At 75.5% G+C, this 54,923-nt stretch carries 56 protein-coding genes and 1 pseudogene (2 of these 57 running past the window's edge); 27 read left to right on the top strand and 30 right to left on the bottom strand.

Annotated elements, in window-relative coordinates; all coding sequences use genetic code 11:
• A protein-coding gene (locus ABIE39_RS07355; RefSeq protein ID WP_175010120.1) for a hypothetical protein crosses the window boundary here: on the bottom strand, positions 1–274 show its beginning. It extends 371 nt beyond the left edge of the window; the window shows 274 of its 645 coding nt (coding positions 1–274); the start codon lies at positions 272–274; its stop codon lies off the left edge, out of view.
• Between the two features lie 115 nt (positions 275–389).
• On the opposite strand from ABIE39_RS07355, the gene ABIE39_RS07350 reads away from it, so the two are divergent.
• Positions 390–815, top strand: a complete 426-nt coding sequence (locus tag ABIE39_RS07350) for a ChaB family protein (protein ID WP_209828834.1) — start codon at positions 390–392, stop codon at positions 813–815.
• 158 nt (positions 816–973) lie between these two features.
• Here ABIE39_RS07350 and ABIE39_RS07345 read toward each other — a convergent pair whose 3' ends face one another.
• Positions 974–1,915: a ribonuclease Z gene (locus tag ABIE39_RS07345; protein WP_175010118.1), complete on the bottom strand. Its 942-nt coding sequence runs from the start codon at positions 1,913–1,915 to the stop codon at positions 974–976.
• A 78-nt stretch (positions 1,916–1,993) separates the two neighbouring features.
• Here ABIE39_RS07345 and ABIE39_RS07340 point away from each other — a divergent pair, with 78 nt between their 5' ends.
• From ABIE39_RS07340 to ABIE39_RS07310, 7 genes are all read left to right on the top strand, one after another.
• Positions 1,994–2,683, top strand: a complete 690-nt coding sequence (locus tag ABIE39_RS07340) for a histidine phosphatase family protein (RefSeq protein WP_354051102.1) — start codon at positions 1,994–1,996, stop codon at positions 2,681–2,683.
• 64 nt (positions 2,684–2,747) lie between these two features.
• Positions 2,748–3,617, top strand: coding sequence for a tryptophan 2,3-dioxygenase (locus tag ABIE39_RS07335; RefSeq protein WP_061267853.1), 870 nt, complete (start codon positions 2,748–2,750; stop codon positions 3,615–3,617).
• Positions 3,614–4,660: an amidohydrolase family protein gene (locus ABIE39_RS07330; protein ID WP_354051100.1), complete on the top strand. Its 1,047-nt coding sequence runs from the start codon at positions 3,614–3,616 to the stop codon at positions 4,658–4,660. The genes ABIE39_RS07335 and ABIE39_RS07330 overlap by 4 nt, the downstream gene beginning before the upstream one ends.
• Positions 4,657–5,949 (top strand): kynureninase, encoded by a 1,293-nt coding sequence (locus ABIE39_RS07325; protein WP_354051098.1) that lies wholly within the window; start codon positions 4,657–4,659, stop codon positions 5,947–5,949. The genes ABIE39_RS07330 and ABIE39_RS07325 overlap by 4 nt, the downstream gene beginning before the upstream one ends.
• Positions 5,946–7,142 carry a PaaX family transcriptional regulator C-terminal domain-containing protein gene (locus ABIE39_RS07320; RefSeq protein WP_354051096.1) on the top strand — a complete coding sequence of 399 codons (1,197 nt, stop codon included), beginning with the start codon at positions 5,946–5,948 and terminating at the stop codon, positions 7,140–7,142. Before ABIE39_RS07325 ends, ABIE39_RS07320 begins: the two co-directional genes overlap by 4 nt.
• A 244-nt stretch (positions 7,143–7,386) precedes the next feature.
• The gene (locus ABIE39_RS07315) at positions 7,387–9,051 is read left to right on the top strand and encodes a collagen-binding domain-containing protein (protein WP_354051094.1); all 1,665 of its coding nucleotides are present in this window, start codon (positions 7,387–7,389) and stop codon (positions 9,049–9,051) included.
• 236 nt (positions 9,052–9,287) lie between these two features.
• Positions 9,288–11,438 carry a fibronectin type III domain-containing protein gene (locus tag ABIE39_RS07310; RefSeq protein ID WP_354051092.1) on the top strand — a complete coding sequence of 717 codons (2,151 nt, stop codon included), beginning with the start codon at positions 9,288–9,290 and terminating at the stop codon, positions 11,436–11,438.
• Between the two features lie 39 nt (positions 11,439–11,477).
• Here ABIE39_RS07310 and ABIE39_RS07305 read toward each other — a convergent pair whose 3' ends face one another.
• Positions 11,478–12,848, bottom strand: coding sequence for an ADP-ribosylglycohydrolase family protein (locus ABIE39_RS07305; protein WP_354051091.1), 1,371 nt, complete (start codon positions 12,846–12,848; stop codon positions 11,478–11,480).
• Between the two features lie 25 nt (positions 12,849–12,873).
• On the opposite strand from ABIE39_RS07305, the gene ABIE39_RS07300 reads away from it, so the two are divergent.
• Positions 12,874–13,371: a heme-degrading domain-containing protein gene (locus tag ABIE39_RS07300; protein WP_354051089.1), complete on the top strand. Its 498-nt coding sequence runs from the start codon at positions 12,874–12,876 to the stop codon at positions 13,369–13,371.
• A gap of 4 nt (positions 13,372–13,375) precedes the next feature.
• Here the strand turns inward: ABIE39_RS07300 and ABIE39_RS07295 are convergent, their stop codons facing one another.
• The 6 genes from ABIE39_RS07295 to ABIE39_RS07270 form a co-directional block, all read right to left on the bottom strand.
• Entirely contained in the window at positions 13,376–14,107 is a 732-nt protein-coding gene (locus ABIE39_RS07295; protein WP_255437405.1) for an excalibur calcium-binding domain-containing protein, read from the bottom strand.
• Between the two features lie 127 nt (positions 14,108–14,234).
• Positions 14,235–15,347 (bottom strand): OmpA family protein, encoded by a 1,113-nt coding sequence (locus tag ABIE39_RS07290; RefSeq protein WP_354051087.1) that lies wholly within the window; start codon positions 15,345–15,347, stop codon positions 14,235–14,237.
• 17 nt (positions 15,348–15,364) lie between these two features.
• Positions 15,365–15,949, bottom strand: coding sequence for a hypothetical protein (locus tag ABIE39_RS07285; protein ID WP_354051085.1), 585 nt, complete (start codon positions 15,947–15,949; stop codon positions 15,365–15,367).
• Between the two features lie 184 nt (positions 15,950–16,133).
• Positions 16,134–16,658: an Hsp20/alpha crystallin family protein gene (locus ABIE39_RS07280; protein WP_354051084.1), complete on the bottom strand. Its 525-nt coding sequence runs from the start codon at positions 16,656–16,658 to the stop codon at positions 16,134–16,136.
• A 102-nt stretch (positions 16,659–16,760) separates the two neighbouring features.
• Positions 16,761–17,723 carry a hypothetical protein gene (locus ABIE39_RS07275; protein ID WP_354051082.1) on the bottom strand — a complete coding sequence of 321 codons (963 nt, stop codon included), beginning with the start codon at positions 17,721–17,723 and terminating at the stop codon, positions 16,761–16,763.
• Positions 17,720–19,069, bottom strand: a complete 1,350-nt coding sequence (locus tag ABIE39_RS07270; RefSeq protein ID WP_354051081.1) for an exonuclease domain-containing protein — start codon at positions 19,067–19,069, stop codon at positions 17,720–17,722. The genes ABIE39_RS07275 and ABIE39_RS07270 overlap by 4 nt, the downstream gene beginning before the upstream one ends.
• Positions 19,070–19,303: 234 nt before the next feature.
• Here ABIE39_RS07270 and ABIE39_RS07265 point away from each other — a divergent pair, with 234 nt between their 5' ends.
• Together ABIE39_RS07265 and ABIE39_RS07260 are read left to right on the top strand one after the other, a co-directional pair.
• Positions 19,304–21,094 carry a M28 family peptidase gene (locus tag ABIE39_RS07265; RefSeq protein ID WP_354051079.1) on the top strand — a complete coding sequence of 597 codons (1,791 nt, stop codon included), beginning with the start codon at positions 19,304–19,306 and terminating at the stop codon, positions 21,092–21,094.
• A 110-nt stretch (positions 21,095–21,204) separates the two neighbouring features.
• On the top strand, positions 21,205–22,338 hold the full coding sequence (locus ABIE39_RS07260) for a hypothetical protein (RefSeq protein ID WP_354051077.1): 1,134 nt from the start codon (positions 21,205–21,207) through the stop codon (positions 22,336–22,338).
• A gap of 3 nt (positions 22,339–22,341) precedes the next feature.
• On the opposite strand, the gene ABIE39_RS07255 is transcribed toward ABIE39_RS07260, so the two are convergent.
• From ABIE39_RS07255 to ABIE39_RS07230, 6 genes are all read right to left on the bottom strand, one after another.
• Positions 22,342–23,025: an SDR family oxidoreductase gene (locus ABIE39_RS07255; RefSeq protein WP_209828810.1), complete on the bottom strand. Its 684-nt coding sequence runs from the start codon at positions 23,023–23,025 to the stop codon at positions 22,342–22,344.
• A gap of 85 nt (positions 23,026–23,110) precedes the next feature.
• Entirely contained in the window at positions 23,111–23,560 is a 450-nt protein-coding gene (locus ABIE39_RS07250; RefSeq protein ID WP_354051075.1) for a PASTA domain-containing protein, read from the bottom strand.
• A gap of 267 nt (positions 23,561–23,827) precedes the next feature.
• Positions 23,828–25,144, bottom strand: coding sequence for an NAD(P)/FAD-dependent oxidoreductase (locus ABIE39_RS07245; protein WP_354051073.1), 1,317 nt, complete (start codon positions 25,142–25,144; stop codon positions 23,828–23,830).
• 256 nt (positions 25,145–25,400) lie between these two features.
• Positions 25,401–27,194: an AMP-binding protein gene (locus ABIE39_RS07240; protein WP_175010105.1), complete on the bottom strand. Its 1,794-nt coding sequence runs from the start codon at positions 27,192–27,194 to the stop codon at positions 25,401–25,403.
• 266 nt (positions 27,195–27,460) lie between these two features.
• Complete coding sequence (locus ABIE39_RS07235; protein WP_209828803.1) at positions 27,461–27,748, bottom strand: hypothetical protein; 288 nt, start codon at positions 27,746–27,748, stop codon at positions 27,461–27,463.
• 3 nt (positions 27,749–27,751) lie between these two features.
• Entirely contained in the window at positions 27,752–28,384 is a 633-nt protein-coding gene (locus tag ABIE39_RS07230; RefSeq protein ID WP_354051071.1) for a class I SAM-dependent methyltransferase, read from the bottom strand.
• Positions 28,385–28,421: 37 nt separating this feature from the next.
• On the opposite strand from ABIE39_RS07230, the gene ABIE39_RS07225 reads away from it, so the two are divergent.
• Complete coding sequence (locus ABIE39_RS07225; protein WP_354051069.1) at positions 28,422–29,873, top strand: FGGY family carbohydrate kinase; 1,452 nt, start codon at positions 28,422–28,424, stop codon at positions 29,871–29,873.
• A gap of 33 nt (positions 29,874–29,906) precedes the next feature.
• Positions 29,907–30,647: an MOSC domain-containing protein gene (locus ABIE39_RS07220; protein ID WP_083384614.1), complete on the top strand. Its 741-nt coding sequence runs from the start codon at positions 29,907–29,909 to the stop codon at positions 30,645–30,647.
• Positions 30,648–30,650: 3 nt separating this feature from the next.
• Here the strand turns inward: ABIE39_RS07220 and ABIE39_RS07215 are convergent, their stop codons facing one another.
• The gene (locus ABIE39_RS07215) at positions 30,651–31,208 is read right to left on the bottom strand and encodes a PH domain-containing protein (protein ID WP_108047013.1); all 558 of its coding nucleotides are present in this window, start codon (positions 31,206–31,208) and stop codon (positions 30,651–30,653) included.
• Positions 31,209–31,230: 22 nt separating this feature from the next.
• Positions 31,231–31,878, bottom strand: coding sequence for a histidine phosphatase family protein (locus ABIE39_RS07210; protein ID WP_354051067.1), 648 nt, complete (start codon positions 31,876–31,878; stop codon positions 31,231–31,233).
• Positions 31,879–32,356: 478 nt separating this feature from the next.
• On the opposite strand from ABIE39_RS07210, the gene ABIE39_RS07205 reads away from it, so the two are divergent.
• The 3 genes from ABIE39_RS07205 (at position 32,357) to ABIE39_RS07195 (ending at position 34,070) form a co-directional block, all read left to right on the top strand.
• A complete protein-coding gene (locus ABIE39_RS07205) occupies positions 32,357–32,983 on the top strand; it encodes a DinB family protein (protein ID WP_209828796.1) in 627 nt (208 codons plus the stop codon).
• 46 nt (positions 32,984–33,029) lie between these two features.
• Positions 33,030–33,728: a DsbA family oxidoreductase gene (locus ABIE39_RS07200; protein ID WP_209828794.1), complete on the top strand. Its 699-nt coding sequence runs from the start codon at positions 33,030–33,032 to the stop codon at positions 33,726–33,728.
• A gap of 162 nt (positions 33,729–33,890) precedes the next feature.
• The gene (locus tag ABIE39_RS07195; RefSeq protein ID WP_021483013.1) at positions 33,891–34,070 is read left to right on the top strand and encodes a hypothetical protein; all 180 of its coding nucleotides are present in this window, start codon (positions 33,891–33,893) and stop codon (positions 34,068–34,070) included.
• Positions 34,071–34,149: 79 nt separating this feature from the next.
• Here ABIE39_RS07195 and ABIE39_RS07190 read toward each other — a convergent pair whose 3' ends face one another.
• The gene (locus ABIE39_RS07190) at positions 34,150–35,031 is read right to left on the bottom strand and encodes a DNA-3-methyladenine glycosylase family protein (protein ID WP_354051243.1); all 882 of its coding nucleotides are present in this window, start codon (positions 35,029–35,031) and stop codon (positions 34,150–34,152) included.
• Here ABIE39_RS07190 and ABIE39_RS18715 point away from each other — a divergent pair.
• Positions 35,021–35,656, top strand: a complete 636-nt coding sequence (locus ABIE39_RS18715; RefSeq protein WP_502914839.1) for a hypothetical protein — start codon at positions 35,021–35,023, stop codon at positions 35,654–35,656. The two genes, ABIE39_RS07190 and ABIE39_RS18715, sit on opposite strands and share 11 nt — an antisense overlap.
• Positions 35,657–36,237: 581 nt before the next feature.
• Positions 36,238–36,975 (top strand): VTT domain-containing protein, encoded by a 738-nt coding sequence (locus tag ABIE39_RS07175; RefSeq protein ID WP_175010098.1) that lies wholly within the window; start codon positions 36,238–36,240, stop codon positions 36,973–36,975.
• A gap of 105 nt (positions 36,976–37,080) precedes the next feature.
• Here ABIE39_RS07175 and ABIE39_RS07170 read toward each other — a convergent pair whose 3' ends face one another.
• Entirely contained in the window at positions 37,081–37,461 is a 381-nt protein-coding gene (locus ABIE39_RS07170; protein WP_043659735.1) for an FKBP-type peptidyl-prolyl cis-trans isomerase, read from the bottom strand.
• Between the two features lie 177 nt (positions 37,462–37,638).
• Here ABIE39_RS07170 and ABIE39_RS07165 point away from each other — a divergent pair, with 177 nt between their 5' ends.
• The 3 genes from ABIE39_RS07165 to ABIE39_RS07155 all read left to right on the top strand — a co-directional run bounded on the left by ABIE39_RS07165 (position 37,639) and on the right by ABIE39_RS07155 (position 41,884).
• On the top strand, positions 37,639–38,805 hold the full coding sequence (locus ABIE39_RS07165) for a VIT1/CCC1 transporter family protein (RefSeq protein ID WP_114553354.1): 1,167 nt from the start codon (positions 37,639–37,641) through the stop codon (positions 38,803–38,805).
• Between the two features lie 106 nt (positions 38,806–38,911).
• Positions 38,912–40,090, top strand: a complete 1,179-nt coding sequence (locus tag ABIE39_RS07160; protein ID WP_354051064.1) for a hypothetical protein — start codon at positions 38,912–38,914, stop codon at positions 40,088–40,090.
• An 87-nt stretch (positions 40,091–40,177) separates the two neighbouring features.
• Positions 40,178–41,884, top strand: coding sequence for a hypothetical protein (locus ABIE39_RS07155; protein ID WP_354051063.1), 1,707 nt, complete (start codon positions 40,178–40,180; stop codon positions 41,882–41,884).
• Positions 41,885–41,949: 65 nt separating this feature from the next.
• Here the strand turns inward: ABIE39_RS07155 and ABIE39_RS07150 are convergent, their stop codons facing one another.
• Together ABIE39_RS07150 and ABIE39_RS07145 are read right to left on the bottom strand one after the other, a co-directional pair.
• Positions 41,950–43,332, bottom strand: coding sequence for a GntP family permease (locus ABIE39_RS07150; protein WP_209828792.1), 1,383 nt, complete (start codon positions 43,330–43,332; stop codon positions 41,950–41,952).
• A gap of 66 nt (positions 43,333–43,398) precedes the next feature.
• On the bottom strand, positions 43,399–43,974 hold the full coding sequence (locus ABIE39_RS07145; RefSeq protein WP_222592403.1) for a gluconokinase: 576 nt from the start codon (positions 43,972–43,974) through the stop codon (positions 43,399–43,401).
• 167 nt (positions 43,975–44,141) lie between these two features.
• Here ABIE39_RS07145 and ABIE39_RS07140 point away from each other — a divergent pair, with 167 nt between their 5' ends.
• Positions 44,142–44,846: a FadR/GntR family transcriptional regulator gene (locus ABIE39_RS07140; protein ID WP_354051061.1), complete on the top strand. Its 705-nt coding sequence runs from the start codon at positions 44,142–44,144 to the stop codon at positions 44,844–44,846.
• A gap of 43 nt (positions 44,847–44,889) precedes the next feature.
• Here ABIE39_RS07140 and ABIE39_RS07135 read toward each other — a convergent pair whose 3' ends face one another.
• The 5 genes and pseudogenes from ABIE39_RS07135 to ABIE39_RS07115 all read right to left on the bottom strand — a co-directional run bounded on the left by ABIE39_RS07135 (position 44,890) and on the right by ABIE39_RS07115 (position 49,186).
• The gene (locus ABIE39_RS07135) at positions 44,890–46,086 is read right to left on the bottom strand and encodes a sulfate/molybdate ABC transporter ATP-binding protein (RefSeq protein WP_354051241.1); all 1,197 of its coding nucleotides are present in this window, start codon (positions 46,084–46,086) and stop codon (positions 44,890–44,892) included.
• A gap of 126 nt (positions 46,087–46,212) precedes the next feature.
• Positions 46,213–47,073 (bottom strand): annotated as a pseudogene (locus ABIE39_RS07130) (ABC transporter permease); the annotation flags it as partial.
• 25 nt (positions 47,074–47,098) lie between these two features.
• Entirely contained in the window at positions 47,099–47,956 is an 858-nt protein-coding gene (modA, locus tag ABIE39_RS07125) for a molybdate ABC transporter substrate-binding protein (RefSeq protein ID WP_354051059.1), read from the bottom strand.
• The gene (locus ABIE39_RS07120) at positions 47,953–48,357 is read right to left on the bottom strand and encodes a TOBE domain-containing protein (protein ID WP_074803402.1); all 405 of its coding nucleotides are present in this window, start codon (positions 48,355–48,357) and stop codon (positions 47,953–47,955) included. The genes modA and ABIE39_RS07120 overlap by 4 nt, the downstream gene beginning before the upstream one ends.
• 523 nt (positions 48,358–48,880) lie before the next feature.
• Complete coding sequence (locus tag ABIE39_RS07115) at positions 48,881–49,186, bottom strand: DUF6221 family protein (RefSeq protein WP_108046999.1); 306 nt, start codon at positions 49,184–49,186, stop codon at positions 48,881–48,883.
• A gap of 313 nt (positions 49,187–49,499) precedes the next feature.
• Here ABIE39_RS07115 and ABIE39_RS07110 point away from each other — a divergent pair, with 313 nt between their 5' ends.
• The 4 genes from ABIE39_RS07110 to ABIE39_RS07095 all read left to right on the top strand — a co-directional run bounded on the left by ABIE39_RS07110 (position 49,500) and on the right by ABIE39_RS07095 (position 51,739).
• Entirely contained in the window at positions 49,500–49,952 is a 453-nt protein-coding gene (locus ABIE39_RS07110) for a hypothetical protein (RefSeq protein ID WP_085387227.1), read from the top strand.
• Complete coding sequence (locus tag ABIE39_RS07105; protein WP_222592402.1) at positions 49,936–51,033, top strand: fatty acid desaturase family protein; 1,098 nt, start codon at positions 49,936–49,938, stop codon at positions 51,031–51,033. Before ABIE39_RS07110 ends, ABIE39_RS07105 begins: the two co-directional genes overlap by 17 nt.
• A 125-nt stretch (positions 51,034–51,158) precedes the next feature.
• Positions 51,159–51,512 carry a LapA family protein gene (locus ABIE39_RS07100; protein WP_081599829.1) on the top strand — a complete coding sequence of 118 codons (354 nt, stop codon included), beginning with the start codon at positions 51,159–51,161 and terminating at the stop codon, positions 51,510–51,512.
• A 14-nt stretch (positions 51,513–51,526) separates the two neighbouring features.
• Entirely contained in the window at positions 51,527–51,739 is a 213-nt protein-coding gene (locus ABIE39_RS07095) for a hypothetical protein (protein ID WP_114553883.1), read from the top strand.
• A 247-nt stretch (positions 51,740–51,986) separates the two neighbouring features.
• Here ABIE39_RS07095 and ABIE39_RS07090 read toward each other — a convergent pair whose 3' ends face one another.
• Positions 51,987–52,319: an STAS domain-containing protein gene (locus ABIE39_RS07090; RefSeq protein ID WP_043652484.1), complete on the bottom strand. Its 333-nt coding sequence runs from the start codon at positions 52,317–52,319 to the stop codon at positions 51,987–51,989.
• Positions 52,320–52,569: 250 nt separating this feature from the next.
• Between ABIE39_RS07090 and ABIE39_RS07085 the strand changes: the two genes are divergently transcribed.
• Positions 52,570–53,055, top strand: a complete 486-nt coding sequence (locus ABIE39_RS07085; protein ID WP_255437291.1) for a GNAT family N-acetyltransferase — start codon at positions 52,570–52,572, stop codon at positions 53,053–53,055.
• A 13-nt stretch (positions 53,056–53,068) separates the two neighbouring features.
• Here the strand turns inward: ABIE39_RS07085 and ABIE39_RS07080 are convergent, their stop codons facing one another.
• From ABIE39_RS07080 to narI, 3 genes are all read right to left on the bottom strand, one after another.
• Complete coding sequence (locus tag ABIE39_RS07080) at positions 53,069–53,851, bottom strand: DUF899 family protein (protein WP_354051055.1); 783 nt, start codon at positions 53,849–53,851, stop codon at positions 53,069–53,071.
• A 171-nt stretch (positions 53,852–54,022) separates the two neighbouring features.
• On the bottom strand, positions 54,023–54,598 hold the full coding sequence (locus ABIE39_RS07075; protein WP_222592401.1) for a DoxX family protein: 576 nt from the start codon (positions 54,596–54,598) through the stop codon (positions 54,023–54,025).
• 152 nt (positions 54,599–54,750) lie between these two features.
• On the bottom strand, positions 54,751–54,923 hold the 3' portion of the coding sequence (gene narI, locus ABIE39_RS07070) for a respiratory nitrate reductase subunit gamma (protein WP_143031006.1). Its footprint extends 586 nt past the window's final position; only the last 173 of its 759 coding nucleotides appear in the window; its start codon lies off the right edge, out of view; the stop codon is at positions 54,751–54,753.

Raw genomic sequence — 54,923 nt, 5'->3', positions numbered from 1 at the left:
GGCCGCGGCCCGGTGGTGCGCCTGCCGCGTGAGTCGGCTCGTCCGTGACGGCGACCGGCACCAGGACGACCCGGTCGAAGCGGTAGGTCGACGCGACGAGCTCCGCGACCGGGCGCGACGGCGCGAGGAGGATGCGCTCGCCGTCGGGCCGCTCGACCATGACGTCGGCGAACGCACCGAACGGCGACGCGTCCCAGCGCCCGACGACGACCCGCGTCCCGGACGCCGTGCCCCAGCCCGCGATGCGGCCGCGGAACCGCAGGACGCTCGACATCCCGGCAGCGTAGGCCGCGCCCGGCGGGCACGCCCCCGTTCGGCGCGCGAGCCGTCGCGCGGGGCGGGACGCTCGGGGGAGGCGGCGACCGCCGTCGGGCAGCAGGAGGTGACCCGTGCCGAAGACGACGCGCGACGGCGACGCGAAGCAGTCCGAGATCCCCAGCACGCTGCAGCGCTCGGACGAGAAGGCGCAGCGCACGTTCGCGAAGGCCTACGACGCCGCGATGGAGCAGTACGGCTCCGAGGAGCGCGCGCGGCGCGTGGCGTTCGCCGCGCTCAAGCACACGCACGAGAAGATCGGCGACCACTGGGAGCCGAAGGACGAGCCCGGCCCGTCCGACGACCGCGCCGAAGAGGGCGGGCTCGACGCGAGCGCCGAGACCGCGGGCGGCGTCGACGCGAACGCGACCAAGGAGCACCTGCTCGACGTCGCGCGCCGGCTCGACGTCGACGGTCGCTCGACCATGACCAAGGACGAGCTCGTCGAGGCGATCCAGCGCGCCAACGACCGCGCGACCCGCCGCGCCCGCGGCGACTGACCCGCTGACCCCGCGACCCCACCTCTACCTCGCGCGACCGGGCCTCTACCTCGCCGAGGTAGAGCCCTGGTCCCGCGAGGTAGAGCCCTGGTCCCGCGAGGTAGAGCCCTGGTCCCGCGAGGTAGAGCCGTGGTCCTCGGGCGGTCGGCTCGTCGGCGTCAGGCGGGCCGACGGCGGTGGGGGACCCGCACGCGGTCGAGGTCCTGCGCGACGGTGAGCTCGCCGTCGAACACCTCGCGGGCCTCGCGCCAGAACTCCGTCGGGTCCGGGTAGCGCTGCGAGAAGTGCGTGAGCACGAGCGAGCGGACGCCCGCCTCGGCCGCGACCGTCGCTGCCTGCCGGGCCGTGAGGTGGCCCCAGCGCTCCGCCTGCTCGCGGTCGCGGTCGAGGAAGGTCGACTCGATGACGAGCAGGTCGACGCCGTCCGCGAGCCGGTGCACGGCGTCGCACAGGCGTGTGTCCATGACGAACGCGAACGACTGGCCGGGCCGGGGGCCGCTCACGTCGTCGAGGGTGACGGTCCGGCCGTCGGGCGTCGTGACGCGGCCCGCGCGCTGCAGCTCGCCCACGACCGGCCCCGCGAGCCCGTGGCGGGCGAGGAGCGCAGGGTCGAGCGACCGGCCGTCGGGCTCGTCGAGACGGTAGCCCATGGCCTCGATCGTGTGGTCGAGGCGCTCGGCGCGGAGCGTGAAGCCCGGCTCGGGGCGGCCGGGGACGGGCGGGACCACGCCGTCCGTCGTGAGCGGCTGGAGCTCCAGGTGCCCGCGGCGGTAGTGGGCGCTCGCGTCGAGCAGGTGGTTCACCCACCGCTGGCCCGACGCCGGGTAGGTCACCCCGATCGGGTGCCGCACCCCGTCGCCGCTGATGCGCTGGGAGACGCCCGCGAGCCCGAGGCTGTGGTCGCCGTGCAGGTGGGTGATCGCGATGCGCGTGAGATCGGTCGCCGACACCCCGGCGAACGTCATCTGCCGCTGGGTGCCCTCGCCGGGGTCGAAGAGGATCGCCTCGTCGTCCCAGAGCAGCACGTACCCGTTGTGGTTGCGCGTGCGGGTCGGGACCATGCTGGCCGTCCCCAGGACGACGAGCTCGCGGCGGGACATGCGTCCAGCGTGCCACGCGCCGCCCGCTCCCGGGCTCGTAGGGTGGCAGGAGACCCCGCACCCGAGAACCGGAGAACCATGCGCCTGCTCCTCGTCCGTCACGGACAGACCCCCTCCAACGTCGCCGGCCTGCTCGACACCGCCCTGCCCGGCCCGGGCCTCACCGCCCTCGGGGCGCGCCAGGCGGCGGCGGTCCCGGACGCGCTCTCGGGCCGGGTGGTCGACGGCGTCGCGGTGTCCACGCTCGTGCGCACGCACCTCACGGCGGCGCCGCTCGTCGAGCGCCACGGTCTGGAGCCGCTCGAGCTCGACGGGCTGCGTGAGGTCGACGCGGGCGACCTGGAGATGTCGGCCGACCACGACGACCACGCCCTCTACCTCGAGACGGTCTTCGCGTGGGGCCGCGGCGAGCCCGACCGGCGGGTGCCCGGCGGCCCCGACGGCACCGAGTTCCTCGACCGGTACGACGACGCCCTCGCCGCCGTCGCGCGGGCCGGGTGGGAGACCGCCGTCGTCGTGTCGCACGGTGCGGCGATCCGCGCGTGGGCGTGCGCGCGCGCCGCGGGCGTCGACGTCGACCGGCTCGCGTGGACCCCGCTCGCGAACACCGGGCTCGTCGAGGTCGAGGGGGACCCGGCGTCGGGCTGGCGGTTCGTCGGGCTGAGCGACGGGCCGTTGGGCGGCGCGTTCCTCGACGACCTCGTCGCGGAGGACCCGACGGGCGAGTCCGTCGACGAGGAGGAGCGCCGCGCCGCGGCGGACGACTGACCGCTACCACCCGATGCATCGCACGGACCTGGCGGTCGTCACGTTCGTGACATACGCTCGACGGATGGCCGACGCACCGCTGCCCGCGCCGAACGAGCGCGCGCTCGAGTCCGACATCGTCACGGACCTGCGCGAGCAGATGACGTACGGGTCGTACCTGCACCTCGACACGCTGCTCGCCGCGCAGGAGCCCGTGAGCGACCCGGAGCACCACGACGAGATGCTGTTCATCGTGCAGCACCAGACGACGGAGCTCTGGCTCAAGCTCGTGCTGCACGAGCTGCTCTCCGCGCGCGACCTGCTCGCCGCCGACGAGCTGGGCGCCGCGCTCAAGCGCATCGCACGCGTGAAGCACGTGCAGCGCACGCTCACGGAGCAGTGGTCCGTCCTCGCGACGCTCACGCCGAGCGAGTACGCGCAGTTCCGTGGGTTCCTCGGGCACGCGTCCGGCTTCCAGTCGTGGCAGTACCGCGCGGTGGAGTTCCTGCTGGGGAACAAGAACGCGCGCATGCTCGACGTGTTCGACGCCGAGCCCGACGCGCGCGCCGAGCTCGCCCGCCTGCTCGCCGAGCCGAGCGTCTACGACGAGTTCCTGCGCCACCTCGCGCGGCACGGCCACGACGTCCCGCAGCGGGTCCTGGACCGCGACGTCACCGTCGCGCACACGCTCGACGACGACCTGGTCGAGGTCTTCCGGCGCATCTACGACGACCCGGAGACGTACTGGTCCGCGTACGAGACGTGCGAGGAGCTCGTCGACCTCGAGGACAACTTCCAGCTCTGGCGGTTCCGCCACATGAAGACGGTGCTGCGCATCATCGGGACCAAGCGCGGAACGGGCGGGTCGAGCGGCGTCGGCTTCCTCCAGCGCGCCCTCGACCTCACGTTCTTCCCCGAGCTGTTCGCCGTCCGCACCGAGATCGGGCGGTCGTGAGCCTCGGCCGGGCGGGCGACGGCGGCACCTGGCTCCCGCCGCTCGCGGACGCGCACGTGCACCTCGGCCTCGTCGACCCCGTCGCGGTGCGACGCGGCGGGATCGCGGTCGTGCACGACCTCGGGTGGGTACCCGACGCCGCGCGCACGTGGCCCGGGCGTCCCGGCTTCCCGGCGGTCGCGTTCGCGGGCGCGTTCCTCACCGCCCCCGGCGGCTACCCGGCGGACCGGTCGTGGGCACCTGCCGGGTCCGTCGAGGAGGTCGGCTCGCCCGAGGCGGCGGTCGCCGCCGTCGACCGCCAGGTCGCCGCGGGCGCGTCGTTCCTCAAGGTCGCCCTGCACGCCGACGCCGGCCCCGTGCCCGACGACGCCACGCTCGCCGCGCTCGTCGGCCACGCCCACGCGCGGGGCCGGGACGTCGTCGCGCACGTGGAGGGGCGCGGGATGGCGGCCCGCGCGTTCGAGGCGGGCGTCGACCGGCTGGCGCACGCCCCGTACAGCGAGCGCCTGCCCGAGAACCTCCTGGCGGCGATGGCCCGCGCCCGCCCCGCCGAGCACGCCCTTCCACCCGGTCGAGCACGGGGTTACGGGCGAGATGAGCCGGATGGCGACCGTGACCTCGTGCTCGGCGGGGCGAGGGTGAGCCGGGTGAGCTGGGTGAGCACGCTCGACGTGCACGGGTGGGGGAGCCCGACGGCCGAGCAGGACGTCGCGATCGACAACGTCCGACGGTTCGTCGCGCTCGGCGGGTCGGCCGTCTACGGCACCGACCTCGGCAACGGTCCGCTCCCGCCCGGCGTCAACGCTCGCGAGCTGCGGGCGCTCGCGGAGGCCGGCCTCGATCCGCACGCGCTCCTCGGCGCGATCGCCCACGACGGCGCCGTGCCCGACCCCGGCGGCGCCGCGACCTGGGTCCCCGGCGACCCGCCCGACCTCGACGACCCCGACGACGTGGCCGCGTGGTTCGCGCGCGCCGTCGTCGTGGCGCGACCCGAGCCCCACGGTGCGCCGCGCGCACCCCGCACCCCGGAGGACCGGCGATGACCGACACGACCGACGCCACGACCGCCCGCACCGACCACGCCGCGCGGTCGGCCGCGCTCGACGCGGCGGACCCGCTCGCGCGGTTCCGTGACGCGTTCGTCGACTCCGAGGAGGTCACCGCCTACCTCGACGGGAACTCGCTCGGCCGGCCGACGCGCGCGTCGGCCGAGCGGCTCGCGCGGTTCGCGACCGACGTCTGGGGCGCGCGGCTCATCCGCGGCTGGGACGAGGAGTGGTACGAGCTGCCGCTGACGCTGGGCGACCGGATCGGCGCGGTGACGCTCGGCGCGGCGGCCGGCCAGACGTTCGTCGGGGACTCGACGACGGTGATCCTCTACAAGCTCGTGCGCGCCGCGCTCTCGGCGCCGCAGGTCGCGGGCCGCGACGAGATCGTGCTCGACGCCGGGAACTTCCCGACGGACCGGTACGTGCTGGAGGGCGTCGCGCGCGAGCACGGCGCGACGCTGCGGTGGATAACGCCCGAGCACGACGGCGGCGTGACCCCGGCGCAGGTGGGGGAGGTCCTCTCCGACCGCACCGCGCTCGTGCTGCTGAGCCACGTCGCGTACCGGTCGGGGTACGTGAGCGACACCGCCGCGATCACGGCGCTCGCGCACGACGCCGGGGCGCTCGTCCTGTGGGACCTGTGCCACTCCGCGGGTGCCGTCCCGGTCGAGCTCGACGCGTGGGGCGTCGACCTCGCGGCGGGCTGCACCTACAAGTACCTCAACGGGGGTCCCGGTGCGCCCGCGTTCGGCTACGTGCGCGCCGACCTGCAGGGCGCGCTCACCCAGCCGATCCAGGGCTGGATGGGGAGCGCGGCGCCGTTCGAGATGGGCCCCGCGTACGCGCCGCACGACGGCGTCCGGCGCTTCCTCTCGGGGACACCCGCGATCGTCGGGATGCTCGCGATGCAGGACATGCTCGACCTCGTCGACGCGGCCGGGATGCCGGCGGTCCGCGCGAAGTCCGTCGCGCTCACCGAGCACGCGACGGCCCTCGTGGACGACCTGCTGCTCCCGCTCGGCGCCCGGTACGCGTCGCCGCGGGACCCCGAGCGTCGGGGGAGCCACGTGACCGTCGACCACGACGCGTTCGAGGCGACGCTCCCGCTCCTGTGGGAGCGCGGCGTGATCCCCGACTTCCGCCGCCCGAACGGCCTGCGCCTCGGCCTGTCCCCGCTCTCGACGAGCTTCGACGAGGTGCGCGTCGGCGTCGAGGCGGTGCGCGACGCCCTGGCCGAGGTCCTCGACCGCACGACCGCGCCCGGCGCGGCCCGGTCCGCGTGATCCTCGACGACCTCGACTCCCGGCCCGGGAGCACGACGTCGTTGCTGCGCACCGTCGTCGGGCTGTACGTCCGGGACCTGGGGGGTGCGGTCGCGGTGGCGGACCTGGTCGTGCTGCTCGGCGCGCTCGGCGTCCCGCCCGCGGGGGCGCGCAGCGCGGTCTCGCGCGTCAAGACCAAGGGCCTGCTCGTCCCCGAGACGCTCGACGACGGCCGCGCCGGCTACCGGCTCGCGCCCGACGCCGGGCCGATGCTCGCGCGCGGCGACCGGCGCATCTTCGGCTACCGGCAGCAGGGCGACGACGACCCGTGGTGCCTCGTGTCGTACTCGTTGCCCGAGGAGCGGCGCGACGCGCGGCACCAGCTGCGCCGTCACCTCGCGTGGATCGGCGCCGGGAGCGTCGCGGACGGGCTGTGGATCACGCCCGGTCACCTCGTGGACGAGGTCGAGGAGATCCTCGTGGCGCTGGACGTCCGGGACGCCGCGACGGTGTTCCTCGCGGGGCCGCCGCGCGTCGCGGGGTCGTTCGCGGACGCGGCGGCGCGGTGGTGGGACCTCGACCGGGTCGCGGCGCTGCACCGCGCGTTCCTCGCCCGGCACGACGACGCGGGGGCCGACGGCGCCCCGTCCGCGCGAGCGGACGAGCCGCGCGACGCGTTCGCGCGGTGGGTGCGGGCCGTGGACGACTGGCGGCCGATCCCGTACGCCGACCCCGGGCTGCCGTCAGCCGCGCTGCCCGCAGACTGGCCCGGGACGGCGAGCGTCGCGCTCTTCGGCCGGCTCGGGCACGGGCTCGCGGACGCCGCGTCGCACCACGTCCGGGTCGTCGTCGGGCACCGAGGGGAGCACAGTGAGGGGATGAGCGACGTGACGCACGACCTTCCGGCCGCGGTGCGGACCCTCGTCGAGGCGACGAACGCAGGCGACACCGCCCGGTTCCTGACCGCGTTCACCGAGGACGCCGTCCTCGACGACGGGGGCCGCCGCTTCCGCGGCCGCGCCGAGCTCGCGAGCTGGGACCGGACGGACAACATCGGCAAGCGCTCGCACTTCGACGTCTCCGGGCTGCGGCCGGGGGCCGCACCCGACGAGGTGCTGCTCGACCTCACGGTCTCGGGGGACGGGTACAACGGGCCGGGCACGTTCACCGTCCGCCTGCGCGACGGGCTGATCGCGAGCCTCGTCATCTCCTGACCTGGGGCCGTGCGCACGCGCAGCCTCTCGGGGATGGTCGGCAGCCCGACATGACCGACAGGTCCGGCCGCTCGTGCGCACGCTGAGGTGGGGTCGATCACACCGGCACGACTTCACCCGCTACGCGTTCTGGACGCTCGTCCAGTCCGGCCTACGGTGAGAGGGACGGGCCGGTCCCGGTCCGTCGGGACCGACCCCTACCCCACCCGATGGAGCTGTCCGCTCGATGCTGCCCTCACGTCTGTTGCCGCAGTCAACCACTCGTTCCGGCCGGCGCCGCACCGCTGCCGCAGCCGTCGTCGCGCTGGCCGGCGCCGCGCTCGTGCTGCCCGCGTCGGGCGCCGTCGCCGCCGACGCACCGGTGAACCCGTTCGACCTGGCCGGGGGGTTCAGCGTCTACGCCCGCGAGGACGCCCACCTCGGCAACCACGAGACGGAGGGCTCGGTCGCGGTCGGCGGCGAGCTGTCCGTCCGTGCCGACGGGGGCATGTACGCGATCCTCCACCAGGCGGCCGGGACTGCCGACTACACGATCCCCACCGTCGACGGCGACCCCACCCGTCTCCTCGTGGGCGGCTACGCACCGACGTCGGGGACGGTCCAGATCACGAACGGCGGTGCGCCCGCGGACCGGGGTGCAGCGCTCCAGGGCTACCTCAAGGTCGTGGGTGACGACCCGGCGTTCGGCACGTACCAGCGCGCCGACTGGGTGCGGTACCGCACGTCGCTCGACGACTCGCCCGCCGTCGACGCCACGAACCAGAAGTGGCCCGACGGCGCCGCGACGGTGGCGACGGAGCGCGGCTCCGTGGCGGCGTACGTCGAGACGGGTGCCACGGGGGCCGCCGAGGTCCGCCGGTGCCTCGCCGACCTCGTGCCGAGCGGTGCAGCGCACGTGCTCTCCGTGACGGAGGACGTCGGCGACCGCGTCGTCCTCTCCGCGCTCGAGGCCGGGCGGCCGAACGTCGTCGACTACGCGGCGATCGCGGACGCGTACACCGTGCAGTTCGCCGACGGCGTGCTCCCGTCGGCGAACGCCCCGCTGATCGTCTCCGTCCCGGCCGGGACGACCGACCTCCAGGGCTCCGTGTTCGGCGAGGCCGGCAAGGCGGCCTCGTTCGTGATGTGGGACCTGTCGCGGCTCGACGGCCCGGTCACGCTCGGTGCCGGCGGGGCGCGCCTGGACGGGTCGGTGTACGCGCCGACCGCCGACCTCACCGTCGAGGCGTCCCCGCTCGACGGGCAGGTCGTGGCACGCGACCTCACCCTGCTCGGCGGGGAGGCGCACGCCTACCTGTTCGCCGGGTCGATCCCGTGCGGCACCGTGCCCGCCGAGAGCGGCAGCCTCACCGTGACCAAGCGGGTGGTGGGCGACGCCGCGTCGGCCGTCCCCGCGGGCACCGCGTTCACCGTCGCGTACGCCGTCGACGGGGCGGCCGGCGAGCTGACGGTCCCGGTGGGCGGCTCGGCGACGCTCGACGACCTTCCCGTCGGGGCGGAGGTCGTGCTCGGGGAGCCCGGCTTCCCCGCGGTCGAGGGTGTGGAGTGGGGCGAGCCGACCTGGCAGGTCGACGGGGGCGCGGTCGAGCCGGGCGACGACGGGACGGTGCGGCTGGAGGTCGCCGCGGACGTCGCCGTGACGCTGACCAACACGGCCGACCGGCCGCTCGAGCCCACGCCCGCGCCGACTCCGACGACTCCGACGACTCCGACCGTGCCCACGGACCCGACCGTGCCCACGACGCCCGACGTGCCGGGCACGCCCGACGCGCCGGGAGCACCGGCCGACGGTGGCACGGGTGGTCTCGCGACGACCGGCGTGCAGGCCGCCGGTGTCGCGATCGCCGCGCTCCTGCTCGTCGCGCTCGGCACGGGCGTCCTCGTCCTCCGGCGGCGCCGGGGCGCCTGAGCCGCCTTCTCCTCGTCGCAGGCCTCGACGCCGCGTCCCCTCCGGGGGGCGCGGCGTCCTGCGTCTGCCGAGCCGGGCGGAGGACGGCCATCCGGCCGCCGCCGCGCGTTCATCCCGACGACGCACGGCCGCCATCCCCGCTGCCTACGGTGACAGCGCTTCCCACCACGGGTCCGACGCCGCCACGGTGGTCCGACGGTCGTCGCCGCGCGGACCCCTGACCTGCGAAGGAACCCATGAACCCGCACGCCTCCCGGCCGCCCGGCGCGCTCGCGCGCGCGGCGGCGTCGGCGCTCGCCGTCTCGCTCGTCGGCGCGGCGCTCGTCGCCGCGACCGCGACCTCGACGGCCGCCGCCGACGAGTCCCTGCTCTCGACGTCCGGCACGACCTGGCGCTACCTCGACGACAGCACGAACCCGGCTGGATCCGCCGCGGACCAGCGCGTGTGGACGACGACCGCGTTCGACGACTCCGCGTGGAAGTCCGCGACGGGCGCGTTCGGCGCGAAGCGCGGCGCCGCGACGGGCATCGGCGCCGCCTTCCCGATCACCACGCTCCTCACCCAGTACATCGAGGGCACGACGACGGACGTCCCCACGTTCTTCTTCCGCACCGACGTGGAGCTCACCGCGGCGGACCTCGACGGCGTCCCGGCGTTCGAGGGCGAGATCGTCTACGACGACGCGGCGATCGTCTACGTGAACGGCGAGGAGGTCGTGCGCCTGGGTGACGACGACCGGAAGATCACGGAGAACCTCCAGTACCACGGCAACGGCCGTACGGACCCGGTGACGGGCACGTTCGTCGTCCCGGCCGACGCGTTCGAGCCCGGCGAGAACACGATCTCCGTCGCGCTCTACCAGGACGCGCCGACGAGCTCGGACATCTACCTCGACGTGCGGTCGCTCGTCCCGACGCACGGCGAGGTGCGCGACGTCGCCCTGAACGTCGGCGCGGACGAGACGCAGGCCAACGTCGCGTGGTTCTCGACGCTGCCCGGCGCGGGCGAGGTCCAGTGGGCCCGGGTCGACGAGACGGGCGGCGAGGTCGACTGGCGGACGGCGGCGACGTCGTCGTCCCGGAACGGCGCGGCCGCGGACGGCGCGACGTACCACCACGCCACGATCACCGGGCTCGAGGAGGACGCGGCGTACGCGTACCGCGTGGGCAGCGCGGCGACCGGCTGGTCCGCGCCGTCGACGTTCACGACGGGGACGTTCGGGGACGAGTTCTCCGCGCTGTTCGTCGGCGACGCGCAGATCGGTGCGAGCGGCAACGCCGCGAACGACGCGGCACGCTGGGCCGCCAACCTCGACACCATGACCGAGCGACACCCGGACACGGCGTTCCTCATCTCCGCGGGCGACCAGGTGGAGAACGCGGGCAGCAGCCAGCAGTACGCGGGCTTCCTCGCGCCGCGCCAGATGCGCGAGCTGCGCTTCGCCGTCCAGGACGGCAACCACGACACCGCGTCGGCGCTCTTCGACCAGCACTACGCGATGCCGAACCTCTCGGCCGAGCAGCGCCGCGACTACTGGTACGCGTACAACAACGTGCTCGTCGTCGCGATCGACTCGAACGACTCGTCCGCGACGCAGATCGCGGGGCACGAGGCGTTCCTGCGCGACGTGGTCGGCACGCACGGCGACGAGTACGACTGGGTCGTCGTGACGTTCCACCACTCGCTCTACAGCCAGGCGTTCCACTCGCGCGACACGGACGTGGTGCGCATGCGCGAGGCGCTCTCGCCCGTCTTCAGCGACCTCGGCGTCGACCTCGTCCTCGCGGGCCACGACCACATCTACACCCGCTCGTACCTCATGGAGGGCGCGACGCCGGTCGTCCCGGCCGCGGCGCCGGCCGAGGGCGACGTGCTCACCCCGGAGGAGGACCAGGTCCTCTACCTCACGGGCAACTCGTCGTCGGGCTCGAAGTTCTACGACTTCGACGGCGCCAAGCCGTGGACGGCGCGCTGGGAGCAGTCGCGCGAGGCCAGCTACTCCGACCTCGACGTCACGCCCACGTCGCTCACCGTCACCACGTACGCGACCGGGTCGCAGCGCGTGGTCGACCGGGTGACGCTCCAGCGCGAGGACGAGGCGGGCCCCGCGCTCGCCGTCGAGACCAGCGCCCGCTGCCTCGCGGGCACGGCGTACGTCGCGGTCCGCGCGACGAACACCGGTGACTTCCCGGCCGACGTCACCTTCGCGACGCCGTTCGGCACGCGCACGGTCGCGGCGGTCGCGCCCGGCAAGGCCGCGTACCAGTCGTTCTCGACGCGGGCGGTCGCGGCCGACGCCGGGTCCGTCACCGTCACGGGCACCCTGCCCGACGGCGGCGCCTCCTCCGCCCAGGACGTCGCCTTCCTGGCGGTCTCCTGCGGCTGAGGCCGCTCGTCCTTCCGGTGGCGCGAACGCGCTGCCGGCTCAGGCGGGGTCGTCGAGCGGCTGCACGACGACCCCGCCGAACCGCGCCTCCTGCGCGCGGAGCGCGACGCCGTCGATCCAGACCCTCCCCGCGAGCACGTCGGCCGACGCGGGCGATCCGTCCGGGCGCTGCGCGGTGTACCCGCCCGTGATGGTCGCGTTCGCCAGCACGACGGGACGGCCCTCCTCGTCGGTGACGTCCTGCGCGCACCACCCGCACACGTGCCGCGGGTAGCGCGGGTTCTCGCGGAGCAGCGTCCCGCACAGCGGGCAGTGCTGCACGGGGCGCGCGTCGCCGTCGGGCAGGACGAGCGCCTCGGAGCGCACGAGGCCGTCCTGGGCGGTGCGGCGCGCCAGCGCCGTGAGCACGCGGCGGTCGATCCCGGGCCAGCCGTGGACGGCGGTCGCCCACTCGTCGGGCACCGCGCGGGCGCCGTAGCGCGCGCCGAGCAGGCTCCCGGCGATCGCTGCGACGGTGTCGGTGTCGCCGCCGACGGCGACCGCGGCCTGGAGCGCCGCCGCCAGGTGGTCCCGGCCCGCGAACCGCGAGCGCTCGGGCGGGGACGTCGTCGCGATCGCGCGCCACGCCGCCTGGAGCGCGGTCACCGTGAAACCGTTCTGCCGGAGGTCGGCCTCGGGCCGGGCGGACTCCGCGTCCGCGACCCACGCCGACCAGCGCGCCGCGGCCTCCGGGTCGAGCAGGTCGAGGCCGGCCCGCACGTCGAGCCGCTGCTCCGTCACCGCGACGCGCACCGCCTCGGACCACAGCACGCACGACTCGGCGGCGAGCGGGTCGGTGTGCGTGAGGGACGCTACGGCGCGCGCCGCGCGGGCGGTCGCGTCCCGGTCGCCGAGCGCGACGAGCCCGACGACGCCCGTCCGCATCAGCGCGCCGTTCCCCGCCGTGCGGCCGGTCGCCGCGTGCAGCGCCGCGGACGCCTCGCGCAGCCGTGCGGCGGCGGGACCCCGGCGGGCGGCGGCGTCGCGCAGGACCGCGGCCGTCTGCGTCCCGACGTCGGACGCGCCCCCGGTGCGCCACGCCTCGAACGCGGCGGCGACGTCGTCGAGCGGCGTCGCCCCGAACGCGTCGGGCACGGGGGAGAGGACGTCGTGCGCCGCCGTCACGCGCGCGACGCACACCGACATCTGCGTGTCGTCGCTCCACTCGCCCGGCGCGTACGGTCCGAGCCCGCCCCCGCGCATGACCGCGACCTCGTCCCGGTGCCCGGGCCCGGGCGGCTGCGCGAACTCGTACGGCACACCGAGCGCGTCGCCCGCCGCCTGCGCGAGCAGCACGCCCGACGCGCGGTCGAGCAGGCCGTGGTCGAGCGGGTCGAGGGGTGCCGGGCGGGGAACGGGCGTCGTCGTCACGTCGCGATCGTGCCACGATGACCGCATGACGACGCCCGACGACCTCGCCGCCCTCGTCGCCTCCGTCGAGGCGGACGAGCGCGACCTCGTGCTCCGCACGTTCACGCACGACGACGCGTGGCGGCTCGGCTGCCTCCTCGTCGAGCTCGCCGACGAGCGCGACCTGCCCGTGACGATCGACGTCCGCAAGGGGCCGCAGCAGGTGTTCCACGCCGCACGCGCGGGCACGACACCCGACAACGACACCTGGCTCGAGCGCAAGGTGCGGGTCGTCGAGCGGTTCGGGGCGTCGTCGTACCTCGTGGGCCTGCGGGCCCGGGCGACGGGGACGTCGTTCAACGAGAAGCACGACCTCCCGCTCCAGGAGTACGCCGCGCACGGCGGCGCGTTCCCCGTCCGCGTGGAGGGCGTCGGGATCGTCGGCGTCGTCACCGTGTCCGGGCTCGCCCAGGGCGACGACCACGCGCTCGTCACCGAGGCCCTGCGGTCGTTCCTCGGCCGCGCGGGCGCGGCCGAGGGCTGACCACCTACTCGCAGGCCACGCCGTCGTCGTCGCGGTCGAGCTTGGGGGCGTAGCCCGGCTCGCCGCGGAGCAGCGGGGCCGCGCCGGCGGCCCGCACCGCGTCGCAGTTCTGGTAGTACGTGGACGTGCTGCCGCCGGTGTCGGCGACGCCCGCAGGTGCGCTGGGACGGGTCTGCTGGGCCGAGCGGGCCGCCGCGGCGGTCGCCTCCGCCTGGGCGACAGCGGCCTCACGACCCTCGACGTCGGTCACCCGGGTCGCCAGCTCGGCCTCGACGGTCGCGACCGCGCCCTCGCGCGCCGTGACCTCGGCCTCCGACGACTGGAGCGCCGTCGCCCGCTCGTCCAGCTCGGCCTGGGTCGCCTGCGCGGCGGCGGTCTGCTCCTCGAGCGCGGTCCGCTCGGCGTCCAGCTCGGCACGCTCGCCCTCGACCTCGTCCTGCTCGTCGGCCGCCTGCGCGACGAGGGTCCTCGCCTCGTCCAGCGCCCGGCCGGAGCTGCCCTGCCCGACCAGGAGCCCGACGACGAACAGGGCGACGCCCGCCGCGGTCAGCAGGGCTGCCCGGCGCCCGCGTCGAGGCCGCGTGGCCCCGGCCGGCGGCGCGGCGGTCTCCTCGACCCAGAACGTCCATCCCTCCGGCGCGGACGGCCAGGCAGGGTCCGGGGCCCAGCCCGGCTCGGGGCGCCAGTCTCCGGGGGCCACGGGCCAGCCGGGAGGGGCGTTGAATCTCAGGGCCATGCGTCGTCCTCGTCTCGCGGTCACCGCGTCGACGTCGACGGGCACGACCGAAGCCCCGGGGGGCGTGACGTGAACGCTAACGTGGTGTCAGCCGCCTCGGGGAGGGCCTGACGGGGTGAAAGGGACGTCAGTCCCAGCGGATCGGGACGTCCTCGAACGTCGGCCACGTCGGGACGACGTTCACGTACAGCGACTCGAGCGACGCGTCGAGCGGGCGCGGCAGGTACACCTCGTAGCCCACCGTGCGTCCGACGCTCGTCCGCGCGAACAGCGGCTCGGTCTCGAGCTCGCGTGCCCCGCTGCCGCGGACCGGTGCGTACGAGACCAGCGCGCGGGGGTCGACGGCCGACGGGTGCAGCTCTCCTGCACCCGTCATGGCGTAGACGCTGATGCGTTCCTCGTCACCGTCCACGGGGCCGAGCGGCGTGAGCTGGAGGCGCAGGCGCATGAGAGATCCGCGGACCACGATCGGCTCGATGCCGACGCGGACCTCCTCCTGGCGGCCGTCCTCGTTCGGGACGACGACCGTCTTCTCGACGACGGGCTCGGTGTCCGTCACGGGCTCCACGCGCGGGCGGTCGCCCGGCACGAGCTCCGCGGTGACGGGATCGAGCTCGTGCTCCTCGACCTCGAGGCCGCGCTCGCCCGGGGTCGTCCCGGAGTAGCGGAGCTCGACACGGCGGTTCCGGGCACGGTCGTCCGCGACGTCGTCACCGCCCTCCTCGACCTTGAGGCGCGTCTCCCCGTACCCCTGCGCCTCGAACGTGACGTCGGGTCGTACCGTCGCGGCAGCGTCGACGACGGCCTGCGCGCGCCGCTGCGAGAGGTCCATGTTGTCCGCCTCCTCGCCCACCGAGTCGGTGTGCCCGGCGACGCTCGCCGTCACACCGTCGGGCAGCTCGGCGGCGATCTCCTGCACGCGCTCGACGGCGGCCTGGGAGAGCTCGGCCGAGCCGACGTCGAACAGGACGTCGGTCTCGAGCGTGACGACGACCTCGTCCGCCTCGACCTCGACGTACTCGAGCGACGTGACGGCACCGGCAAGCTCGAACGTCGTCGCGACCCCCGGGTCGAACCGGGTCGTCGCACGGTCGAGGTCCTCCCGGGCGGGCGCGCCGCCGAGGTCGTCGAGGGTGAGCGGGTCGACGCCCGGGTCGAAGCCCTGCTCGTCCTCGCTCGCCGCGGCCGGGGTGCCGGACAGCAGGCCCAGCACGAGCGCGACCGCCAGGGCACCGGCCACCGTCGCGTGACGGCGCCTCACTCCTCGCCCTCCCAGGTCACGGGCACGTCCTCGAAGGCGGGCCAGGCGTCGTGGAGACGGACGTCCACGGTGCGGGGCTCTCCCTCCGGCCGGGGGAACCATGCCTGGTAGAGCAGCGGCCTGCCGTTGACGGTGTCCGCGGTGACGGGGTCCGTCGAGAGCTTCTGCCCGGACGCGGAGACGACGTCGTACTGCGTCAGCGCACCGACGTCGACGATCCGCGGGTTGTGGTCCTTGCCGAGCATGTCGTACACCGAGTACGTCTCGGCGGAGTCGTCGCCCGTGAAGTGCGGGGTCATGAGCACGCGGAGCTCCACCGTCGAGCCGTCCGCGACGAGGGACACGAGGCCGAGCGTGACCTCGTCCTCCGCCGACCCCGGGACCGGCAGGCGCGTCTCGAGGATCGGCTCGTACTCGGCGGCACCCACCACGACCGGAGTGGGCCCGTCCTCGGCCTCTCCCGTGCACGCGCCCAGGATGAGGGCGGCGGTGAGGCCGAGGGCGCCGACGAGGGCGCGGCGTCGCAGCGTCGACCACCGCGTGCGAGGCAGGGTCGAGCGCGGTCTCCGGAGGCTCGTCATGGCACGGAGGTTAGCCGAACGCGCGGCTCCCGTCGGCCACCGGACAGGGGGAGAGGTCCCCATCCAGAGGTCGGACGGGGCCGGCACCACGAGGGTGCCGGCCCCGCCGTCCGACCGCGCAGGGGCGTGCGCGGCCGGGTAGGAGGGCCGGCGCGACGCCGGGCGTCGCGCCGGCGGTGCGGCGTCAGGCCGCGCGGGTGACCTCGATGCGCTGAGGAGCGCGGCCGGCGAACACGCCGGCGACGGTCACGGTGAGCACGCCCGCGTCGTAGGACGCGCGGACGGCGTCGGCCTCCGCCGTCTTCGGCAGGGTGACGGTGCGGCGGAACTCGCCGAACCGGACCTCGCGGACGCGGCGCCCGGCCGGGGCGACCTCGGCCGCCTCGTCGGTGCTCGCCTCGGCCTGCTCGGCGTCGTCGGACTCCTCGTCCGACGGCCGGGCCACCGGAGCCTCGACGACGCGCTGGTCACGCCGCTCGCCGCGGACGACGAGCCGGCGACCCTCGAGCTCGACGGTGACGTCGCGCTCCGGGTCGACGCCCGGCAGGTCGAAGCGGGCGACGAGGTCGTCTCCCTCGCGGTACACGTCGGCGGCGGGCGCGAAGCCCGTCGGGGCGACGCCCGCGCCGGACGGGCGCGTCCAGAGCTGGCGCACGAGCCGCTCGGTGGGGAGCGGACGGAACGGCGCCACGGTGTAGGTGCTGATCATGGTGGTCCTCCAGGTCGGTCGTGCCACGGGGGCCGTGGCGTCTGACCTGTGCAACCTTGAGCGTGCCCCGCTCAGTCCCGAGTTCGCGCACGACGAACGGGCTCAGCCGCGGCGCGCCGCCCGGCGGGCCTTGCGCGCGGACGCGGCGCGCTCCTCGGCGGCGTCCAGCCGCTCGTCGACCGCGTCGAGAGCCTCCCGCGCGGCGGACTCCGCGTCCCGCGCGTCGCTCAGGCGGGCGCGCAGCGCCTCGCGCTCGTCGGCGATCCGTGCGAGCTCGTCCTCGACGCGCGCGAGCTCGTCCTCCACCTGCCCGACGGCGTCCCCCGCCTCGCGCGCGCGGGCGTCGGCGTCGTCGCGCTCGGCCTCCAGCCGGTCGACCTCGGCCGCGCTCTCCTCGACCTCGCGCTCGGCAGCCTCCTGGGCGTCCTCCTCGGCATCCTCCGGGGGCTCCGCACCGCCGGTCGTCCCGCCGTCGTCCGTGACTGCGCCCGTGCGCGCGCGCAGCTCGACGACGTCGGCCGGCTCGCCGCCCTCGTCGACGATCCCGAACCCGACGTGCTGGAGCGCCTGCGACAACCGGCCCGCCCGGACGAGCGCGCCCGCGTCCGGGTCCATGACCGCCGCCGTGAGGGTTTCCGCGAGGCGGTCGAGCGCCGTCCCGGACACCGCACGGCCCGCGATCTCGCCCGCGTCGCGCACCTCCCCGACGACGCGCTCCACCCGCTCGCGCCGCAGGCGGTCGAGCGTGCGCAGGCGCGTGCGGTCGCGGTCGGCCGTCGCGTCGCGCAGCTCGTCCCCGAGGCTCACGAGCGCGGCGACGTCGTCCGGCCGCTCGCGCGCCACCTGGTTCACGACCCATGCCGCCACCGTCGGCTTCGTGAGCCGGCCGACGCGCTCCGCACCGACCGCGTCGCCCGACGCCTTGATCCGCTTGGCGGCGGCCGTGCGCGCGACGACGAACTGCTCGAGCGGCAGGGCGAAGAGGTCGTCGACGAGCGCGTCGACGTCGACCGCGTCGTCGCCGGGCTCCCCGGCCGCGGCGCCCGTCATGCTGCGCGTGCTCATGACGCCCAGCGTCGCACCCCGGTCTCGGGCGTGCGCCCGCTCGCGCCCTCGTGCGCGGCCAGCAGGCGCGCGAACGCCGCCTCGGTGACGACCGGGACGCCGTAGCGGCGCGCGGTGCGGGCCTTCGTCGAGAGGGAGTCGGGGTCGGCGGCGACGAGGAGCCGCGTGCGGCGCGTGACGTACGGCCAGGGGGAGAGGCCCGCGGCGCGGACGTCGCGCTCCCAGGCCTCGCGCGTCCGCGACATCGAGCCGGTCAGCACGACCTCGTCGTCCGCGGCCAGCACGAACGCGGGCCGGAGCGGGACCGCTCCATCAGCGCCCGCGACCGTCTCGACCAGGCGCGTCCCGAGCGCCGCCTCGACGGCGCCCACGACGTCGTCGGCGTCGAGGCCGAGCTGTCCGGCGACCTCGTGCAGCGCCGGGTCGTCGCGCAGCGCGGCGCCCTCGTCCCGGTCGCCCGTGGCGGTCGTCCCGTCGAGCGCGTCGAGCTCGGCCCGGGCCAGCGTGGCCAGGTAGTCGCGGTGCAGGGCCTCGACCGTCGCGCGGTCGAGCCCGGCGTGCCGGGCCTCCGCGAGCAGCGCGGCCCGCTCGGCGTGCGAGACGTAGCGGTCGAGGAGCGCCTCGTCGAGCAGGCGCAGGTACGTGCTCACGTCGCGCCGCGGGTCCGTTCCCGGGGCGCCGGGCGCGTCCGGAGCCGCAGGCGCGTCGGCGAGCGCCGCGAGCCAGTGCCCGCGGGCGCGGCTCGCGCCGCGCAGCACCGGCTCCGCGCCGGGCAGGACGGCGGGCAGCGACCAGCGCACGCCGTCGGCCGCGGCCCGTGCGATGGCCCAGCACTCGTCGTCGGCCGCGACGTCGAGGTAGTACCCGAGCAGCCCCGCCGTGGCGCGCGCGTCGCCCAGGGCGGAGTGGACGCCGTCGTGCACGACCCCCACGGCCGCGCAGCACGCGGCCAGCGCCCGCGAGCCCGTGAGATAACGGCTCGCGAGCTGCTGCGTGCACAGGCACGCGACGGGGTCGATGGCCGCGGCGATCCCGGCACGCCCGATCTCGGCGCGCAGGAAGCGCGTGTCGAACGCCGCGTTGTGGGCCACGAGCACGCGCCCGGCGAGCAGGCGCAGGAGCGCGGGCGCGACGCGGTCGAACGTCGGGGCGAGCGCGACGTCCGCCGCGGCGATGCCGTGCACGTGCTGCGGCCCGAGGTCGCGCTCGGGGTTGACCAGGGTGGACCACTCGTCCTCGACGCGACCGGCGGCGTCCACGAGGACGACCGCGACCTCGGCGACGCGGTCGCCGAGGCGGGGGGAGAACCCCGTGGTCTCGAGGTCGACGACGGCGAATCCGGGCACGCGCACAGTCTGCCCGACGTCGCCCACGTCCCACCCCGTCGCCACGGCGTTCACCACGGCCGTTACGGTCGTGTGAACTCCTCACGCTCCTGCCGCCCGGGGGTTCCGCGCACGGCCCGGGAGGCATACGCTCGCGAGCACACGAGCCTCCGCAGCGTCGCGTCTCGTGTGCGACTCGGCCGCACCCCGACACGACCGGGGGTGGTCCGCGGGGGCCACTGTCGAGGAGGATGCGTGAGACCACGAACGATCGTCCCGTCCGCAGCGGTAGCGGGCCTCGTGCTCGCGGCGCTGACCGCAGTTCCCGTCGGCGCCGAGCCTCTCGGCGCCGCGTCCGGCACGGCCGCCGGCAGCCTGCGGGCCGCCGCCGGCCCGCCCCCGCTCGAGGACCTCGTCACCGGCGACGCGGTCATGCAGCGGCTCCAGGACTTCCAGGACATCGCGGACGCCAACGGCGGCAACCGCGCGCTGGAGACGCCCGGCTACGAGGCGAGCGCCGTCTACGTCGAGGACGCCTTGCGGGCCGCGGGCTACGAGCCCGAGCGCCAGTACTTCACCTTCGAGGACCTCGAGATCGACGAGCTGTCCCTCACGGCGGCGGGCGTCGAGGTGACGTCGGACGTCTACCCGGCCGAGTTCGCCCCCGACACCCCGGACGACGGCGTCACCGGCCCGATCGTGCAGCCCGCCGACGCGCTCGTCCAGGGCTGCACCGCGGACACGTGGGACGGGGTCGCCGTGAGCGGCGCGGTCGCGCTGATCAGTCGCGGCTCGTGCCCGTTCGCCGACAAGGCGCTCTACGCGGCGCAGGCCGGCGCGGCGGCCGTGATCCTGTACAACAACACCGACGGGGCACTGAGCCCGACGCTCGGCGCCGAGAACGACGCGTGGGTCCCGACGGTCGGCATCACGCAGGCCGCGGGCCAGGAGATCCTCGCCGCGATCGCGGGCGGCGCGGAGCCGGTCGCGACCTACGACCTGCAGACCCACGTCGAGGAGTTCGAGACGTTCAACGTGCTCGCCCAGACGTCGGGCGGGCGCGACCACAACGTCGTCATGGTCGGCGCGCACCTCGACGGCGTCGAGGACGGCCCGGGCATCAACGACAACGGCTCCGGCTCCGCCGCGATCCTCGAGGTCGCGGTCCAGCTCGCGGCCGCGACCGACGGCGGCCAGGACGTCGAGAACGCGGTCCGGTTCGCGTGGTGGGGCGCCGAGGAGGTCGGCCTGCGCGGCTCGACCCACTACGTGAGCGACCTCGCCGCGAACGACCCTGCGGCGCTCGACGACATCGCGACGTACCTCAACTTCGACATGGTCGGCTCGCCGAACTACATCATCGGCGTGTACGACGCGAACGAGTCGACGTACCCCGCCCCGGTCGAGGTCCCGCCGGGCTCGGCCGAGACGGAGGCTGTCTTCACCGACTACTTCGACGGCATCGACCAGCCGTGGGTCGACACCGAGTTCTCCGGTCGCTCCGACTACCAGGCGTTCATCGAGAACGGCGTCCCGGCGTCGGGCCTGTTCACCGGCGCCGACGGCTCGAAGACGGCCGAGGAGGTCGCGATGTTCGGCGGCACCGAGGGCATCTTCTACGACCCGAACTACCACTCGCCCGCCGACACGATCGACAACGTCGACGCGACCGCGCTCGACATCATGTCGCGCGCGATCGGGCACGCGGTGGCGGCGCTGTCGGAGGACACGTTCGCGATCAACGGCGTCGGCAACCCGCGCATCGACGCCGTCGAGGCCGAGGCGCGGTGCCTCGACGGCACGGCGTACGTGGCCGTGCGTGGCGCCAACGGGGAGGACGCCCTCGCGGACGTCCGGCTCATCACGCCGTTCGGCGAGAAGAAGTTCAGCGCCCTCGCTCCGGACAAGAACGCGTACCAGTCGTTCAGCACGCGCGCGTCGTCCGTCGCGGCGGGCACCGCGACGGTCGCGGCCTACCAGTGGCGCGGCGGCGACCCGGTGTACCAGCGGTACGACGTGTCGTACGACGCGATCGACTGCGGCTGACGCAGCCGGGTCGACCTGACGGGTGGGGCCGTCCTCGACGGAGGGCGGCCCCGCCCGGTCTACGCTGGCCCGCGGTGCGCCGTCGGTGGCGCGACGGACAGGGGGGTCACGTGGCGAAGGAACCGTTCCTCACGACGACGGACGACGAGCCGGGAGAGGGTCCCGACCTGCCCGGCACGACGTCGGGCGACGACCGCGGCACGCTCGCGCGGCTGCTCGGCGAGAGACGCCTCCTGCGCGTCCCGGCGCTGCCGCGACCCACGCTCCCGCGACCCACGCTCCCGCGACCCTCGTTCTCGCTGCCCGGCGCGCTCCCCGGCCGTCGTGCGCGGCGCGACGACGGCGACCCGGCGCCCGAGGCGGTCTCCGAACCGGTTCTCGACGCCGCGCTGGAGGACGCGCTCGTCGAGGCGCTCGCGGACGACGCTGCCGTGGCCGACGGCGCCGACGGTGGCCCGCTCGACGCCGCCGCGGACGACGGCGGGTTCGACGAGGTCGTCGCGGAGTGGGTGCGGCGCGCGATCGCCGCCTACCCTCGCCCGTCGTACCCGCTCGAGCGCGAGTGGGACGTGTCGGTCCAGGGGGTCGTGCGGCTCGTCCCGTACGTGCCACGGTTCGCGACGGCGCCGCTCGCGCTGCTCGACCGGTTCGGTGCCGTGACGGTCGGCCCCGAACGCGTGGGCCTCGACGGCAAGGACGTCGACTGGGACCGCGTGGTCGAGGTCCGCACGGCGCCCGCGTGGACGTGCCTGTCGGCCGAGGCGCTGGAGGTGAACCTCGCGCAGTACGTCGTGGCGCTGCCCCCGCTGCCCGGCCGCGCGTGGGTGCTGGGCAAGATCAGCGAGCTCCTGCTCTCGCTCTACCTCGCCGTGCTGCCGCCGGACGCGGACGGTGAGGACGTCCTCGCCGACGCGCACGCGCTCGTCGGCGCGTCCGGCGGCTCGGACGTGGCCGACGCGGACGCGCCACCGGACCGGATGTTCGACCGCGTGGTCACCGAGGTCGTCTACCGGCGGCGGTTCGGGACGGGCGAGGCGCAGGCGAGCACGACGTCGGTCCTGCTCCAGCTCGCGCTGCGCGGCGCGACGGACACGATCGTCCGGACGGCCGCGGAGCGCGGGGTCGACGTCGTGCACGTGAAGGCCGAGGAGACGAGCATCGGGTCGGTCGTGGCGCGTGCGGCGACGTGGCGCCGTGCGGCGCTCGACCTGCGCGAGCGGGTGGGCCGGCGCCTCGGGCGCTGACGGCTATCGGTCGAGCGCCTCGAGGACCGGGGTGTCGCCCGCGGTGAAGCGGATGAAGCGCCCGACGGTCGACGGCGTGCGCAGCGCCTGGGCGACCACCATCGCGACGTCCGCGCGCGAGACGCGCGAGGCCGCGCCGTCGGGCACGTCGTCCGCGCCGTCGAGGCCGTCCGGGCCGTCGCCGACGACGCGGATCGCCCCGGTCGGGTCGTCGTCGGTGAGCGTGCCCGGGCCGAGGACGGTCCAGTCGAGGTCGGTGGCGCGCAGGTGGTCGTCGGCGGCGAGCTTCGCGTCGGCGTAGGCGAAGAAGCTCGAGTCCGGGTCGACGCCGTGGTCGGGCACCGACCCGATCCACGACACCATGACGTAGCGCGGCACCCCGGCCGTGGCGGCGGCGTCCATGGTGCGGCCGGCGGCGTCGCGGTCGACGGCGTACGTCCGTTCCGGGCTCCCGCCGCCGGCACCTGCCGACCACACGACGGCGTCGAACCCGTCGAGCGCGGCGGCGATCTCCTCGGTCGAGGCGTGCTCGACGTCGAGCAGGAGCGGCTCGCCGCCCAGCCGGCGGACGAGCGGGAGCTGTTCCTCGGCGCGCACGATCCCCGTGACGGTCGCGTCGTGGTCGACGAGGATCGGGACGAGCAGCCGGCCCACCTTGCCGTGGGCACCGACGAGGGCGATCTTCATGCGGCGGACTCCTGTCTGTGGAGGGTGAGAGTCCACCGTCCTCCGCCGCCGTCCGCGCCGCCACCCGAGGCCGGTCAGGAGCGCGTCACGGGCACTGCTTCGCGTTCGGTGCGGCGTCGAGCGTCACGGTCTGCGACGCGCGGACGAGGTCCCCGCCCGCCGGGTCCTGCGCGCACACGGTCCAGCCGTTGGCCGCACCGGGCAGGGCGCCGGCCCGCGCGTCGCGCGCGTCCACGACGACGACCGTCACCGCGCCGCGCTTCTCCAGGTCGGCGCGCGCCTGCTTGAGCCGCGTCTCGACGAGGTTGGGCATGGAGAACGCCGGCTCGATCTCGACCGAGACCTCGACGCCGTCCGACATGCCCGGGCCGCCGGGACCGCCGGTCGGCTCTTCGGTCGGGTCCGGCGTCGGCTCGACGGTCGGCTCGGAGGTGGGGGTCGTCGTCGGCTGCGACGTGGGCGACGGCGACGGGTTCCCCGGCAGCCCGTCCACGCGGCACCCGGCGAGCGCGGTCACGGCCACGACGGCGAGCACGACCGCTCGTGCGCGTCGCGGTGCTCGCACGGCCCGCGGCCGCGCGCCGTCGCGCGTGCCGTCGTCGTGCTTCCTGCTGTGCGTCCGGCCCGTCGTCGACGACGGAGCCGGGATACGTGCTACCACCACACTGCCCCCGGTTGCCCCCTGAAACTGCTTGCGCACTCGAGGGTACGCGACGGGCGCACGGTGCGCGGCCCGAGAGCCGGCACGCGACCGGAGACCTCGCGAGCGAGCCGTCGCCCGGCGCGGGGCGCTGTCGTCGTCTCAGGGGCGCCCGGGGCCGGTGCGCTTCGGCGGGCGCACGGTCGGCACGTCGCCGACGATCGGGATCGGCCGCCGGTGGAACGGGAAGCCGTAGCGCGTGACCAGGCCCGCGAGCGTCGTCAGGCGGTTGCGCGGCCCGATGAGGCCCATGATGTGGACGAACAGCCACGCGAGCCACGCGACGCCGCGCGTGAGCCGCAGCCTCCCGACGACCTCGGCGATGGCCGCGCGTCGGCCGATGACCGCCATGGTGCCCTTGTCGAAGTACCGCAGGGACGTCGTCGGGCGCCCGGCGAGCAGCGCCTCGATGTTGCGCGCGACCTGCTCGCCCGCCTGGATCGCGGGCTGCGCGAGCTGCGGCAGCCCGGCGGGCGAGATCGCGATGTCGCCCGCCGCGAACACGCCCGGCAGGCCCTCGACCTGGAGGTCGTCGCCGACGACGACGCGCCCGCCCTCGCCGCGCGGCAGTCCCCAGTCGTCGACCTCCTCGTGCGGGTGGACGCCCGCCGACCACACCGTGAGGTCGGAGCGGATGCGCGTGCCGTCGGTGAGGACGACGGCGTCGGGCAGCACCTCGGCGACCCCGGCGCCCAGGTGCAGGCCGACGCCGCGGCGGCGCAGCTCCTCCGCCGCGTACCGGCGCAGCCTCGGGTGGAACGACTTGAGCACCTCGCCGCCGCGCTGGACGATCTTCACCTCGAACGCGTCGCCGTGGATCTCCGGGTATGCGGGTCGCAGGCCCGCGGTGCGGAGCTCCGCGAGCGCCCCGGCGACCTCGACGCCCGTCGCGCCGCCGCCGACGACGACGACCCGCAGGCCCTCGTCCTTGCCGGGGTTCGCCGCCGCCTTCTCGAGGCGGATGAAGAGCGTGTCCCGGATCTTCATGGCCTGGGACCGCGAGTACATGGGGAACGAGTTCTCCTTGGCACCGGGGGTGCCGAAGAAGTTGGCCGTGACGCCGTTGGCGACGACGAGGTAGTCGTAGTCGACCCACTCGTCGTTGAGGAGGCGGATGCGGCGCGCCTCGTGGTCGATGCCGACGAGGTGCTCGTGCACGACCCGCACGTTCTTCTGCTTGAGCCGCAGCCCGCGCAGGAAGTAGGTGACGTCGCCCGGGTTCAGGCCGCCCGTCGCGACCTGGTAGAGCAGCGGCTGGAACGTGTTGTAGACGCGACGGTCCACGAGCGTCACGCGCACGGGCGCCTTCGCGAGCCCCTTGACGACGGCGAGCCCGGCGAACCCGGCGCCGACCACCACGACGTGCGGCAAGGGGGCGGCGGCTGCCGGTACGGGGGCAGCGGTGACGGGCTCGGGCACGTGGCCTCCTCGGGGCGACGGGGTGGGAGAGCGCCGGTGCCCGCCCGACTGCGTCGCGGACGTCGCCGACGACGTGTGCCAGGTTACGGCGAACCCCGCCCCCACGCCGAACAGGCGCCCGGCCCCCGAGGGAGAGCCCTGGTCCCGCGAGGTAGAGCCGTGGTCGCTCGAGGTAGAGGCGTGGTCGCGACCATGCCTCTACCTCGGCGGACCGGGGCTCTACCTCGCGCGTTCGGCGTGTGGGTGTGCGTCGTAGTCAGGAGCGGTGGTGCTCGACGTCGTCGCGGCCCAGGAGGTCCTCGCGGACCACGCGGCGCAGCACCTTGCCGATCTGCGAGCGCGGCAGCTCCGGCACGACGGCGAGCGTGCGGGGGAGGGCGTAGCGAGCGAGGCGCTTCTCGCCCCACTCGCGCACGGCGGCGAGATCGACGCGCGGGGGCGAGGCGGCGTCGTCCGCGTCGTCGAGCACGACGACGGCGGCGACGTGCTCGTCGGAGCCGGAACCCGGCACGCCCACGACGGCGACGTCCCGCACGCCGGGCATCCCGCGCAGGTGCTCCTCGACCTGCGACGGGTAGACCTTGAACCCGCCCGTGACGATCATCTCCTTGATGCGGTCGACGAGCGTGACGAGGCCGGCGTCGGGGCCATCCAGGGCCACGCGCACGACGTCGCCCGTGCGGAGCCACCCGTCGTCGAGCAGCTGGTGGGCAGTCTCCTCGGGGCGGTTCCAGTAGCCGCGGAACACCTGCGGGCCGCGCACGAGCAGCTCGCCGCGCACGGTGCGCACGCCGTCGTCGGACGCCTCCGACGGCTCGGCGTCGCGCAGGTCGCCCGCGTCGAGCGCGTCGGCGTCGACGACGCGGATCTCGGTGCTGGGGAACGGGAGCCCGAGGGTGCCGGGGCGGCGGTCGTCGGAGCACGGGTTGCCGAGCGAGACCGGTGACGTCTCGGTCATGCCGTAGCCCTCGATGAGCAGGCCGCCCGTCGCGTCCTCCCAGCGCTGCGCCGTCTCCGCCGTGATGGGCATCGCGCCGGCGAACGCCAGGCGGATCGAGGTGAGGTCGGAGCCCGCGCCCGCGGCGTCGGCCGCGGCGGTGACGATCCGGTCGAACATGGGCGCGACGCCCGGCAGGAACGTCGCGGGCCTCCGTGCCTGGGCGGCGACGAACGCCTGCGGGTCGAACTTGGGGAACGCGACGAGGGTCGCGCCGATGCGCGCGGGGAGCGTGAGGCAGAACGTCAGGCCGAACGCGTGGAAGAACGGCAGCACGCCGTAGACCGTCTCGGCACCCTCCTCGAACGAGGCCCACGCCTGGCCCTGGACGACGTTGGCGACGAGGTTGCGGTGCGTGAGGACCGCGCCCTTCGGGGTGCCGGTCGTGCCGCCGGTGTACTGCAGCAGGGCGACGTCGTCGGCGGCGGGGTGGGGCAGCGCCGGGGGGAGGGCCCGCGCCCGCCGGACGAGGTCGTGCCAGTCGGGCACGCCGGCGGGGAGCGGCGTGCGCAGCGCGTCGCGCTGCGCCCGGGCCCGGGCGACGGGCAGACGCAGGGCGAGGCGGCTGCCGCGCGGCAGGTCGCGCGCGATGTCGAGCCCGACGACGCGGCGCAGCCCGGGCACGTGGGTGCGGGCCTCGAGCACGGCCGGGACCGTCTTGGTCCACACGACCGCGACGCTCGCGCCGGAGTCGGCGAGCTGGTGGGCGAGCTCGTCGGCCGTGTACGTCGGGTTGTGCTCGACCACGACGGCGCCCAGCCGCTCGACCGCGTAGAACGCGACGACGTGCGACGTCGCGTTGGGCAGCACGAGCGCGACACGGTCGCCGCGCCGGACGCCGAGGTCGTGCAGGGCGCTCGCGGCGCGCTCGACCTGCGCCACGAGCTGTGCGTACGTGGTGGTCGCGCCGAAGAAGTCGACCGCGACGCGGTCCGGCCAGCGCTCGGCCGCGCGGTAGAGAGCGGCCGTGACCGGCTCGTCCGGCACCACGACGTCCGTCGGGACGCCGGGTGCGTAGCGGTCGGTCCACGGCCTCGTCGCCAGAGTGTTCACTACGCCACCGTAACCTACGGTTGCGTAGGTTGTGTGCGGCAGGGGTGCCGAGCCGGGGAGAGCGTCGTGGCGCGAGACGTCAGCCCGCGAGGACGCGGTCGAGCGCCGCGCCCCACGGGTCCCCAGTGCGCCTTGCCGCACGGGCACGGGCACGGGGACGGGGAGCGGCAGGCGCGGCGCGAGCACGGCAGCCACCGCCGTTCCTTGAGCTGGAGCTCCGGCGTCGGATCCATGCGCTGCACCCGCACGGCCAGGTCGGCCGTCGCTCAGGCGGGGTGCCAGCGCGCGCCCCAGCGGCGGGTCAGGCGTCCGCCCGACGTCGCCGCGTGGGCGCGCACGCCCGCCTCCACGGCGTCCGCGACGCCGTGCGCGGCCGCGTCCGTGTCGGCGAGGAAGCGCACGGTGACGCGCGCCTCGCCGCGGACGACGCCGACGTCGTACGCCTCGACGGTCGTGAGGGCGCGCGCCGCGGCGGCGGCCGCGGGCAGCACGGCCTCGGGGTCGGCGCCCGGGTGCAGGAGGCCCACGGCCAGGGTCACGCGGTACGACGGCACGGCTCAGGCCGCGCCCGGCCGGGACGCCGCGTCGCTGAGGACCGCCACGAGGAAGTCGGCGTCCGGGGTCCAGGGGCGCAGGTCCCACGTGGCCAGGGCGAGGTCGAGGTGCAGCCCGGCGTCCGTGGCGTCGGCGAGGAACTGCTCGGGCGGGTACCCGCGACCGGTGCCGAAGCCCACGACGGCGCGCCCGCCGGGTGCGAGGTGGGCGCGGAAGCGGCGCAGCACCTCCACCTCGGTGCCCGGCGCGAGGAACGTCACGACGTTGCCCGCGCACACGACGAGGTCGAACGGCTCGGTGACGCCCTCCGCGGGCAGGTCGAGCTCCGCGAGGTCGCCCACGCGCCAGTCGGGTCCCGGGTGGTCGGTCCGCGCGGCGTCGATCAGGACGGGATCGACGTCGACACCCACGACGGCGTGCCCGCGCGCGAACAGCTCGGCGCCCACGCGCCCCGGCCCGCAGCCCGCGTCGAGGACCCGGGAGCCGCGCGGCAGCATGGCGTCGACCAGGCGGGCCTCGCCCGCGAGGTCGGCGCCCCGGGCGGCCATGGCCCGGAAGCGTTCGACGTACCAGGTCGAGTGCGAGGGGTCGGCGGCGGTCTTCTGCTCCCAGCGCGAGGGACGGGCGGTGCTCATGCCGCCGACGCTACCCGGGCGTGGGAGAGTCGGTCCCGTGACCTTGGTCCCCACCACCCTCGGCGTCGACCTCGGGACGAGCGGGCTCAAGCTCGTCCTCCTCGGCCGTGACGGGTCGGTCGTGGCGGAGTCCGAGGCGGCGTACGACGTCGAGCACCCGCGTCCCGGCCGCTCCGAGTCGGCACCGACAGCCTGGACGACGGCGCTCGGCACCGCGCTCGACGACCTCGCCGCCCGCGCGGCCGGGCTCGGGGAGGTCGCGGTGCGCGCGGTCGGCGTCGCGGGCCAGATGCACGCCGCGGTGCTCGTGGACGCGGCGGGGGACGCCGTCGTGCCCGCCGTCCTGTGGACGGACGCGCGCGCGACCGACCGGCTCGACCGCTGGCGCGCGCTGCCCGACGCCGTGCGCGCGCCGCTCGCCAACCCCCTCGTGCCGGGGATGACGGGGCCCGTGCTCGACTGGTTCGCCGCGCACGACCCCGGGGCGCTCGACCGCGCGGCGCACGTGCTGCTGCCGAAGGACGTCGTGCGTGCGTGGCTCGTCGACGACGCCGCCCTCCCCGTCGCGACGACCGACCGGTCCGACGCCGCGGGCACGCTCCTGTGGGACGTGCCCGCGGACGCGTGGGCGGCCGACGTCGTCGCGCACCTCGACCTGCCGGCCCGGCTCCTGCCGGGCGTGGCCCCGTCGGACGCCGTCGCCGGGACCACCGCCCGGCTCGCGCGCTGGTTCCCGGCGAGCGGGACCGCGGTGCCCGTCGTCGTGGGCGGCGGGGACACCCCGGCCGCGCGGCTCGCCGTCGGGGCGCCCGGGCTGCACGTCAACCTCGGCACGGGCGCCCAGGTCATGGCGGCCCTCGACCAGCCGCAGCCCGCGCTCGACCCGGTCGTGCACACCTTCGCGGACACCGGGTCCGGCCCGGCCGCGCGCTGGTACCGCCTCGCGGCCGTGCAGAACGCGGGCCTCGCGCTCGGCTGGGCGCTGCGCGTGCTCGGGCTGGGCTGGTCCGACGGCCTCGCGCTCGCGCGGACCGTGCCCGACGGCGCGGGCGGCGTGACGTTCCTGCCGTTCCTCACGGGGGAGCGCGGCGGGGTCGCCGGTCCCGGCGCGCGCGGCGCGTGGACCGGCCTGCGCGAGGGCACGGGACGGCCCGAGCTCGTGCGCGCCGCCGTCGAGGGGATGGTGTTCGCGGTCGCGGCGGCGGTCGACCTGCTCGAGACGGCGCCCGGCGCGGTCGTCGTGACGGGCGGCGGGTCGCGCGACCCGCTCGTGCGCCGCCTCCTCGCCGACGCGCTCGGCCGGCCCGTCCACCGCGTCGGGCTCCGCAGCGCGACCGCGGTCGGGGCGGCGCTGCTCGCCGCGCGGGGCACGGGCGACCCGGTCGAGCCGGTGGTCGCCACGGACGAGCCGGAGCTGCCGGGCCCGGGCCGGGCGGACGTCGTCGAGCACCTCGCGCGCTGGCGAGAGGCCGCGGCGGCCCTCGGGTGACGCACGCGGGGCCGACCCTGCGAGAATCGGGGGATGTCCACCGCACCAGCCGTGACGACCGGGACCGCGCCCGTCACGGACCTCGCCTCCAGCGCCCCGACGGGCGAGATCCTCGCGGTGTGCCGCGTGCACGCCCTCCTGCCGGACGCGGGGCCCGTCGGCGTCACGGCGATCGACAAGCGGCCCGTCACGGGACCGGTGAAGGTGCGTCGGCTCGGCCTCTACGCGGACCTGCAGGCCGACCGCGCGAACCACGGCGGCGAGGAGCAGGCGGTGTACGCGTACGGGCAGGACGACGCGGACTGGTGGGCCGGCGAGCTCGGCCGCGACGTCCCGCCCGGCCTGTTCGGCGAGAACCTGCGCGTGGAGGGCATCCCGGTCACGGCGGCCGTCGTCGGCGAGCGCTGGGCCGTGGGCACCGCCCTCCTCGAGGTCACCCAGCCGCGCACGCCGTGCTCGACGTTCGCGCGCCGCCTCGGCGAGGACCGGTGGGTCAAGCGGTTCACCGTCGCGAACCGCACCGGTGCGTACCTGCGCGTCGTGCAGCACGGCGAGCTGCGCGCGGGCGACGCGGTGACGGTCTGCTACCGCCCCGAGCACGGGGTGACGCTCGCCGACTGGTTCGGCGCCTGGAACGGGCGCGGCGCGGACCCCGAGCGCGCGGCCGGGCTCGCGCGCCGCCTCCTCGCCGCCCACCTCGAGGGCGACGTGACGCTCACGGACGAGCTGCGCGCCCGCGCCGAGATCGCGGCCGGACGCCGGATCGAGGACTGAGCGTCAGCGCTCCGCGCGGGGGATGCGCGGGCCGCGACGACCGCGGGGCGGTTCGTTCGGCGGCCACTCGCCGTCGTCGGAGCCGTCGTCGGCGGTGAAGAGCAGGTCGTGCAGGCGCACCTGCACGTTCTCGACGTCCGGCACGTCGTGGAGGTTCAGCCCGGGCTTGTCGGTCGCGTCGGAGATGACGAGGGTGCCGCAGCCGAAGATGCGGTCGATCGGGCCCTTCTCGTAGTTGACGTCGTTGATCCGGTAGAGCGGGATGTCGCGGCCGGTGCGCGTGATGATGCCCGAGCGCATGGCGATGCGCTTGTTGGTCACCGTGTACTCGGTGGTGCGCCAGCGCAGCCACGGCACGAACACCCAGACCACCGCCGCGACCAGCGCGACGCCCGCCACGACCCACCGGACCACGTCGTTCGGGACGAGCAGGACCGTGACCACGACGGCGGCGACCAGCACGACCAGCAGCACGAACGGCCAGAACAGCGCCTTGGCGTGCTCCTTGAGCTCCATGACGACGTGCTCGCCCTCGGTGAGGTGCTTCTCGCTCAGTCCCATGGGCAGCATCGTGCCACCCGCACTACCCCTGCGCGGCCAGGTTCCAGCCCTCGACCGTGCGCAGCCCGTGCCCGTAGCCGAGGAGGCAGATCGCCGCGGTGCCGAGCTCGAACCGCGCGCCCAGGGCCGGGTCGAGCCCCAGCCAGACCGTCGCGAGGACGCGCAGCAGGTGGCCGTGCGCGAACAGGACGACGTCGCCGCCGTCCTGGAGCGTCGGCTCGACGCGCCCGAGCACCCGGGCGGCCCGCGCGGCGACCTGGTCGAGCTCCTCGCCGCGGTGCCCGTCGGGCGCCGCGAGGACGTTCACGCCGTCGCGGAACAGCAGCCACTCGCGCCCGAGGTGCTCGCCGACCGCGCCCGAGGTGCGGCCCTCGACAGGCCCGTAGTCCCACTCGGCGAGGTCGTCGTCGGCCTCGGCCGCCGGGAAGCCTGCCAGGTCGGCGGTCCGGCGCGCCCGCTCCCGCGGGCTCGTGAGCACGACGGCGGGCCGCCGTCCCCGCCGGTCGGCCCACCCCTGGAGCCACACGCCCGCCGCGACGGCCTGCTGCTCGCCGGCGACGGTGAGCGGGACGTCCGAGCGGCCCGTGTGACGGCCGGTCGCGCTCCACTCCGTCTCGCCGTGGCGGACGAGCACGAGCTGCGGGTCGGGGGAGGGGGCGGTCGCGGTCACGGGTCGGCCTTCCTGCGTCGGGGTTCCTCAGCAGGATGGCCCCGGCGGGCGGACGACGCGCGGCGACGGACCGGGTCGGCCGGTGCCGGAGGGCCCGGCCGACGGGGGACGGCGGGGGTCAGCCGGGGATGCCGTCGAGGCCGTTGACCGCGAGGAAGACGACGAGCGCGCCGAGCAGGACGACGGCGAAGCCGGTCGCGACGAGCAGGACGGTACGGGGGCGGACGCGCACGAGGACTCCGGGCCTGGGGGACGGTCGGTCCTCCTCATTCTCGCGCAGCGTCGCGGCGGTGCGGTCCGCGGGTACGGCCCGCCCGGGTGGCCCGGGGTGCGGCCGCGGGGGTGCGGCCGCGTTGACACGCCCTGCGGGGCCCGGCAGGGTGGCCGGACGCGTGGTCGGGACGGCCGCGCGGACGACGACGTCGGCGACCGCGCCGCGGCGGGACGCCGACGGTGCCGGTCCGGGGGAGGAACCGCGATGGTGCACGAGACGGCGGACGGACAGACCGCGTACGGCAGCCCGGAGTTCGACTGGTCGATCCTCTCGGTGCCGACGGCGCTCGCCGTCGTGCGGGGGCAGCTCGGCTTCTCGTGGCTCGAGCTGAGCGACCGGCTCGCGACGCTGACGCAGGCGGAGCTCGAGTGGGAGCCGGGCCCGGACGCGCTGCGGGTCGTGCGGCGGGGCGCCGAGCGCGCGCCGCGCACGCTCGGCGCGGGCGAGTGGGTGATGGAGTGGCCGGAAGGCCCGGACTCGCCGCAGCCGCGCACGGTCGCGTGGCTCGTCGCGCACCTCACCGAGGCGTTCTTCGAGCGGTGGGAGTGGACGTTCGGGCCGCACGAGCGGCGCCGGGACGCGGTGACCTTCTCCGGGGAGGTGGGCCCCGCCGTCGCCGGGCTGCGGCGCGAGGTCGACCGCTGGCGCGCGGGCGTCGACGGCCTGCCCGACGACGGGGCGTTCGCGGTCGGGCTCAGCCAGGCGACGGAGATCGACGCGCAGGCGCCGTTCGCCCACCTCGTCGCGCACATGAACCGCGAGCTCGTGCACCACGGGGCCGAGATCATGGTGCTCCAGGACCTGCACCGCGCGGCGCACGGCACCGACTGACCGGGCTGCGGGAATCGCGCGGGCGTCCAGATGGTTGAAGCGTCACATGACCACGAACAGCCCGGCCCCGACGGACGCGGCGGCCCCCACGGTGAAGATCGACATCTGGTCCGACGTCGCGTGCCCCTGGTGCTACGTCGGCAAGCGGCGTCTGGAGACGGCGCTCGGCCGGCTCGCGGAGGCCGGTGACGGTCCCCAGGTCGAGATCGAGTACCACTCGTTCGAGCTCGCGCCCGACACGCCCGTCGACTTCGACGGCACCGAGGTCGACTTTCTCGCCGGGCACAAGGGCATGCCGCGCGCCCAGGTCGAGCAGATGCTCGGGCAGATGACGCAGCTCGCCGCGGCCGAGGGGCTGCGCTACGACTTCGACGCGCTCCAGCACACGAAGACGCTCACGGCCCACGAGCTGCTGCACCACGCGAAGGCGCACGGCAAGCAGGTCGAGATGAAGGAGCGGCTGCTCAAGGCGTACTTCGAGGAGGGTCGGCACGTCGGCCGGGTCGAGGAGCTCGCGGACCTCGCGGCGGAGGTCGGGCTCGACCGCGCCGAGGTCGTCGCGGCGCTCGAGGACGGGCGCTGGGCAGACGACGTGCAGGCCGACATCGACCAGGCGCGTGCCTACGGGATCAACGGCGTGCCGTTCTTCGTGGTCGACGGCCGGTACGGCGTCTCGGGCGCGCAGGACCCCGCGGTGTTCGTCCAGGTGCTGCAGCAGGCGGTCGCGGAGCGCGACGCGGCCTGAGCGGCGGCGTCCTGCAGGACGTCGGGACGCGCCGCGGGAGCGACGCATCTCACACCGTGTGCGGTGGAACTGCGACTCGGTATCACCCAGACTGGACGCAGCCCGCACCGACGCCGGCCCACACGTGCACCGGCGCCCGTGAATCCCACGAGGAGGCCTCAGATGACGGACACCACCACGAACCTCTACCACTCGATCGCGAACCCGCGCCGCACGACGCTCATGACCGTGAGCGCCGCAGACGCCGCCGCCCCGCACCGTGAGCCCGCGCCGGGCCTCACGCTCGTGGGCGCCGACGACGCCGCGGTGTGCGTCGACGGGTCGTGCGCGCTCCCCGAGTAACCCGTGAGTGCCTGAAAGAGTCGCCGGAACGCCTCGTTCCGGCGACTCTTTCATGCACTCAGCGAGGGGCGGGGGCCGGTCAGTTGCGGCGGTGGTCCTGGATCGACAGGCGTGGGCCGCGCCGCGGGGCCCGCGCCCGGCCCGAGACCTCGAGCAGACGCACGACGCGGTAGCGGTGCGGGGCGTACGGGGCCAGCAGCTCGAGCATGCGCTCGTCGTCGACGCGCTCGCCCACGAGCGCCCACCCCACCGCCTTCGCCAGGTGGTAGTCGCCCACGGACACGGCGTCCGGGTCGCCCAGCGCCCGTTGCGCGACCTCGGCCGCGGTCCACACGCCCACGCCGGGCACGGCCTGCAGCCGGGCGTGCGCGGCCGGCGCGCCCTGGGCGTCGCGCAGCCGGTCGCACTCCTCGAGGCGCCGCGCGACCCGCGCCGCCGCGACGACCGTCCGCGCGCGGCCCGGGTCGACGTTCGCGCGGTGCCAGTCCCACGTGGGGACGCGCGCCCAGGTGGCCGCGTCCGGCACGACGAGCATCCCGGCGTCGCCCGCGGGCCCCGGGGCGCGCTCGCCGTGCCGCCGCAGGAGCCAGCCCCACGAGCGCCACGCCGCGACGGACTGCACGCGCTGCTCGAGGATCGCCGGCACGAGCGCCTCCAGCACGCGGCCCGTGCGCGGGATCCGCAGTCCCGGGCTGCGGCGGTGGGCGTCGCGCAGCACGGCGGGCGGGGCGAAGCCCGCGTCGTCGTCGTCCTCGCCGAGCAGGCGGGGCAGGCCGTCGAGCACCTCCGCGGCGCCCGGCCCCCACGCGTGCCCGACGACGTCGCACGGCCCGGTCTGCACCAGCCGGTACGCCGCGGGCCCGCTCTCCGCGCGGGTCGTGCGCCACACGTCGCCGGAGGGCGTGCGGCGGAACGTCGGGTCGTAGGGGCCGCGCGCGAGCCGGTCGAGCGTGAGGTGCAGGTCGAGCGGCCGGCCCGACCGGAAGCGACGCGCGAGCGGTGCGCCGGGTTGCGTCGTCGGGCGGGGCTGGGTCGGCGGGCCGGGTGGCGTCGTCGGGCGGGGCTGCGTCGTCGGGCCGGGCTGCGTCGTCGGGCCGGGCTGCGTCGTCGGGCCGGGCTGCGTCGTCGGGCCGGGCTGCGCGAGGTCGCCGACCATGCGCTCGGCGGGCACGCGGCCCGTGCTCGGCAGGATGGTCACCCGTCCATCGTCGCACCCGCCGCCGACGCCCGGCCTCGCCGCTGACCACCACCCCTCCGCCGAGCACGACGTTGCTGGCGGAATGGGCCCTCTGGCGACAGCAGGGTCGTGCTCGACCCGGGGCAGGGTCGTGCTCGGCGAGCCGGGTCGGTCGAACCGAGCCGAGCCGAGCCGGATCAGTCGAACAGGGTGTCCATGTCCCACGCCGGCTCGGGGGCGGCCTGCCGGGGCGCGGGTGCACCGCGGTCGGCCGCGGCCGGTGCGGGCACGCGGCCCGGCGACCGGGTCGGGTCGCCGAGCTCGGGCACGAGCGTGCCGTCGAGGTCCCCGCGGCCCGCGGCCCAGTCCTGGGCGGCGAGGCCCGCGAGCTGGTCCGCGCGCTCGTTGAACGGGTCGCCCACGTGGCCCCGCACCCAGCGGAACCGCACGGGCCCCGCGCGCTCGGCGATGACCCGGTCGATCGCCTGGACGAGCTCGAGGTTCTTCACGGGCTGGCCGCCCGCCGTCCGCCACCCCTTGCGCTTCCAGGCGACCACCCACTCGGACGCGCACTTGATGGCGTACTGCGAGTCGGACTCGATGAGCAGCGGCTCCGCGCCCGGGTGCGCGCGGACCGCCTGGAGCAGCGCGGTGAGCTCGGCGACCTGGTTGGTCCCGCTCACGGCGCCGCCGGAGTCGAACGTGCCGTCGTGGTTGATCCACGCCCACCCGATGGCGCCGCCCGGGTTGCTCAGGCACGAGCCGTCGGTGCTGACAGTGATCACAGCGCTCCTCGATCACGGACGACCCCGCCCGCCGGCTGCGGCGCGGGGAGGCGAATGCGTCGGCGCCATTGTCCCCCGCCCGGGAGGGTCGTGGTGCACACGTCCGACGGCGCCCGTCCCGACGCCGTCGCTCGGGGTCGCCTCAGGGGAGAACCGGGGGGATACCCCATGGTGCGGCGGGGCGGTGCCGTCGAGGCTGGGACGCATGGTCGCGTGGGTCGTGGAGCTGTGGGGACAGGTCGAGTCGTGGCTGCTCGCGCTCGTGGACTCGGCGTGGGCGCTCCCCGTGCTCTTCGCGACGACCGCCGGCGACGGGTTCTTCCCGCCGATCCCGGGCGAGACGGTGATCGTCATGCTCGCCGTCGCGGCCCAGTCGGGCGGCGGCGTCGCCTGGGGGCTCGTGCTCGCGGTCGCCGCGCTCGGCGCCTGGTGCGGTGACCAGCTCGCCTACGCCCTGGGCCGCGCGCTCGGCACCCGCGCCCTGCCCGCGCTGCGGGGCACGCGCGGGCGACGCGCCGTCGAGTGGGCCACGCGGTCCCTCGACCGGCGCGGTGCGTCCGTCGTGCTCGGGGCGCGGTTCGTCCCCGTCGGGCGCACGGCGGTCAACGTGACCGCCGGTGCGGTCGGGTTCTCGCGGCGCCGGTTCATGGCGCTGTCCGCCGTCGCCTCCGTGACGTGGGCGACGTACTCCGTCGTCATCGGGACGCTCGCCGCCGCGTGGGTCGGCGACAGCCCGCTGCTCGCCGTCGTGGTGGGCGTCGTCGGGGGCATCCTGCTCGGCGTCCTCGTCGACACCGCCGTCCGGTTCCGTGCGGCACGACGCGAGCGGGCCCTGGCCCCGGTGCCCGGCCTGGCGCCGGTCGCGGCAGCCGCCGCGGTGACGGGCACCGCGCCCGAGGAGACCGACCCCGCCCTCGTCCCGTGCCCCGGCGCCGCGAGCTAGGGCTGCCGGCCCGCCGCCCGAACGGCCGGACCGCCGGGGCGGCCGGGACGCACGAGGGCCCCGGTCGTCGACCGGGGCCCTCCGCTCGTCCTCGGGACGCGTCGGTCAGGACACGCCGAGCAGGTCGATGACGAAGATCAGCGTCTTGCCGGACAGGCGGTGCCCGCCGCCTGCCGGGCCGTACGCGAGCTCCGGCGGCACCACGAGCTTGCGCCGCCCGCCGACCTTCATGCCCGGGATGCCCTGCTGCCAGCCCGCGATGAGGCTGCGCAGCGGGAAGTTGATCGACTCGCCGCGGTTCCACGACGCGTCGAACTCCTCGCCCGTCTCGTACTCGACGCCGAGGTAGTGCACGTTCACGGTCGCGCCGGGCGTGGCCTCGGGGCCGTCGCCCACGGTGATGTCCTCGACGACGAGCTCGGTGGGCGCGGGACCCTCCGGGGCGTCGACCTCGGGACGGGACAGTCCGTTCTCTCCAGTGGTCATGCTCCGATCCAACCACGGCGCCGGGCGGCCGGTCCGGCGCGCGGACCCGCACCCGCCCGGAACCCGGCGGGCGAAGGGCCGAGGTTGGGGTCGTCCGCAACCCCGGTCGGGGGCGCCCCGCACGGCCCGTTCGGCGACGCGCAACACCGCGGGCCCGAAAATCGCCATCATGGAGGCATGCCCACCACACCTGAGCCGCCCTCCGGCGTGCCCGCCGACCCCTCGCACCCGGACGCTCCCGGGGCGACGCCGACCGCGGTGCCGCCGACCGCCGTCGGGCACCGGCCCACCGCGCAGGAGGTGCGACGGTGGCGTCGCTTCCTCGCCGACGAGCGCGCCGAGGCGGCGGTCTACCGGGACCTCGCGAGCCGCCGGACGGGCGAGGAGCGGGACATCCTGCTGGCGCTCGCGGAGGCGGAGCGCCGCCACGAGCAGCACTGGCTCGACCTGCTCGGCGAGGACGCGGGACGGCCGCTGCGCGGTGACTGGCGGACCCGCACGCTCGGGTGGCTCGCCCGGCGCTTCGGCGGCGTGTTCGTGCTCGCGCTCGCCCAGCGGGCCGAGGCGCGCTCGACGTACGCGACCGACGCCGACGCGACGCCCCGGATGGCGGCCGACGAGCGGATCCACGAGGAGGTCGTGCGCGGCCTCGCGACGCGCGGGCGCAACCGCATGTCGGGGACGTTCCGCGCGGCGGTGTTCGGCGCGAACGACGGCCTCGTGTCCAACCTCGCGCTGATCCTCGGCATCGGCGCGTCCGGGGCGTCGAACAGCACGGTGCTGCTCTCGGGCCTCGCGGGCCTGCTCGCGGGGGCCCTCTCGATGGGCGCGGGGGAGTACGTGTCCGTGCGCTCGCAGCGCGAGCTCCTCGACGCGTCGACGCCGAGCCCGCAGGCGTCGGCGGCGCTGCCCGACCTCGACGTGGACGCGAACGAGCTCGCGCTCGTCTACCGGGCGCGCGGCATGGCGCCCGCCGAGGCCGAGGAGCACGCGGCCGACGTCCTCGCGACGTACACGCAGCAGACCGTGATCGCGCCGCCGCCCGGCGTCGACGAGCACGAGACGCACGGGACCGCGATGGGGGCGGCGGTCTCGTCGTTCCTCTTCTTCGCGTCGGGTGCGCTCATCCCGGTCGTGCCGTACCTCCTCGGGATGACGGGCTTCCTCGCCGTCGGGGTGGCGGCGCTCCTCGTCGGGATCGCGCTCCTCGCGACCGGCGCGACCGTCGGGCTGCTCTCGGGGACGTCCCCGCTCACGCGGGCCCTGCGCCAGATCGCCATCGGGTTCGGCGCGGCCGCTGCCACGTACGCGCTCGGCCTGGTGTTCGGGGCAACCGTCGGGTGAAATCCGGCGCGTCGAGTGGTGAGCGTCACACTCCCGTGCCTACCGTGATCTCGGACGGGCCCCACGGCCCGCCTCTTCGCTGCACCGACGACCCACGGGGCACACGATGGACGCGACGCACGACGCGCAGGGCAGGCGCGCACCGGCCGCCCGTCGCTGGCTCGTGCGCGCGCTCGTCGCCGGAGGCGGTCTCGGTGCCGGGCTCGCGTTCGCCGTCGCGACCGCGGGCGGCGCGTCCGCCGCGGACGACCCGCTCGGGCTCGGCAAGGCCCTCTCGCCCGTCACGTCGACCGTGCAGACCGTCGTCGACCCGGTCGTCCAGGACGTGGTCAAGCCCGTCGTGCGGGACGTCGTCGCCCCCGTGGTCCAGCCCGTCGCCCCGGTCGTGGAGCAGGTCGTCGCCCCCGTCGCCCCGGTGGTCGAGGAGGTCGCGCGGCCCGTCGCTCCCGTGGTCGAGCAGGGGGTCGAGCCCGTCGCCCCCGTGGTCGAGCAGGTCGTCGAGCCGGTGGCGCCCGTCGTGCAGCCGGTGACCGACGCCGTCGCTCCCGTGACCACGCCGGTGCTCGACGTCGTCGCGCCGGCCGCGACGCCCGTCGTCGAGGCGGTCGCCCCCGTGGCGAACCCCGTGCTCGAGGCGGTCTCGCCTGCGCTCGACCCGGTCACCCCGGTCCTGGAGGCGCTGACGCCGGTCCTCGACGTCCTGGCCCCCGTGACCGACCCGATCCTCGGCCCGGTCACGGGCCCGCTCGCTCCGCTGGACCCGCTGACGCCGCTGCTCCCCGGGACCCCCGGCACGGGCGCTCCGGGCACGGACGACCCGGTGGTCGACGGGCCGTCGATCCCTGGCCCGGGCACGGCCGACCCGGGGGACGTCGTCGTCGCCCCGACGGTGACCGCCTCGCCCGTGCCCGTGCCCTTGCCCGCCGCACCGGCGGCCGTCGAGCCCACCGCTTCTACGGCGGGCCGTGACGGTCGAGACGGTGTCGCCGCGCGGGACGCGCGCGCCCGGACGGCGGCGGTCGACGTCGCACCGACGGGTGCGCCGCCCGGTGCGGCGCTGCCCTCCGACGCGCCGACCGGCCCCGGGGACGTCCCCTCCGACGGCGGTCCCGGCACGACCCCCTCGCCCTCCGGCAGCGCGCAGCGCGCCGGGGCGGGCGGCGAGCTCGCGGCGGTCGGCAGCGGCGCCGACGCTCCCGCGCTCTCCTCCTGGACCGCCGTCGTGGACGACGCGCGGTCGAAGCACCCGTCGACCTTCTTCGAGGTCCCCGTCTCTCCTGCCTGACGTGGCTCGCGTCGCGCCCCGAGCGCGGCACACGCGACCCGGCGCCGTCGTGCGCCAGCCACTTCTGAGCAGGAAAGAGAAACGATCATGCACACCTTCGTCCGGCGCGCGCTGCGCACAGCGCTCGTCACAGGCGGCCTCGTGGTCGTCGGGGCCGGAGCGGCCCACGCAGCCGAGGGCGACCTCCTCGGCGATCTCGGACTGGACGTGTCGGTCGAGGCTCCGCTGAGCCAGGTGACCGAGGTCCTGCCCGACGTCGCGGTCGACGTGCCCGTGCACGTCCCCGTGACCGTGTCCGACGTCGCGGTGGGCGCCCTGGGCGACGCCGCCGTCGCCCCCGCGCCGGCACCGGCACCTGCGCCTGCGCCCGCCCCGGAGCCCGCTCCGGCGGCTCCCGCGGACGTGGACGTCGACGTGCCGGTGACCATTCCGGTGAACGTGTCCGGGGTCGCTGCCGGTGTCCTGGGTGACGCCGCGGTGACCCAGGATCCGGCGGCCGAGCCGGCGCCCGCGCCGGAGCCTGCTCCCGCACCGGAGCCTGCTCCCGCCACGGGGGCGGACCCGGCGAACATCGACCTCGACGTGCCGGTCACGGTCCCGGTGAACGTGTCGGGCGTCGCTGCGGGCGTCCTGGGTGACGCGGCGGTGACGCCGGCTCCGGCGACCGGTGGTGGCGCCGAGGTCTCGACCGGCGAGGAGGCGTCCGGGGTGGACGTCGACGTGCCGGTGACGGTCCCGGTGAACGTATCGGGGGTTGCTGCCGGTGTCCTGGGTGACGCCACGGTGGCCCCGGCTCCGGCGGCGCAGCCGTCGGCTCCTGCGGCCGGTGGTGGCGCCGAGGGCTCGACCGGCGGGGAAGCGTCCGGCGTGGACGTCGACGTGCCGGTGACCGTCCCGGTAGACGTGTCGGGTGTCGCCGTCGGCGTGGGCGGTGACGCCACGGTCGGCGGCGGGACGGCCGGCGAGGGCTCGGGCGACGGCACCGGCTCGGCCGGCGGCACCGACGGCTCAGGCCTGCTCGACGGCGTCCTCGGCGAGGACGGCCTCGTCGACGACCTGCTGGGTGACGGTCTCCTCGGGGGCGGTCTGCTCGGCGAGGGCGACGGCCTCCTGGACGGCGTGCTCGGCGAGGACGGTCTCGTGGACGACCTGCTCGGCGGCTCGTCCGGCGACGGTCTGCTCGACGGCGTGCTGGGCGAGGACGGGCTGCTGGGTGACGGCGGCGCGCTCGACGGCGTTCTCGGTGAGGACGGCGTCCTCGGGGCGCTGCCCGACCTGGACGTCGACCTGCCCGTGACCGTGCCCGTGACGGTCTGCGGCGTGGGCGTGGGGCTCCTGGGCGACTCCTCGGCGGGGTGCCCGACGGCCGCCGTCGTGCCGACGAACCCGACCGACCCCACGGACCCGACCGACCCCACGGACCCGACCGATCCGACGGACCCGACCGATCCGACGGACCCGACCGACCCCGCGGACCCGACCGACCCCGCGGACCCGACGGGTCCGGTGGACCCCGGGACGACCGGCGGCACGGTGACCTGGGTGCTCAACCTGGTGAGCACGGGGACGGGCGCCTCGGCCGCCACCGCGACCGGTGCGGCGACGGCCGCGTCCGGGGCCGTCACGGCGTCGGGCCCGACCGCCCTCGCCACGACGGGCGCGGGCGGTGACCTCGGTCTGCTCGTGATGGCCGGGCTGCTGACGCTGCTCGGTCTGTCGCTCCAGCGCTTCCGCCGGAAGTCCTGGGTCGCGGACCCGGACGCCTACACCCCGGTCTTCACCGACCGGAGCTGACGTCCAGAGACGGCAGGACCGCCCGGGCAGCGTGCCCGGGCGGTCCTGGCCGCGCTCGTCGCGCGCTACGCGACGGCGAAGACGAGGGCCGCGATGGCGAAGCCCATGACCCCGATGGCCGTCTCCATGACCGTCCACGTGCGGAGGGTCGTCTTGACGTCCATGTCGAAGAACCGGCCCACGAGCCAGAACCCGGAGTCGTTCACATGACTGAGCACCACGGACCCCGCTGCCACGGCGACGACGACCGCGGCGAGCTCGACCCCGTTGAAGCCACCGGCCTCCACGGCCGGGGCGATGAGCCCTGCGGCGGTGGTCAGGGCGACGGTCGCGGAGCCCTGCGCCACGCGGAGGATCGCCGCGATGAGGAACCCGGCCACGATGACCGGCAGGCCGAGGTCGCCGAGCACGTCGGCGAGCGCGTCACCGATGCCGGTCGCGCGCAGCACGCCACCGAACATGCCGCCCGCGCCGGTGATGAGGATGACCGAGCACACCGGGCCGAGCGCCGAGTCGAGGGTCTTCTCCAGCGCCGTCCCGGAGACGCCGCGGCGGCGGCCCAGGACCCAGGCGGCGACGAGCACGGTGATGAGCAGCGCGATCGGCGTCGCGCCGATGGCGCGCAGCGTCTGCACGGCGGGGTTGTCCCCGTCGACGGCTCCCGCCGCACGCAGCGCGTCGAGGCCCGTGTTGGCGAAGATGAGCACGAGGGGGAGCAGGAGGATCGCGACGACGGTGCCGAACTTCGGCGGGTTCTCGAGCTGGTCCTCGTCGGCCTCGCCGAGGATGGCCGGGATGGGTAGGTCGATGCGGCGTCCGGCGAAACGGCCGAACAGGTAGCTCGTGACGTACCACGTCGGGATCGCGACGACGAGGCCGAGCAGGATGACGATGCCGATGTTCGCGCCGAGGAACTCCGTCGCGGCGACGGGGCCGGGGTGCGGCGGCACGTAGATGTGCATGACGGAGAACGCACCCGCGACGGGCAGGCCGTAGAGGAGGAGCGAGCCGCCCAGCCGCCGCCCGACGGAGAAGACGATCGGCAGCATGACGACGAGACCGGCGTCGAAGAAGATGGGGAAGCCGAAGATGAGGGAGGCGAGGCCGAGCGCGAACGGCGCCCGCTTCTCACCGAACTTCTCGATGAGGAAGTCCGCCATGACCTTGGCGCCGCCGCTCGTCTCCACGAGCCGGCCCAGCATCGCTCCCAGCCCGACGAGGAGCGCGACGGTCGCGAGCGTCGTGCCGAATCCGGCCGTGAGCACCTCGACGATCGACCCGGTCGGGATGCCGGCGACCACCGCGGTGAGCAGGCTGACGAGGATGAGTGCCACGAAGGCGTGCAGCTTGAGCTTGATGATGAGGAACAGCAGGATCGCGATCGCGCCGGCGGCGATCGCGAGCAGCGGTCCGGCGGTCAGGGTCTGTGTCCAGTCCTCGGGGGGCATGGTGTCTCCGTCGACGTCGGGTCGTGTGGGTGGTGGGGGGAGTGCAGGTCGGGTGCGAGCGGTGGGTCAGCTCGCGTCGGACGTGTCGCTCAGGCGCGTGCGGGCGAGGATCTCGTCCACGACCTGCTCGGGCGTGGCGGAGACGTCCATCGTGAAGCCGGGCTCGTCGTCGGCCAGGGGCTCGAGCGTGGCGAGCTGGGACGGCAGGAGCGACGTGGGCATGAAGTGCCCGCTGCGGTGCTGCATGCGCTCGGCGAGGAGCTCGGGGGTGCCGTCGAGGTGGACGAAGCACACCTCGCCGCGGGCGGTGCGCAGCAGGTCGCGGTAGGAGCGCTTGAGCGCGGAGCACGTGACGACGCCGGACCGGCCGGCCTCCGCCTCGCTGCTCAGCCAGTCGCGGATCGCCTCGAGCCAGGGCCACCGGTCGTCGTCGGTGAGCGGCGTCCCGGCGCTCATCTTGTCGATGTTGGCCTGCGGGTGGAAGCGGTCGGCCTCTGCGTACTCGGTGCCGAGGCGCTGCGCGAGCAGCGTCGCGACGGTGGTCTTGCCCGAGCCGGCGACGCCCATGACGACGAGGTGCTGGGGCAAGGGGTGGTGCCCGGTGTCGTCGGGCCGGTCGGTGGAGCTGACGTCGGTGTCCATGTGTCGACTTCCGTGTCGGGTAGGGGCGTCCGGTCGGGTCGGGGCGCTGCGGCCCCGGCCGTCCCGGTGGCGACCGTCGTGGTCGTCCTCGGCCTCCACTGTGGGCTATTGGTAGCACCTTTGGCAAGTGATTGATAGCACCATTGGTCGCCACTAGGCTGCGAGGCATGGCGACGACGGTCCTGCACACCACCGTGCTCGACTCCCTCGGACGTCGCATCACCAGCGGCGACGTCCCTGCGGGCACGCCGCTGACCCTGGAGTCGATCGGCTCCGAGTTCGGGGTGTCGCGCACCGTCGCGCGCGAGGTCATGCGCCTCCTCGAAGGGCTCGGGCTCGTGCGGTCGAGGCGTCGTGTCGGGATCGTCGTGCTCGGCATCGAGGACTGGAACGTGCTCGACCCGCGCGTCATCCGCTGGCGGCTCGAGGGCCCCGGCCGTGACCCGCAGCTCCGCACGCTCACCGAGCTGCGGCACGCCGTCGAGCCGCTCGCCGCCGCGGGGGCCGCGCTCCACGCCACGCCCGACGAGCGCGCCGAGCTCGTCGCCGCCGCCGGGCGCATGCGCCTGCTCGGGGAGGCGGGCGACCTCGAGGAGTTCCTCGCGCTCGACGTCCGGTTCCACGAGATCCTGCTCCGCGCGAGCGGCAACGAGATGTTCGGCGCGCTCGCGGGCGTGGTCGCGGCCGTCCTCAGCGGTCGGACGCACCTGGGCCTCATGCCCGCCTCGCCCGTCCCCGAGGCCCTCGACCAGCACGAGGCGGTCGCGCGCGCGGTCGCGGACGGCGACCCGGAGGCCGCCGAGGCGGCGATGGCCGCGATCGTCGGCGAGGTGCGCACCGCGCTCGGCGGTGTCCCGCCCGCTCCCGCCTGAGCGGCACGCCCCGGTCCCGTCGGGGCCGACGGGTCCCGCGGGCTCAGCGGGCGTGCACGCGGACCTCGGCCGCCTTGACGACGAACCAGGCGTGCTCGCCCGGCACCAGGCCGAGCTCGGCGACCGCGCGCGGCGTGAGATCGGCGGCCAGGCGCGGTGCGTCGTGCCCGACGGCGGCCGTCGCCCCCGCGGTCGGGTCGCGCGGGTCGTCGCCCACCGCGCGTCCCCACACGCGCAGGAGCGGCCCGTGCGGCTCGACGCTCGTCACGACGACCCGGTAGGCGTTGCGCGGGCTGCCCTCGGGCGTCGTGCGGTGCACGGCGACCGCGCGCGGCTCGAACACCGCCACGGCGCCGTCCCCGACCACGAGCGGCTCGTCCGCCGTCCCGCGCACGCGGACCCCGGTGCCGTCGACGGCGACGGTCACCTCGCGCGCGAGGATCTCCGCGCCCGGGGCGTCCGTCGCGCCCTCGACCAGGTCCGTCGTCCCGTCCGCGGTCCCGCCCGCGGCCTCCGGCGCACCACCGTCCGCCGTCCGCGCCGGCTCCGGGACGGCGACGTGCGCGACGCTCCCCGCGAGCAGGTTGACGCCCGCGAGGCGGGCGGCGAACCGGGACCGCGGCCGGGTGAGCACCGCGTCGACCGGGCCGTCCTCGACGACGCGGCCGCCCTCCAGCACGACGACGCGGTCCGCGAGGAGCAGCACGTCGAGCAGGTCGTGCGTCACGAGCAGGGTCGTGCGCGGGTGCTCGCGCTGCGCGTGGTGCAGCACGCCCCGGACGTGCTGCGCGACGCCGACGTCGAGCGACGCGAGCGGCTCGTCGAGCAGGAGCACGCGCGGGTCGGTCACGAGCGCGCGGGCGATCGCGACGCGCTGCGCCTGCCCGCCCGACAGGTCGGTCGAGCGGCGCCGCGCGAGGTCCGCCACGCCGACGCGGGCGAGCACGTCGTGGGCCTCCCCGCGGGCACGGGCGCGGGGCACGCCCCGGGACCGGAGGCCGAACGCCACGTCGTCCTCGACCGACAGGTGCTCGAACAGCAGCGGGCGCTGGCTCAGCCACGCGAGGTGACGACGGCGCGGCGGGAGGCGCGAGACGTCGTCGTGCCCGACGGTGACGCGCGCACCGGGCGCCTCGCCGCGCGTGAGCAGGCCCGCGACGACCTGCACGAGCGTGGACTTGCCCGCCCCGTTCTCGCCGAGCACCGCCACGACCTCGCCCGGCGCGACGGTCAGGTCCACGTCGAGCCCTCGCTCCGGCACGACGGCGCGCACGGTCAGCGCGGCGGGGGGCGTCCGGGCCGCAGCCCCGACTGCTGCCGCGGCCCGGTCGGCCGGCGGGTCGGCCTGCCGGGGAGCGGAGACGACGGCGCGGGCGCGCGGGCCGCCGTCGGGCGACGAGCCCCGGGCGCCTCGCCGCGGCCGGGTGCCGGGGCCCCCGAGCACGCAGGGCCCGTGGACGACGGCGGTGATGAGGACCGCCACCACGACGAGCACGAACGACAGCGCGACGGCGCTGTCCGGGTCCGCGCTGCGCTGGAGGTAGATCTCGAGCGGCAGCGTCTGGGTGACGCCCTGGAGCGCCCCCGCGAACGTCAGGGTCGCCCCGAACTCGCCGAGGGCGCGCGCGAACGCGAGCACGGCGCCCGACAGCAGGCCCGGCAGCACGCGGGGGAGCGTGACGCGGCGCAGGACGGTCGTCGGCCCCGCGCCGAGCGTCGCGGCGACGTCCTCGAGGCGCGTGTCCTGCGTGCGCAGGGCACCCTCCAGGCTGAGCACGAGGAACGGCAGCGCGACGAACGTCTGCGCCAGCACGACGGCCGTCGTCGTGAACGCGACCTCGACCCCCAGCACCTCGAGGTGCCGGCCGATCAGGCCCCGGCGCCCGAAGGTGTGCAGCAGCGCGATGCCGCCGACGACGGGCGGCAGCACGAGCGGCAGGAGAACGAGGGCGCGCGCGACGCGCTGCCCGGGGAACGTGGTGCGCGCGAGGACGAGCGCCATGGGCGTGCCGAGCACCACGCAGCACGCCGTCGCGGCGAGCGCGGTGCGCAGCGACAGGCCGAGCGCGTCGAGGGCCGCCGGCGAGGTCACGAGCGCCCAGAAGCCGCCGGTCCCGTCCGGGCCCGGCGCGAGCTCCACGCGCCCGACCATCGCCGCCACGGGCACGACGACGAACAGCGCGCCGAGCAGCGCGGGGACGAGGAGCCAGCGGGGCAGGCCGCGCATCAGGACCCGTCGGGCGACGCGGGCGTCACGGCGCGGAGGCGTCCGGCGCGCCGAACCCCGCGGCGGCGAGCGCGGCCTGCCCGGCGTCGCCGGTCACGAGGTCCACCCATGCCTGCGCGAGCGCGACCTGCTCCGGTCCGGCCTCCTCGGCCGCCGCGACGAGCGCGATCGGGTAGACGTTGAGCGCGGCGTCGGTCTCGGGCACGTCCACGACGTCGACGTCGTCGCCCGCGAGCGTCGCGTCGGTGACGTAGACGAGGCCCGCGTCGGCCTCGCCCGACGTCACCTTGCCGAGCACGTCGGTGACGCTGGCCTCCTCGCTCACGCGGTGGACGGTGACGCCCGCGGCCTCGGCGACGGTGTCGGTCGCGCTGCCGCACGGCACCTGCGGCGCGCACACGACGACCTTGACGTCGTCCCGCGCGAGGTCGGCGAACGTCTCGACGCCCGCGGGGTTACCGGGCGGCGTGACGATCGTCAGCGTGTTCGTCGCGAACGCGACGGGGTCGGCGGCGTCGCCCGCGTCCACGACGCGCGCCATGGAGCGCTCGTCCGCGGACGCGAAGACGTCGGCCGGCGCGCCGGCGAGGATCTGGTCGCCCAGGTCGGACGACCCGGCGAACGACAGCGCGACGGTCACGCCGTCGTGCTCGTCCTCGAAGTCCGCCGCGAGGTCGGTGAACACGTCGCGCAGCGACGCTGCGGCGAGCACGGTGAGGGTGCGGTCCTCGGCCGTCGTGCGCGCGGGGTCGGGGGTGGCGCCGTCGTCGGTCCCCGCCCCCGTGGCGCACGCGGAGAGGCCGGCGACCAGGGCCGCCGCCGCGAGCGCCGCGACAGGGCCCCGGGCGGGACGGCGGGTCGTCGTGCGGGCGGGCGCGCTCACGCGGCTCCTCCGGGGGTCTCGACGATGACGGTCGTCGCCTTGACCACCGCGACGGCCAAGCTGCCGGGCTCGAGCCGCAGCTCGCGCACGGCCTCCGTGCTCATGAGGGACACGACGCGCTGGCCGCCGCAGAGCATCTCGACCTGGGACATGACGGTGTCGCTCACGACGTCCGTCACGATCCCCACGAACCGGTTGCGGGCCGAGCGGGCGACACCCGACGGGTCGGGCGTCGGGTGCGACTGCGCGACGGCGAAGCGCGCGAGCTCCGCGCCGTCGACGACCTTGCGCCCGGCGTCGTCGGCGCTCGCGGCGAGGTCCCCGGCGTCGACCCAGCGGCGGACGGTGTCGTCGCTGACCCCGAGCAGGCTCGCGGCCTCGCGGATCCGAAAGTGCGGCATGAGAGCGACTCTAGACCCGCATCTGCGGAGTGTCCTCCGACGGAGGGTGTGCTGGGCTTCGCGGTCCGGCTGGGGAGGTGCAGTCTTCCCGCTTCCCGGTGGACGCCCCTGGCGTGGGGCTAGGCGACGTGCAGCTGGCACTCGGGGCACACGAGCACGGCCGAGGCAGCTTCGTCGCGAGTGATCGGGCAACGATGGGGGCACAGGATGCTCACTCGGTGCGGGACGCGGGAGCCGGGGATCGAGCCCCAGGCGATGATGTGCAGGACGCGGGCGCGTGCTTGGCCACCGCAGCCCGGACAGTCCACGGCGATCCACTTCTCGATGACGCTCATGGCGGCTCACGCTCTCGGCGTAGTCTCTGCGCCCCTGACGGTTGCGGTACGCCGTCGTGGCCCGGGAGGTCCTCCGGAAGCGGGCTGCTTCACGACCGGCGTTCCCCGCGACACGTGGTCGCGTCTCTCACGATGCGCCCTCCGTGGCCAGCTCGCCACACCGGGGGCCGGAGCAGACGGGCGAGTCGTCAGGTGCGCCAGGTGGGGTCGAAGTCCGGGTGCTGGGCGTAGGGCGTGGCGAGGGCTCGCAGGATGCGGTCACCGACGAAGGCGACGCCGCTCTGGGCGCGCTCGTCGGTGTCACGCTCGAGGTCGGCAGTCATGTCGTACCCGGTGGCCTCGTAGGCGAGGGTGATGATGCGTCGTTTCATCGCGCACTCGGTCAGGAGCCGTGAGCGTGACCACGGCGCTGGAGGTCCCGGCTCGTCATCGAGGGTCGCGCACGCTGCCTCGTCCTCGTCGATCCGAGCGAGGAGGAACTCCGTCAAGGCCATCTGCTCATCCTCTCACCGACGGCTGGGCAGGCTTTCGTGGACACAGCGAGCAACCCGTCCAGGTGTAGTGTCGAAGTGTGGTTGATCGCCGGATCGGCCCACGCGACGCCGATCGAGAAGGCTCTCGGACGCCGGGCGAGATGGACGCCCCGGACGAGGACACCTCGGGCGCGCGATGGGACGACGACGGGGGTTATGAACCCGACCTGGAGGACGCACCGATCTCCTTGAGTGGGGCGCCTGACGCCTCCCCGACTGCCGCGACGGCAGCGGATGCGAGCCGGCCCGCCGGTCCCGAGCATCGGACGTCACCATGAGCACCACCACCCCTACTGCTACGTCCTTCGGCCGGGTGCAGGACACCGCACTGCAGCTGCGGGGCGTCCTGGACACTGCGCTGCCGCGCGAGCTCGGCACCGACGCGGAGCCTCCCCTCTACACCGTGACCGCCGTCTTCTCCCGCCGCGTGTCGGGTCCGGAGCAAGCGTTGCTCGAGCTGCCCGCCGTCACGACGTTGCTCGCCGATCACGGCTATGCGGGGGTCAGGCTGCGGGTGGAGGACCGGCGACTCCTCATCGAGAACACGAACCTCGCCATGCTCTCCGGCGGGCTCGCCCACGAGATCGCGACGGTGATCCGGGACACCCAGGAGGCGATCGCGACGGAACGGACCAGGCGGGCGGACGAGCTCGAGGCCTGGCGTGCGGCCGAGGCGGTGCGTGCCGCGAGCGTGAAGGCCGAGGCCGACCGTGTCCGCTTCGAGTGAGGCGCCGCCGCCCCAGATCCTGACGGTCCGCGCGCTGCCCGCGGCGCGGGCGACTGCTCGGGACTACTCGGTGCTGGCGAAGATCGTGCGCGAGTCCGGGCTGCTGCGTCGGCGGTACGGCTACTACTGGACCCGGCTCGTCCTGACGGTCGCCGCGTTCGGTGCCGTCTGGGCCGGGATCGTCCTCATGGGCGACTCCTGGTGGCAGCTCCTGCTGGCCGTGGTGCTCGCCCTCGTTCTCGCCCAACTCGCGTTCCTGGGCCACGACAGCTCCCACCGGCAGATGTTCCGGTCGCGGGCCTGGAACGACTGGACCGCTCGCATCCTCGCGAACGCGCTCGTCGGGCTCAGCCACGCCTGGTGGACGACGAAGCACGACGCCCACCACGCCGCCCCGAACCAGGAGGGCCATGACCCGGACATCTCACCGGGCGTGATCGCGTTCACGCCCGCCGTCATCGCGAGCCGGCACGGCTGGCGAGGGTGGCTGGCACATCGGCAGGGCTGGTACTTCTTCCCCCTGCTCGCCCTGGAGGGTCTCAACCTGCACGTCGCGAGCGTACGCCGGGTGCTCGGCCGCCGGCCCGTGCCGCACCGGGGCGTAGAGGTCCCGGTCCTGCTCCTACGGCTCGTCCTCTACCTGGTGGTGCTCGGCTTCCTGCTCCCCCCGACCCTCGCGGCGGCGTTCCTCGCCGTGCAGCTCGCGGTCTTCGGCATCCTGCTCGGGGGCGCGTTCGCACCGAACCACAAGGGCATGCCGATCGTCCCGGCGACCGCGGACGTCGACTTCCTGCGCCGCCAGGTCCTCATGTCCCGCAACATCCGCGGCGGCCCGGTCGTCGACTTCTTCATGGGCGGCCTCAACCGACAGGTGGAGCACCACCTGTTCCCGAGCATGCCGCGCCCGAACCTCAAGCGTGTCCAGCCCCTCGTGCGCGAGTACTGCTCCCAACTCGGCGTGACCTACACCGAGGTCGGGTTCTTCACCTCCTACCGGATCGTCGTCCAGTACCTCAACGACGTCCCCGGACGCGCCCGCGAACCGTTCTCCTGCCCCCTGGCCGCCAGCCTCGGCCGCTAGGGACACCGGGCCGCGCGTACAGCCGCTCCCAGGTTCGTTCCCAGGTTGGGAGCGTAGGGTCGAGCTATCCGCGGCGAACGTGCCCCATCTGAGGTGCGCGGGCCCGGAACCGCAAGGAGGCCACCATGGCCACCACCCCGCTCAGCTCCGCCACCAACGGGCAGCCCACCGCCGCCGTCTCAGGCAGCCGTCCCGATTCACGCGTGTCCCGCACGTCGGGCAACCCGACAAGAACTCCCCGAACCCGCACCGGAGCCACCTGGGTCGGCCTGTGCGTCGCCGCCCTCGTCCTGGTCGCACTCATCGTGTTCATGCTCCAGAACACCCAGCTCGTGATCGTCTCCTTCCTCGGCTGGCAAGGCTCCGTCCCGCTCGCCCTGGCCCTGCTCATCGCAGGCATCGGCGTCGGGATCGTCGCCCTCGTCGTCGGCACCCTGCGCATCCACCAGCTCCGCCGACGCCTCGCACGCCAGGTCTAGCACCGCGGCGCACGATGACCGACGACCGAGAGACCTCGATCCACCGACCCGCCGACCTCGTGGGCGAGATCGACGCCTCCCAGCGCGAGATGGAAGACGTCATCTCGGTCGTCGACCAGGGGGCGCCCGTCGAGCTCGTCCTCTACGTCGCCGCACGCGCGCGCCTCGACACGGCCGTCGCCGCATGGAACCAGCGTGTGGGAGCCATCCAGCCACCACCTCGGTGACCGCGAGCCTGACGCACCGCCTGGTGCTCGAGCTCCAGGTGGAGCACGTCGGTCGCGAAGACGTCAACCGGGGGAGCGCGCCCGACCGTCGGTCCTCGCAGCGCTGGGCGGTGCAGCGTGGGTGAGACCGCCGTCGTTCCTCGCGGTATCGAGCAAGCGGGTCGTCGGGCGAAGCGCGATCACGGGACGTGCCGTCGTCAGGACTGACGGCTGGGCGACGCTGGTCGGGCGTGGCATGGTCGATCGGCTACGCGGAGGGTCGCGTGGTGCTCCACACGAAGAGGTCCGACGCTCCTGCGAGCTCGAGCACGTCTCGGGCGTAGTCGCTGCAGCCCAGGATGATCGGCCGCAGAGGTGCGCTGGCGGCAAGCAGGAGGAGGCTGACACCGGCGGAGTCCAGGAACGTGACGCGCGAGGCATCGATGTGCAGCGCCCCATGGGCCGGGCTCGGGCGAGGTTGCGCGGACTCGACGACGGCGTAGTCGATCTCGCCCCACAGCTCCCACGAGTCGGGGCTGGATCGCAGGCCTCCGTGCAACGGGACGGGAGGATACGTGGCCGGGTCGCTCTCGTGAGCCATGCGGGTGCCTTTTTCCGTTGAGGCCGGCCGACGCGGGAACACTGTCGGCTCCCAACCTCTCACACTCGCCGCTCCGGCGGTGGTCGGCACCAGGCTCGGCAGCCGTCGTCCGCGCCGCCGCCTCTCCCGCTCCGATGCCGCCCACGGCGCCCCGACCCGGACGCGCAGAACGGGTTCGTGGTGGCTGGCGAGCCGCCTGCGATCAGGCGCCACGCGTCGTCTCCTGCGCCGGGTGTGGCACGCTCGGCGCGTGAGCGAGACGACCACCCGGGACGGCGTCCGCGTCGTCGTGGAGGACCCGACGACCCTGGACGTGCTGGCGCTGCTGCAGGAGCACCTGGACGACATGCACGCGACGTCGCCGCCGGAGAGCGTGCACGCGCTCGACGTCGAGCGCCTGCGCGCGCCGGACATCACGTTCGTCACCGCGCGGTCGGCGGACGGCGCGCTCCTCGGGTGCGGCGCGCTGAAGCAGCACGACGCGACGTCGGGCGAGCTCAAGTCGATGCGCACGACGGCGGCCGCCCGGGGCCGGGGCGTCGCCGCCACGGTTCTCGCGCACCTGCTCGACGTCGCGCGCGACCGCGGCCTGGACCGTGTGAGCCTGGAGACGGGCACCGAGGACTACTTCGCGGCGGCGCGGCGGCTGTACGCGCGCCACGGGTTCGTGCCGTGCGCGCCGTTCGCCGACTACACCGACGACCCCCGCAGCGCGTACCTGACGCTCGCCCTCTGAGGCGCCTCGCGCGTCAGTGGTGGTGCTCGTGCCGACCGAGGGCTTCGACCGGGGTCGCACCGGGACGGGTCCACTGCGGGGCGGGACGCGTGGTCGGGCTCCAGCCGGCGACGCCGTCCGCGTCCGTGCGCCAGAACCAGCCGGCATCGTTCCCCTCGGGCCAGCCCTCGGGGGTCTCCTCCCACGCCTCGCGACGGCCGTAGGGCGTCCGGTCGAGCAGGGCGAACGCGGGGTTGGTCGGCTCGGTCCCGCGGCCCGTCGAGCGGTACGTGAGGAACACCCGGTCGCCGTCGCGCAGGAAGACGCTGAGGTAGCCCATCTCGCAGCCGACCGGCTCGTCCAGCCCGCGCACCGAGTACCAGGGCTGGGTGTAGCCCATGAACTCCACGAACGGCTCCACCTCGTCCCACGGGCCCACGGTGAGGATCGCGAACGAGACGCCGCGCGCGTTGAGGTAGACCGCGTCCCGCAGGTGCCAGGCGGTCCACGTGCAGCCCTCGCACTGGCCCTGGTGCGGGGCGCCGTCGTGCCACATGTGCTGGTAGACCACGAGCTCCTCGCGGCCCTCGAAGAGGTCGACGAACGGGATCGGCCCGTCCGGGCCGACGACCGCGACGGTGCCGTCGATCTCCACCATCGGCAGCTGACGGCGGGCGGCAGCGAGGGCGTCGCCCTCACGGGTGTGCGCCTTCTCCCGGACCAGGAGCTCGTCCCGCGCGACCTGCCAGGTGGCCAGGTCGACGACGGGCGGGCGCCCGGGCAGCGCGGTCGTCGGGGTGCTGTGCGTGGCGGTCATGGACGTCCTCCGTCGGGGTGGGGGCGTCGTGCGACGCCCGCGTCGAGAGGGAGGACCGGTGGGGCGGCCGGGACTCATCGCTCGTCGCCCGCAGGCGACGAGGACCCCGTGACCGGAGCGGTCACGGGGTCCTCGGGGTCGGGTCAGGGAAGGCGTGGGAGCGCCGAGGGGTCATGCGTCGAGCTTCAGGCGCGCCCCGAGGGCGACGGCGGCGACGACGGCCGCGCCGGTCACGAGGACGAGGTCCTTGAGCACGTACTGGCCCATGAGGGTCATGCCGTGGCCGAACAGCTCGTCCGCGAACAGCACGATCGGCGAGAGGATCCCGGCCATCGCGACGGCGAGCGCGAGCAGCCCCGCGCGGAGCAGCCGGCCGGTGAGGAGCGTCAGGCCGATGAACGTCTCCAGGACCGCGGTGAGGACCACGGCCGCGGTCCCGCCGACGAGGCCGAGCGTGAGCGTCTCGACGGTGCGTGCCGCGATCGCGGCCGCCGGGCTCGCGCCGGGGACGAGCTTGAGGACGCCGAACCCGAGGAACACGAGACCGAGGGCGACGCGCAGGGCGGGCACGGACCAGCGGGTGAGGACGCGCGCGGTCGCGGCGAGGGCGGCGTCCGCCCGGCCCGCGAGACGTGCGGGCACGAGGGCGGCGCGACGGCGGCGGGCGGGCGTGGCGTCCGCCGCCGACGGCACGGACGGGCGGGTGGCGCGGGGACGACCGGCGGTCGTCGGGGCGGTGGTGGACATGCGGGAACCTCTTCCGGGGACGGTCGCGGTCGGGGTGACCGCCCCGGGAAGGAGGGCGTCGCAGGGGGTCCTGGGGACGGCGTCGGGCCGAATTCACCCGCCGGCGGGCGTCGACCGGACCATCCGGACCGGCCGGACCGAACCCCCGCGGGTCAGCGCGAGCGCGGGCGCTCCGAGGGGTCCCAGCCCGGCCGCGGGGCGCGTGCGGCGACCGACGCGTCGCGCGAGCGGTACACGACGTACGGGCGGAACACGTAGGGCACGGGGGCGGAGAACGCGTGCACGAGCCGCGTGAACGGCCAGAGGATGAACAGCAGGTTCGCCG

Source organism: Cellulosimicrobium sp. 4261 (assembly GCF_040546915.1).
Lineage (GTDB): Bacteria > Actinomycetota > Actinomycetes > Actinomycetales > Cellulomonadaceae > Cellulosimicrobium > Cellulosimicrobium cinnabarinum.
This window is presented reverse-complemented; position numbering and strand designations above follow the sequence as displayed.

Coding starts and splice junctions, on each gene's coding strand:
- ABIE39_RS07345 (WP_175010118.1), bottom strand. CDS start 1,915: ATGTCCCGCCGCGAGCTCGTCGTCCTGGGGACGGCCAGCATGGTCCCG.
- ABIE39_RS07340 (WP_354051102.1), top strand. CDS start 1,994: ATGCGCCTGCTCCTCGTCCGTCACGGACAGACCCCCTCCAACGTCGCC.
- ABIE39_RS07335 (WP_061267853.1), top strand. CDS start 2,748: ATGGCCGACGCACCGCTGCCCGCGCCGAACGAGCGCGCGCTCGAGTCC.
- ABIE39_RS07325 (WP_354051098.1), top strand. CDS start 4,657: ATGACCGACACGACCGACGCCACGACCGCCCGCACCGACCACGCCGCG.
- ABIE39_RS07310 (WP_354051092.1), top strand. CDS start 9,288: ATGAACCCGCACGCCTCCCGGCCGCCCGGCGCGCTCGCGCGCGCGGCG.
- ABIE39_RS07300 (WP_354051089.1), top strand. CDS start 12,874: ATGACGACGCCCGACGACCTCGCCGCCCTCGTCGCCTCCGTCGAGGCG.
- ABIE39_RS07295 (WP_255437405.1), bottom strand. CDS start 14,107: ATGGCCCTGAGATTCAACGCCCCTCCCGGCTGGCCCGTGGCCCCCGGA.
- ABIE39_RS07285 (WP_354051085.1), bottom strand. CDS start 15,949: ATGACGAGCCTCCGGAGACCGCGCTCGACCCTGCCTCGCACGCGGTGG.
- ABIE39_RS07280 (WP_354051084.1), bottom strand. CDS start 16,658: ATGATCAGCACCTACACCGTGGCGCCGTTCCGTCCGCTCCCCACCGAG.
- ABIE39_RS07275 (WP_354051082.1), bottom strand. CDS start 17,723: ATGAGCACGCGCAGCATGACGGGCGCCGCGGCCGGGGAGCCCGGCGAC.
- ABIE39_RS07255 (WP_209828810.1), bottom strand. CDS start 23,025: ATGAAGATCGCCCTCGTCGGTGCCCACGGCAAGGTGGGCCGGCTGCTC.
- ABIE39_RS07230 (WP_354051071.1), bottom strand. CDS start 28,384: ATGAGCACCGCCCGTCCCTCGCGCTGGGAGCAGAAGACCGCCGCCGAC.
- ABIE39_RS07220 (WP_083384614.1), top strand. CDS start 29,907: ATGTCCACCGCACCAGCCGTGACGACCGGGACCGCGCCCGTCACGGAC.
- ABIE39_RS07215 (WP_108047013.1), bottom strand. CDS start 31,208: ATGGGACTGAGCGAGAAGCACCTCACCGAGGGCGAGCACGTCGTCATG.
- ABIE39_RS07205 (WP_209828796.1), top strand. CDS start 32,357: ATGGTGCACGAGACGGCGGACGGACAGACCGCGTACGGCAGCCCGGAG.
- ABIE39_RS07200 (WP_209828794.1), top strand. CDS start 33,030: ATGACCACGAACAGCCCGGCCCCGACGGACGCGGCGGCCCCCACGGTG.
- ABIE39_RS07195 (WP_021483013.1), top strand. CDS start 33,891: ATGACGGACACCACCACGAACCTCTACCACTCGATCGCGAACCCGCGC.
- ABIE39_RS07175 (WP_175010098.1), top strand. CDS start 36,238: ATGGTCGCGTGGGTCGTGGAGCTGTGGGGACAGGTCGAGTCGTGGCTG.
- ABIE39_RS07170 (WP_043659735.1), bottom strand. CDS start 37,461: ATGACCACTGGAGAGAACGGACTGTCCCGTCCCGAGGTCGACGCCCCG.
- ABIE39_RS07165 (WP_114553354.1), top strand. CDS start 37,639: ATGCCCACCACACCTGAGCCGCCCTCCGGCGTGCCCGCCGACCCCTCG.
- ABIE39_RS07160 (WP_354051064.1), top strand. CDS start 38,912: ATGGACGCGACGCACGACGCGCAGGGCAGGCGCGCACCGGCCGCCCGT.
- ABIE39_RS07155 (WP_354051063.1), top strand. CDS start 40,178: ATGCACACCTTCGTCCGGCGCGCGCTGCGCACAGCGCTCGTCACAGGC.
- ABIE39_RS07150 (WP_209828792.1), bottom strand. CDS start 43,332: ATGCCCCCCGAGGACTGGACACAGACCCTGACCGCCGGACCGCTGCTC.
- ABIE39_RS07145 (WP_222592403.1), bottom strand. CDS start 43,974: ATGGACACCGACGTCAGCTCCACCGACCGGCCCGACGACACCGGGCAC.
- ABIE39_RS07140 (WP_354051061.1), top strand. CDS start 44,142: ATGGCGACGACGGTCCTGCACACCACCGTGCTCGACTCCCTCGGACGT.
- ABIE39_RS07120 (WP_074803402.1), bottom strand. CDS start 48,357: ATGCCGCACTTTCGGATCCGCGAGGCCGCGAGCCTGCTCGGGGTCAGC.
- ABIE39_RS07115 (WP_108046999.1), bottom strand. CDS start 49,186: ATGGCCTTGACGGAGTTCCTCCTCGCTCGGATCGACGAGGACGAGGCA.
- ABIE39_RS07110 (WP_085387227.1), top strand. CDS start 49,500: ATGAGCACCACCACCCCTACTGCTACGTCCTTCGGCCGGGTGCAGGAC.
- ABIE39_RS07100 (WP_081599829.1), top strand. CDS start 51,159: ATGGCCACCACCCCGCTCAGCTCCGCCACCAACGGGCAGCCCACCGCC.
- ABIE39_RS07095 (WP_114553883.1), top strand. CDS start 51,527: ATGACCGACGACCGAGAGACCTCGATCCACCGACCCGCCGACCTCGTG.
- ABIE39_RS07090 (WP_043652484.1), bottom strand. CDS start 52,319: ATGGCTCACGAGAGCGACCCGGCCACGTATCCTCCCGTCCCGTTGCAC.
- ABIE39_RS07080 (WP_354051055.1), bottom strand. CDS start 53,851: ATGACCGCCACGCACAGCACCCCGACGACCGCGCTGCCCGGGCGCCCG.
- ABIE39_RS07075 (WP_222592401.1), bottom strand. CDS start 54,598: ATGTCCACCACCGCCCCGACGACCGCCGGTCGTCCCCGCGCCACCCGC.